The organism is Nitrosospira sp. Nsp1, from assembly GCF_900100985.1.
Taxonomy (GTDB): Bacteria; Pseudomonadota; Gammaproteobacteria; order Burkholderiales; family Nitrosomonadaceae; genus Nitrosospira.
In genome coordinates this window covers 1-48,016 of sequence record NZ_FMUF01000025.1, presented here as the reverse complement: position 1 = coordinate 48,016, position 48,016 = coordinate 1, and the positions used below count along the sequence as shown (strand labels likewise).

Below are 48,016 nucleotides of genomic sequence, written 5' to 3'. Positions count from 1 at the left end.
GGCAGCGTGTATTATCTGCCCAAACCAGTCAGCGCCACGGATCTGGCGCTCATGCGCCGCATTGACGAATTGCACCTGGAACACCCGTTCATGGGCGCGCGCATGCTGCGCGACCAACTCAATCGGGAAGGGCGCGATGCTGGACGCAAGCATGTTGGCACATTGATGAAGCGCATGGGCATTGAGGCGCTATATAGAAAGCCTGGAACCAGCAAGAGGCACCCTGGCCATGAAATTTATCCTTACCTGTTGCGCAGCTTCGCCATCAACCGGGCCAACCAGGTCTGGGCACTGGATTCGACCTATATTCCAATGGCCAAAGGATTCATCTACCTTACCGCCGTCGTGGATTGGGCCTCGCGCCGGGTATTAGCCGCAAAGGTAGCGATCACGCTGGAAGCCTGCCATGCCGTCGATGTACTGCAAGAGGCGTTCCATCGCCATGGCAAGCCGGAGATCGTGAATACCGATCAGGGCAGCCAGTTCACCGCGCATGAGTTCGTGCAGGCCGTCAGGGAACAGGGCTGCAACCTCAGCATGGACGGGCGCGGCGCCTGGAGGGACAATGTGTTCGTCGAGCGCCTGTGGAAATCGGTGAAATACGAGCGGGTGTACTTGCATGCCTATGACTCGATCGCAGAAGCCAGAGCATCAATTATGCAATACATGGATTGGTACAACCGATCCAGGCCACATTCGAGCCTGGGCAAGAAAACACCTGATGAGGCTTATGCCGTGATGCTGCCGACGGTTGAACTGGCAGCGTGAGAATCAGCAGAGATTCCACTTAAAATGTTCAGGTCGTTGTTCAAACAATTGGGACCACTTCTAAGCCGCGCCCCTGTCCCTTCCGGGCCACCCGCGCCCCCCACCCGCCGCGGGTCATGCTAGCCGTGCCTTCGACCTTTGCCAGGTGAAAATCCCTTAATAATACTTGACGTGTGTTGTCATTTTTGACAACATCATAAGGGAGATTCCGATGAATATAAAAACAACCAGGCCGGTTTCCTGGATCAGTTCAGCTCGGAAAGCCTTTACGGACTTTCCAGCAGGAGCGCAGGAAATCATTCTTTCCGCGCTCACCATTGCCGCCGAAGGCGGAAAGGCTGATATCGCAAAGCCGATGAAAGGGCTGGGCAGTGGCGTTTTTGAAGTTGCCCTGCCTTTTCGGGGGAATGCTTTCAGGGTTGTTTATGCTGTGCAGATCAAGAATGAAATATGGATCATCCATGCTTTCCAGAAGAAATCAGCCACCGGAATCAAGACACCTAAGCACGAAATTGATCTTGTGAAAGATCGTCTGAAACGATTGAAGGAGATGCTGAAATGAAAAACGATCCTATCGAACTGGTGCGGGGAAGCGGAAACATTTTCCGCGATTTCGGACATGCTGATGCAGATGTTGCGCAGCTCAAAGCTATCCTCGCAGCAGAAATCATCAAAATTCTGGATGAACAGGATTTAAGCGTCCGCAAAGCCCATGCGCAAACCGGCTTTGCCGCTGCTGATTTTTCCCGCATCCGGAACGCCGACCTTGGCCGGTTCACCGTTGATCGCCTCATGACCATTCTTAACAGTTTGGGATCGAGGGTTGAAGTTAGCGTACAGGTGAAGCACCGGGAGACGGTCTCAGCTCCTCATATCTGAAAGCTTTGGTTGAGCTAATAGAAAAATGTATACCCTTGAAGACTACGAAAAGGCGAAAGCCGAACTCACCTGCTGGAGGGAGGCATGGGATAACTATAGGGGCAACAATCCAGACAAGTATCAAACCGATATCAGGAACGCTGCCCGGAGGGTGCGAGAGATAGAGCAGTGCCTGAAGAATGCGGGTTTTCTTGAATGGACCGAAAGGGAGAAGCTGGAGGGGGAACTTGACCGTATATTCCCAAATGCACAAAGCAAAGAGACCGTGGAATACAGGGGTAAAAAATACCTGCGCCGGTATTGGCCGCTCGAAAAAAGCCGGTCTGGAAAAACCGTGAATGAATGGGGCAAAAGTTGGGAACTGGTCGAGGAATGACTGTTAACACACGCAATGCATTTTGATTAGGTACTCTGATGAGAAAGCGGTCGCCTCTAGCTTGTGTCTACTGCTGCCAGCCAGCAACTACCAAAGACCATGTTATTCCGCGCTGTCTATTGGAGCAGCCATTTCCGCCAAATCTCCCAACAGTTCCAAGCTGCCGACCATGCAATGAAGCATACTCCCGCGATGAACAATATTTTTTGGCAGTAATGGCGCAGGCCTCCTGCGCACCGTCTCTGCAAAGTAAGGTAGAGGATGGCGGAGTTGTTGATCGGATGCTGCAGAGAAGCGGAGGTCTCGATGCTCATTTCCTGGAAAACATGGGCGTGGCAAAAAACAGTCGGGTTTTCGTTATACCGGATGAAATCCGCATAGCAAACATCGTGCAGAAGGTAGCCTTCGGCCTTTATTGCCATCGCTATACCCCTAAGACCATTCCTTCGCTGAACGCTTTCCTTGCTCTCAAGCCGATCCACGATTCCGATAGAGGCAACTTCATTTTCATGATGGCACACACGGAGCGATTCCGTCCGCGCCCATGGAAACACCTTCAAACCGTCGCCTGCCCGAGCAAGGGAAAGATTCAGGTTTTCGACTATATGTTCGTCCGCAATTGGGTTTGGGGCGATTTCGGAAGGCTCTTCTGCATAATGCGATTTCACGAGACGATTTGGGCTGCCGTACGCTGCCCCTATCCGCCAAATCGGAAAAATGCGAAACGGAGGGTGGGAATACCCCATTCAGGCCAAGGTCTGTTATGGAGTGAGTTCCGGAAGACTGTTAGTGCAGCTTACGTCTTTTTTACTTGAAAACTGGCAGGTGTATCAAAAGGGTTCCCTTTTGCTATACCAAAATGGGTAACGCTAATGTGTTGTTTTTTTTATCTTCTCAGTGTGGCGAAAGGCTGTGGCAAAATCAATGGGAGACTCAACAACCACCGGCTAAAGTCGGTGGTTTAGGGTTGCGGACGGAAAGTCTGGATACGCGTCGCCTCAACGACACGTCCTAATCGGATTCCATTTTAGGAAGGTCAAAAAGACTTAACGGCCCATAAAGATAAAAAAATAATTTCTTTCCCTTCACGTATATTCGTGGGAGCTTCGCGCAAGGGAAGATAGCTGGGCCCCATGGGTGGCGCCGTAACCACCTAAACCCCCTACGATCAATAGTAAGTTAACGGTCAGTCTGCGGTAAAATCCGAGGAAAACACCCTATTCGTTGCCTGGAATGCGGCGCTGCTGATTCACTAACAGCGATAATCTCTATTTGGCCGCCAATCCAGAGAGCCATCACATTTAAAATCGCAGGCGCGGGAAACTTCGGCTCTTTTTCGAGGCGGACGGTTCAGGTGCTGCGCGGGCAACGTACAACACAGCTGACCGCCTGTCCTCGGGTTTGCACCATTATTCCTGGGAACAATAACAATACTCATGTCACCCGTCTGGATTGTCATCCTCCCATTTGTCGGCAGCCTCTGCGCGGCGGTCCTGCCATCTCACGCACGTAATGCGGCGGTTTGGCTCGCAGGTGCGGTTGCGCTGGCTTGTGTCACGCTGACGTTTCAGCTCTACCCGCAGGTAGTCAGCGAAGGCGTGGTGCGCACAGTCCTGCCCTGGGTGCCGGAACTGGGCCTGGATTTTACGTTTCGCGTAGATGGTTTCGCCTGGCTGTTTGCCATGCTGGTGTCCGTGATGGGGGCGCTGGTCATACTATATGCGCGCTACTACATGGCGGCGCAAGATCCCGTGCCGCGCTTCTTCGCGTTCTTTCTGGCTTTCATGGGCGCCATGCTCGGGGTTGTGCTCTCGGGTAATCTCATTCAGCTCGTGGTTTTCTGGGAGCTGACCAGCCTGACGTCGTTCATGCTCATCGCTTACTGGTACCACCGGGTGGATGCGCGCCGTGGCGCCCGCATGGCGCTCACCGTGACAGCGGCCGGCGGTTTGTGCCTGCTTGCGGGCATGCTGATACTGGGGCATATCGTCGGCAGTTATGACCTGGACGTCGTGCTGGCTTCAGGCGATCTCATCCGCACGGATGTATGGTATCTGCCGGCGCTGGTCCTGGTCGCACTGGGCGCACTCACCAAAAGCGCCCAGTTTCCGTTTCACTTCTGGCTGCCGCATGCGATGGCGGCGCCGACGCCGGTATCGGTTTACCTTCATTCGGCGACCATGGTCAAGGCTGGCGTATTTCTGCTGGTGCGGCTATGGCCCGTGCTTGCCGGTACACAAGCCTGGTTCTGGATCATTGGCACCTCGGGTCTCATTACGCTTGTGTTGGGTGCTTATGCAGCGATCTTCCAGCGGGACATGAAGGGTGTGCTGGCGTATTCGACTATCAGCCATCTGGGGCTGATCACGCTGCTGCTCGGGCTGAACAGCTCGCTGGCATTGATTGCAGCCATTTTTCATATCATGAATCATGCGACGTTCAAGGCGTCGCTATTCATGGCAGCCGGCATGGTCGACCACGAGACCGGCACGCGAGACCTTACGCGATTGAGCGGGTTGTATCGCGCCATGCCCATCACCACAACGCTGGCCATGGTTGCGGCGGCATCGATGGCGGGTGTCCCGCTGCTCAATGGTTTCCTTTCAAAAGAAATGTTCTTCGCGGAAACAATATTTGTCAGCGGCCACGCGGTCACGCGTATTGGCTTGCCGGTGCTGGCTGTGATCTGGGGAATATTCAGCGTTGCGTATTCGTTGCGTTTTATCTTGCAGGTGTTTTTCGGACCCCCTGCGCAGGATTTACCGAGAAAGCCACACGAGCCGCCACGCTGGATGCTGCTGCCCAGCGCACTGCTGGTACTGGCTTGCCTAGTGGTAGGCATGTTTCCAGCCGCGACCATAGGACCTTTCCTGGATACGGCGGCCCGCTCGGTGTTGGGCGCATACATGCCGTCTTATAGCCTGGTGGTCTGGCATGGGCTGAATCTCCCGCTGGTGATGAGCCTAGTGGCAATGGTTGTTGGAACCGGACTCTATCTGGCGCTCGGCAAATACCAGCAGGGCGCGGCGGTAGTACCGTTGATCAACCGCTTCGACGGCAGGCGCCTTTTCGAATTTGCGATCCAGAAGCTCGACGCGTTGGCGGCCTGGCTGATGCGGTGGCTCTCGACAGAACGTTTGCAAGTTCAGTTGCTGCTCCTGATTTGTGCGGTGTTCGCAATTGCATTGGTACCATTGCACAAGGGGCTGCCGGCGGGCAATATGGCCGGGTCGGCGTTCCAGCCGGCATTCGCGCTGCTGTGGCTGGTCGGCGCGGCCTGTGCGGTCGGTGCGGCGACCCAGGCCAAGTACCATCGTCTTGCCGCGCTTAGCCTTGCGGGTGGCGCAGGGCTCGCCACGGCCATGACATTCGTCTGGTTTTCGGCACCCGACCTGGCTCTGACGCAACTGGTCGTGGAGGTCGTGACGGTTGTCCTGATCCTGCTTGGTCTGCGCTGGCTTCCGCCCCGGTACGCCTGGATCGACGACGCACTGGATTCATTCGGGGCACGGGTACGGGCGCGTAGCCGGCGTCTGCGGGACCTGGCGCTTGCAAGCATTGCCGGAGTCAGCCTGGCCATGTTGAGCTATGCGGTACTGACGCGGCAGGCTGGAAAAGGCATCTCCCATTTCTTCATCGAAAATTCGTTGCCGCTGGGTGGCGGCGCCAACGTGATCAATGTGATACTCGTCGATTTCCGCGGTTTCGATACGCTGGGTGAAATTACGGTGGTTGGAATCGTTGCGCTGACCGTATTCGCTCTGCTGCGGCGGTTCCGCCCCGCGCCAGAGAGCATGGAACCGCCGCCCCAGCAGCGTGAGCAGGATGCGCAGACGGGCATGGCCGCGCCGGACCCGCATGCGCCGCTGCCGCCGGGCCCGATGATGGTGCCGGGTACGCTCGTCCAGCTACTGCTGCCGGTTGCCGGCATGGTATCGGTCTTTTTTCTGCTGCGTGGGCACAACGAGCCCGGTGGAGGGTTCGTGGGCGGGCTCATCATGGCGACGGCGATTATCCTGCAATACCTCGTCGGTGGCACGGCCTGGGCGGAGTCGCGCACGCGTATTCGCCCGCAATACTGGATCGGGGCAGGGCTTTTGTGCGCGGCGGGTGCGGGTATATCGGCATGGGTGGCAACGCGCCCATTTCTCTCAGCCTTGGCGTGGCACGAAACTTTGCCGGTAATCGGCGAACTGCATCTTTCCACGGTACTGTTGTTCGACCTAGGCGTCTATTTTCTGGTGATTGGATCAACGGTGCTGATCCTGGTGGCGCTCGCGCACCAATCGTTACGCGCCCATCGGAAAAGCGCGGCCCAGGCACGACCCGAGGCGGCCGCGGGCGGTGTGGCAGCGCTTCCGGCGCAGGCGGGACCGGAGGGCTGATGGAAATTGTCTACGCTCTCGCGATTGGCGTGCTGACCGGATCCGGCGTATGGCTGCTGCTGCGGCCGCGTACCTTTCAGGTCATCATTGGGTTCTCCCTGCTGTCCTACGCGGTCAATCTGTTCATTTTCGGCATGGGACGACTGGTTGTCCATCTCCCGCCCATCATTACCACGCTCGACCCCGACCCAACCCGCTTTGACGATCCTGTGCCCCAGGCGCTGGTGCTGACAGCAATCGTGATCAGTTTTGCCACGACGGCACTGTTTCTGGTTGTCTTGCTCGCATCCCGGGGTTTGACCGGCACGGATCACGTCGACGGCGAGGAGGAGCCTGAACCGTGAGCTGGTTACAGCATTTGCCGGTATTACCGGTAGTCATACCGCTCGTGGCGGGAGCGGTAATGTTGCTGTTTACCGAATCCCGGCGCACCACTCGCACGTTCATCGCACTCAGCGCCACGCTGGCAAACCTCGCGGTGGCGGCCTTGCTCGTATATATGGCCAATCGCGGCTTGCCGGAGATTTGGCCGGGAGGAATCGCGGTGTATCTGCTAGGCGGCTGGGAGGCGCCGTTTGGCATCGTGCTGGTAGCGGATCGACTGTCTGCTGTGATGTTGATGCTGACCGCGGTACTGGCACTCGCATCGCTGGTATATGCATTAGCGCGCTGGAAACGGATGGGGCCTCATTTCCAGTCACTGTTCCAGTTCCTGATCATGGGCGTGAATGGCGCTTTTCTGACCGGCGATCTGTTCAACCTGTTCGTATTTGTCGAAGTGTTGCTGGCCGCATCCTATGGTTTGCTCCTGCATGGTCTGGGCGCTGCTCGCGTCAAGGCAGGCTTGCACTACATCGCCATCAATCTGGCGGCTTCGCTTGTTTTTCTGATTGGCGTCGCGCTGATGTATGGCGCAAGCGGCACACTGAACATGGCGGATCTGGCCGTGCGGGTGCCGGGACTGGACGACGGCGACCGTGTTTTATTCGAAGCGGGCGCTGCTATCCTGGGGGTGGCGTTTCTGGTCAAGGCCGGGGCATGGCCATTGAACTTTTGGCTGCCGGCGGCTTATGGCGCTGCGGCGGCGCCGGTGGCGGCAGCCTTTTCAATCCTGACCAAAGTAGGAATTTATGCGCTGCTGCGATTGGGGTCGCTGCTGTCTGCCTCAGGCGCACCTGCACCGTTTAATGATGGATGGCTGTTCGGCATCGGCATGGTCACGCTTGCACTCGGTACCGCAGGCATGCTGAGCGTGCAGCAACCCCAGCGATTGGCGGCGTATTGCGTCATCGTGTCAGCCGGCACGCTATTGGCGGCGCTTGGGCTGGGGGGAGAGGGGATGAAAGGCGCGGCGATGTTTTACCTGGTCAGTTCTGTGTTGGCGACCGGCGCTTTTTTCATGCTGAGCGAAATGATCGAGCGGACCCAGCGATTTGGCGACAACGCGATAGACGTTTCGCTGGAATCATTCGGCCTCGACGATCCGCTCGATCCCGATCGTCCGGATGAGGTGGTGGGTATTGTACTGCCCGCAGCCATGGCGTTTCTGGGCCTGAGCTTCGTATCGTGTGCGCTGCTGGTAACGGGACTGCCGCCGCTGTCCGGCTTCGTCGGCAAATTCATGATTCTTTCGGCCGCGCTGGGAACTGCGCCGCTCGAGACCGTGCCGGCATCGACTTGGGCGTTATGGGCGGCGATGCTCGGGTCGGGGCTGGTCGGTATCATCGCATTATGCAGAATGGGCATGCGCCTGTTCTGGAGTTCGGATGAGATCGTCACACCGCGGCTGCATCTGACCGAAGCGGCCCCGGTGGCCGTGTTGCTGCTGCTGAGCATGGGGCTCACGGCGGGAGCCGGGCCGGCGGCTAGTTATCTCGCACTTACCGAGATTTCGTTGTCTTCACCGCGAATATACATTGATGCCGTGCTGGGGAACGGTCTTTTATCATCCCCGTCAAATGGGGCCGGGGAACCTGGGCGATGAAACGATGGCCATCCCTATCGCTGTTTACGATAGTTCTGTTCGCGATCTGGCTCCTGCTCAATGATTCGCTGGCGCCGGGCCAGATCGTGCTGGGCCTCGCAATGACGATAACCGTTTCCCTTGCGACCGCTGCGATGCTGCGATCGCGCGCGCGTCCCGGCCACCTCCTGGTTGCGGTCAGGCTGCTTTTCGTTGTGCTGCTTGATATCACCCTGTCCAATATCGCGGTTGCACGCATTATTTTCGGGTCGGCGGAAGCACGCTCCAATTCCGGCTTCATGGAGATCCCTATCGATATGCGTGCTCCGTATGGCCTCGCCACGCTAGCCTGTATAGTGACTGCTACACCCGGCACCATCTGGGCGGGCCTGGCGCCGGATGGTGCTACCTTGACGATCCATGTCCTCGATCTGCAAGATGAGGAGGCCTGGGTTCGTACGATCAAAGACCGTTATGAACGTCCACTGATGGAGATCTTCGAATGAATACCCTGCTACCCTGGGCCGTATCTTTCGCGCTGATTGCTTTTGCACTGGCCATGATTTGCGCGGCTATCCGGCTGTTGCGCGGGCCGGCTGCGGAAGACCGCGTGCTGGCGCTTGATACGCTCTATATTAATTCCATGCTGACCGTACTGACGCTCGGTATCCAGTTCGGGTCCAGAATATATTTCGATATCGCCCTGCTGATTGCGCTGTTCGGTTTTGTCGGTTCGGCTGCCATGGCAAAATTCCTGCTGCGCGGAGAGGTAATCGAGTCATGATGACGGCGGATATTCCCGTGTGGGCGGACGTGCTGGCTTCCTTGCTGCTGGTATCGGGTGCGGTGCTCGCGCTGACGGGCTCTTTCGGCCTGCTCAGGCTGCCCGATCTGTTTGCGCGGATACATGCGCCTACCATGGGCAATACGCTCGGCCTCGGTTGCGTATTGCTGGCATCGATATTGATCGCTTCCATGCATGCTCACCGGTTCGTCTTTCAGGAATTGCTGATTTCGCTATTTGTCGTAACGACATCTCCGGTGACCTCGATGCTGCTCATACGGGCGGGAATATACCGGGACCGCAGAGATGCGCGCAAAAAGGCGATAGGCCAGCCGAGCGAGGCGCTCAAGCAAATTCAGCGGATGCAATAATGCCCAAGCTGGGTTAAAGCTCAAGCGCCATGATGCTTGAGTTTTACTGACGCAGCCAGTAGGTTATGCCGCCGAAATCAACGGGACGGAAGCGTACTTTACCCGTATTCGCCGTACCCGGCAGCGTTTGTACGGCTTTTTTATATTCCTCCAGGTAACTGTCGCGAACCAGGTCCGAGCCCGGTTCAAAAGTCGAAACCGTGGCGGCGGCTTCAACGTTCCTCTCCAGTATTTCCAGCGCCTTCAGCTCTTTCGAATATTCATCGGAACAGTGGTAATTCAGTTCCTGTTCCAGCCGTTTGATACGCGTGAACAATTCCTTGGTGGTTATTATGTTCTCGGTATTGATGATGGCCCTGGATTCCATGGATTTGTTTTTCCTTGTTCATCAAAAGATCCTGCCGAGCGTTTTGCTTGATCGCCTGATCGCAGGGATAGATACCTGGCGCCGCGAGTATCGTTTAGTTGTTTGCAACCTGCTAAAGTATATACGCTACAGATACAAAAACGTTCTTTTCCATCTCAACCTGTTCCAAGCTTCGACAGGAGAAACAATCATGACCAACAAAGCCATCTACGTGCAACCAGGCGGGGGGTTCGATCGTGTAACGCTGGGCACAAGCGACGCTTTACCGCCGAAACCGGGCGAGATTACCGTCAACATCCGGGCGAGTTCGCTTAACTATCACGACTACGCGGTCGTCAGCGGAATGTGGGCGCCAACCGTTTCACGTATCCCGATGTCGGATGGAGCAGGAGAGGTTGTGGCAACGGGTGAAGGCGTGACTGAATTCGCATCTGGCGATCATGTCGTCAGTACTTTCTGCCCGACGTGGTTGGACGGTGAACCTGAGGTTGATGATATGAGCACTGTTCCTGGCGACGGCATCGATGGTTTTGCACGCCAGCAGGTCACCATGCCTGTCACCGCGTTCACCCGTGCGCCCAAGGGATATAGCCACGCCGAGGCGGCCACGCTTACCTGCGCGGGATTGACAGCCTGGCGTGCATTGATGGTAGATGGCGCATTGATGCCCGGCGAGACCGTGCTGATTCAGGGAACCGGTGGCGTTTCGGTATTTGCTTTGCAATTTGCCAAGATGGCGGGCGCGACGGTAATCGCCACCTCATCCAGCGATGAGAAGCTTGGCCGGTTGGAAGCGCTGGGCGCAGACTACCTGATCAACTATCGGAAAGACCAGAACTGGGGCGACTCGGTACGCCGATTGACTGCGGGTCGCGGGGTCGATCACGTCATCGAGGTAGGCGGACCGTCGACATTGGCGCAATCCATGGTATCGGCACGTATCGGTGGGCACATCGCGATTATCGGCATCCTTTCCGGCGTGACGGGAACGCTGCCGCTGCTCCCAGTCCTCACGCGCCAGTTACGCCTCAAGGGACTGGTCGTCGGCAGCCGCCGCCACCAGATGGAAATGATCCGCGCCATCGATGCTAATGACATGAAGCCGATAATCGATCGGCATTTTTCGCTGGAACAGATTGTCGAGGCTTTCCGCTATCAGGAATCCAACCGGCACTTCGGCAAGATATGTCTTGATATTTGAGCTTTCCGTCATTTTTTTCATATAAAAAATGAAAAAAGAAGTGGTGGTCATCGGCGGCGGCTTTGCAGGGCTTAACCTGGTAAAGCACCTGGCTGAAGAACCCGATTTTCATATCACGCTTGTCGATATGAATAATTACAACCTCTTTCCGCCGCTTTTGTATCAGGTAGCGACGGGTTTTCTTGAGGTATCCAATATCTGCTATCCATTTCGCAAATTTTTTCATGGCAGAAGGAACGTAAGTTTCCGTCTGGGCGACCTGCAAAGGGTTATTGCGGAAGATAACAAGGTTTTATTGTCTACCGGAGAGCTGTCTTATGATTATCTTGTTCTCGCGACGGGCACGGATACCAACTATTTTGGAATGGAAAACATCCGCAAGGCCGCGCTACCGATGAAAACAGTGGATGATGCAATAGAAATCCGCAACGACATGATCCAGAAAATGGAGGCGGCAACCGTTGCCGCCGGCGCGCAAAAGGTGCGGCTTTCTGTCGTCATAGCGGGTGGCGGGCCCACCGGAGTTGAAATCGCGGGAATGTTCGCGGAGATGCGCAAGAATATCCTGCAAAAGGATTATCCCGAATTGACCGGCCACGAAGTGGATATCTATCTTGTGGATGCATCGCCCGCATTGCTGGGGTCAATGAGCAAAAAATCGCAGCAATATGCTTATGACAGGCTGGTTGAAATGGGCGTGAAAGTACGGCTGAACAAACTGGTGAAAGATTATGTAAACAATGCCGTCATCTTTGCGGATGGCGAAACGATCAAGACCCGGATCCTGCTCTGGACCGCAGGGGTAACTGCAAGAGTGTTCGACGGCATTCCGCCGGATTGTTATGGTCGCGGTAACCGGCTTCGGGTGGACGAGCATAACAGAGTGAAGGGCATCTCGAATATCTATGCTATCGGCGATACCTGCCTGATGGTTACCGACAGGAATTTTCCGCAGGGGCACCCGCAACTGGCGCAGGTAGCACTTCAGCAGGGTAAAAACCTGGCCGCTAACCTGCTTGCCGCATTTTATGACAAACCGTTAAAGCCGTTTTTCTATCATGACAAGGGTTCGATGGCCATTATCGGGCGAAATAAAGCCGTGGCAGACCTTCCCAAACCCGAAATACACTTCAACGGTTTGATTGCCTGGATGACATGGCTGTTCGTACATCTTTTTTCCTTGATCACTTATCGAAACAGGGTAATGACCTTACTCAACTGGGGAGTCGCTTATTTTACCAAGGACCAATCGTTGAGGATGATAATCAGGCCGGCGGCAAATCCCGGGCGCGAGAAATAGCCCGGTAAAAGCGCTTCAACGATAAGAATTGGTTTATCAGACGGCCAGCTTTTTCACCCAGGCGACATAGTGGTCCATCCAGTTTTGCAGGAATTTTCTGGTATCTTCAATCCCGATGTCTCCGTTCTCGTCGAACAATCCTTCTTTTACATGGATAAACGCTTCAGGCTGGCCGAGCGTTGGTACATCCAGGTAGGCGAGTGTATTGCGCAAGTGCTGTTGCGCCATGGCTGTGCCCGGGGCACCTAGGGAGGCGCCTATCACCCCCGCTGGTTTGCCGGCCCAGGCATTCGCCCCATAGGGGCGCGAGGCATGATCGATCGCGTTCTTGAGCACGCCCGGCATCGAACGATTGTATTCGGGCGTGACGAACAGTAGCCCGTGGGCATTCATGATTTCGCTCTTCAATCGCTTGACTGCCGGTGCCTGGTTTCCATCGTCGTCCTGGTTGTAGAGCGGCAGATCGCCGATCAGGGATTGTTTGAAAGTAAGCTCCGGCGGAGCCAGTCGCATCACTGCGCCAGCCAGTTTGCGGTTGAACGAATCACGGCGAAGGCTGCCGATCACTATCGCAATGCGATATTGGCTCATGTGAGATTTCCTTATGAAAAATTGCAGAAAATGAATATGCGTATTTCGCGTTCAGCAACCCTACTTGGCAGCCTGTTGGACTTAAAGGAAATCGGCTGCAAAAGCGTCTGGCCGGTTCATATTTCGCCGCTTTTGGCCAATAGAATAACTATTGGTCTCAAAATCCTCAAAATCTGTCCTCATCCAGCCATTTTTTCGCTACGATTCTTCAAGTCCGACAGGCTGCTAGGAGACACCTCGAATATACCAAAACTTGACTCGCTGCTGGCGTTGGTCTAATAGTTAAATAGGCTATCCAATGATAACGTTCTTTGTATCCATAATATAGCAGCAAAAAAATTAAGACTTCATTCCGCCGTATTTCACCGTCTGGCACTAGTGCAGGAGCAATACCTGAATTCAGGAACTGATGCGCCATTGGCAGGCCAGGATTTGCGTTAATTATTCATTATTCATCTTATTGGGAGAATTAGAATGCTGGGTGATGAAAAATCGGTAATTCTGTCGTTCGATGACGGGCCAGCGCCCCTGGCAGCACTTGAAAGCATCCTGCAGACGCTGCGACAGGAGGAAATCAAGGCGGAGTTTTATGTTCTGGGCGACGAGGTAAGGCAGTATCCTGAAGCGGCAAGAATGATTGTCGATCAGGGGCATGACATCCAGAACCATTCCTGGAGCCATTCGGATCTTGAACGGGCGACAGAACAAAGCGTGCGCAGTGAGCTGGAACGCACCCAGAACATTATCAAGAAAACCACCGGCGTAACGCCGACCAAAATCCGTCCGCCATACGGTGCGGGGGGATTCCGTGGCCACCTCGATCCGGAGCTGGTCGAGGTGGCACGGGATCTGTCCCTGGACATCGTAACCTGGGACATCGATACCGAGGATTGGAAAGCCCCGCAAGGTCTGGGACCGGAAAAAATAAACAATATCGAGAGTCAGTTCGAGCAACAGCCGCGTAAGGAATCCTTCAATATCCTGATGCACGTGCAAACGGGGACTGCCAGGGACCTCCCGGCTTTTATCTCCCGGTTAAGGGGATGGGGGTTTACCATTGCGGAACCGTAATGGACCGCAGTGACGAGCGTCAGCGGGCGCATCATTGGCGCCGGGATGATGGCCTCTGCGGCTCTGCATTGTTGTCATTGTTGTCTATGCTGCTATCGAGCCCGGCGATCGCAGCTCGGGAAAATCGGGAATATGATTGCAGGCCGGATATCAAATATGAGTGCACCGTAGACCAGTGCGAAAAGATAGTCAGCGATTTCCAGCATGCCGAGTGGTTCGCCTACAGCACGACAACCGGCGAGTTATCGGCTTGTCTATGGACGAACTGCTATGCAGCCAAGGCGACCGTATTCAGGGACCCGGCCTCGGGCGACCTCACGGCGATGGCTAAGCTGATACCGACTGCGCATCCAGGAAATGAGCCGATAATCGTTTCATTGACAATCGGTACCGGAAATAACGATACCGCCAACTTTACGGCTGTCTGGGGGTATCGTAACGAGGGGTTGACGTTCGACATGGGTAAGTGCGCGCTTCGAGAGTTGCGCTGAGGCCGGTCAGCCCTCCGTTTTACGACACACGCATTTTTCCGCAGGATAGAATGCCCAGCCTTGGGGGGATATCGGGCTCGCGTAAGGCTTCCCTTTTTCGCTCGCGCTAACCTCGTGAAAATGCCCGCATCGCGGACATTACTGCCTAAACAGAATGGTTGCAACTCGCTTCGTGGCCTGCTGCTTTCCACTCGAAGCTGGAAATGGCAGGCCTGATCAATATTTGGGCTACCCCTCTCCAGCGGCTTTTTTGCCGAGATAGGCAGCCTGACCCAAGCCGAATATGGAAAGCATTGTTGCATCGACATCAGGCATCGTAACGACACGGCGGAACTCGATGTGCTCCATGAATTCGACTGCGGATATGGCATAGATGATAACTGCCAGGATTGTGATTGCCACCATCTGGAAATCGCCCAGATCGGTTCTATTGTTGTCATCGGTGATGAGATCGGTTGCCCTCGGCGCACTGGCGCTGGTTTTCATGTCGGGCTTGCCTTCGACCTTTCCTGTCGTAATCGCCTTGGCAGCGGCAAAGGTGAGTACGCTGATGCCGGAAAGGATGAGCAGGTTGGGTGGGATATCTACCCCGCCCACATAAGTCCAGCCGGCTGCCGCGATGCGGTGCGACACGATGGCGATATAAGCGCTGATTACCAGCGTAAACCAGAGAACGGTCTGGAATTTCGAACTGCTGTAGCGATTGTCCGTGCCGAGAAACAATGCTGCCGGATGGCCCTTCGTAAAAATGAAAGCGATAACCCAAAGCGATACCAGCGCACCGATGAGCGAGAACCATCGCGCGCCACGGCCGACCCTGGCATCTCAGGCGTGCATATCGAACAGGTGAACGCACCGTCGTCTTGACAGCGTATTTGCAGTCACGCGATCACGTAGTTACACGTCGCACTGCGCGCCCAGCAGGTAGGTCGGGCTCCGCCCGACGATCGAAAAACAATGTCGGGCGGAGCCCGACCTACCTGGCTGGGTATGCAATTGCCATGTAAAATCGGTTTGAGTCAGTGTAGCGCAATGAAACGGGAATTGTGGATGTGAAAGACCGCCTCGGTTCAGCCAGTATTTTTACTCCGGCAGAAACCCGTACTCGACCGGGAATTTGACGTAAAAAAGGTCAAGGTTTTCCGCCTGCAGCAAATCCAGAAAGCGCCTTGCTTCCTCTTCGCTTGCGACAAAACTTACTTCCACCGGCAGGTCCGCCGCAAGCTCGAGGAAAGTTTCTTCGTGCAATACCCCGTGTCGCCCGAAGCCCGCCACCGCGCGTATCGCGGTACCGCCGTGCAAACCATTCTTTTTGGCGCGCTCCAGCAGCCATTCATATAGCAGAATGCCATCGTGTTCCCGATATTCGCTCACAAAGAACTTGAGAAAGGTACCTTTCGTGTCATCCTCTCTCATCTTCTTTCTCCCGTCATTCGCTTTCGCGGTTGAGTTCAGCCAGCGCCCGAACCGATGCTGCGCGGCTTAAGTAGGTTGAGCGGGCTGAGCGGATTAATGTTGCGCCAGCCATTTGATGGTCATGATTCCAAGCACTGTCATCGCCAGAGAACCCGCTAGGTGTGAAAAAATAATGAGACTAGCCCAGCCATATTGCTCCCGTAACAGCAAGGTGACCGTCTCAGCGGAAAAAGTGGAGAAGGTGGTCAATCCGCCGAGAAAACCGGTAAGGGCAAACAGCCGTGCTTCAGGCGGCAGCATCGTATTGTGATGAAAATACTCGACCACAATGCCGACAAGATAGCCACCGGTCAGGTTCGCCATCAAAGTGCCGAGAGGGAGAGTAGGGAATACCGGGTTTAATGCCATGCCAAACCACCAGCGTAGCCATGCGCCCAGCGCAGCTCCTGTGCCCACCGCCGTTATCGCGTAGATACCCATTTTATTGTTTTATTGTTATTACAGGTCAGTTGCTTTCCATTGCCCCGCTATATAATCCCTCGCGAGCCAAGCCATTCAGTTGGCAGCGTTTGAAGAAAGTCCGCTGTGCTGCGGCAACATTGCTTTCCTGCCCCTTCCAGGCAGCTAGAACCGGCGCTTGCAGCGCGCGCCCGTAGGAGAAACTGAGTTGCCACGGGTGATGGGCGTGCCCCGTATTCATCGCGTTCAGATTATTGGTTGCCTCTTCCGCGCTTTGGCCACCCGACAAGAATACGATTCCAGGCACCGCGGCAGGCACATAGCGGCGTATACAACGGATAGTCGCTGCTGCAATCTGTTGCGCGCTGGCCTGATGCGGGCATTTCATCCCTGAAATCACCATATTCGGCTTGAGCAGCATCCCCTCGAACAGCACGCCATGCGCGTTGAGCTCTCCAAACAGGATTTCAAGCATTTGTGAGGTAGCGGCTTCGCACCGATCGATGGTGTGGGCGCCGTCCATGAGTATTTCGGGCTCGACAATCGGAACAATGCCGGCTTCCTGGCAAAGGGCGGCATAGCGCGCCAAGGCATGGGCATTCGCATGGATCGCGTATGTCGAAGGCAGGTCGTGCTCATCGATTTCCATCACAGCCCGCCATTTGGCGAACCTTGCCCCGAGTTGTCTGTACTCCGCAAACCGGTCGTGCAACCCATCCAATCCTTCCGTGATTTTGTCACCGGGGCACAATGCCAGCGCTTTTGCACCTTTATCCACCTTGATGCCCGGTATGATCCCCCGGTTCGACAGCAATTCGGCAAAAGGCGTACCGTCGCGGCTGCGCTGGCGCAATGTTTCATCAAAAAGAATGACACCGCTGATGTAGCGCTCGATATCCTCCGCAGTGAAAAGTATTTCCCGGTACCGCCGGCGGTTTTCTTCGGTGGATTCAAGCGCGATCGAATCAAAGCGTTTCTTGATCGTCGGGTTGCTTTCATCCGCCGCGAGAATACCCTTCTGTTTTGCAACGATGGCTTCGGCCACCGATTTGAGTTCATCAATATTCATGAGCGCTTATTCTCCTGTAAGGCTGAAGATTCACATCGAAGCCGGAAGCATTCACGGGTAATTCCGCTCCAGCCTGATTATTTGGCTGGAGGCGCCCCGAAAAAGCCCATTTGCCACATCACGATCAGGGCGACGATGACGCCCGCAATCAACACATAATATGGCCACACCGTCTTTTTTTCCGCAAAGGGATCGGCCAACGAGCGACGCGAACCTTCCGGTAAACGGGCAAGCTTGGTCAACGACGTGCCAAATGGAATATTGATGCGCGCCCGCGCGTTGATCGCCCAGCCGTTTGCATCCAGCACGGGGCCAAGGTTGCGTTTCTTCAACTTGAACCACGCTACAATCATCGCCGGACCGGAAATCAATAACATCAAGCCGATTATCGCCAAAGGTATTTGCCAGAACTGCAGTCCAAGTATTCCGCTGACGAGTGATGCGAGAATACCGCCGATAGCGCCGAGCGCCAGCCCTATCGCCGCAAAAATCCCGGCAAATTTGCCTACATCGAAAGGCGGCTTCGGCGTTGGCGGAGGCGTTGTACCCGCCGCTATCGGCGTGCTGCTCTCCACTGCCGCCTTGATCAATTTCTCATCCGATGCGGCGGCTTTCGACGCGGCCATCTTCTGCAATTGATCGCTGATGAATTTGCTCAGTTTTTTGTACGGCGACCAGAACGCCTGGCGGATACTGATCGAATGGTCCAGGATTCGCACAATAGTGGCATCCCAGTCCTGGCCCTTTCGATCATAGAAAATACCGTTTCGCCCCACCATTAGAAAATCGGAGTCGCCGGCGGTAAAGGCAGCGGCAATGCTCATCTTCTCCGTACCCCCTTTGCGCACGCAATCGCAATACGCGAGATACAGGCCGCTCATATTGGCAAACTCAGCATGTTTGCCAATATCGTCAACTCTCACGCACAGCTCGCAACTGCGTCCGTCCAGGTACAGCGTGCCTACCTGGAATATCGCTTTATCTCTGCCGGTATAAAAGCTGCGAAACGATACGAAATTATTCACCAGGTTAAATAAGTCGCGTTTATAGCGCAGCAGTTTTTCCACCGAATGGATCGCCTTTACCTCGCTTTCCACCGCTTTATCCTGGTTAATCAAATCATCGATTGCTTCCTTGTGCTTGCTGCCGAAGATCTCGCGCAGGCGTGCCTTGCCGAGCTGCTCGGCACAGCAGGCTGGTTTGGCGGATTGCCATTTTTCAAATGCATCGAATTTGGTGCAGAGCGCGGCCCACTCCGATGCGAGCAAATTCTCTTTTTTACCAAATACCGGCACAATGGTTTGCTCGCGTAACGCGTCTATTTGTTTTTGCCATGCGGGATTGAGGCCGGAAACCAATGGCAGGGGTTTGTTTGGCTCCACTGTCGCAAGCGGAAAACTTGCGATATCGGTGTTTTTTGCCGATAACGTTTGTGCGGCAATGCCCTGATAATCCTCGGTGGAGCGGCTTAGCGGGACGGCTGCGCGCACATCATAAGCAGCCATCTGGCAACGCGTGAAGTAGTCATCGACCTTTTCTTTGACGGCATGGAAGGCATCCGCCGCGGTTTGTGTCTTGTCACCCAGAAATTGAATATTGGCATCGGCGTCACCCTTAATCCCCCAGTCCGAAAAAATGGCAACTTCCGCAAAAAACGCATCATTGATTTCCTGGTTGATCCCCGCCTTCCCGCTCACATCCACTACTGAGCCGCGACACTTCATGATGTCTTCGATCGTTGTGCGCAATCCCGCATCCGTAATCTGGCTGGCAGGAACCACGCCATCGCCATTGAATTCCAAACCGGCAACAAACTTCTCGATGTCAGCCATATCCGCCAGTGAAATCTCTGCCGCATCCGGCTTGCCCAGCATTTTCAGAATGTATTGTGCTGATGCGAGCACCTGTTGTCCTTCTTCGCTGCTATCGTCTATATCAGCCAGAACCACCCGATCCGACCCTTCGACCAGCAGGTCTGAATTCCTCAGTAAGCCGCCTGTCCAGGCGATAGCTGCCAGCACTTCATTCGCGTGCACATGCGCATCGGCATCATGATCGATCAAATCGAGGGTTTTAGTGTCGAATTCTATGCCGCGTGTGGGGCAACTCAACGCTACCCACAACTTTTGATCCAATCCTTTCAGTGCCAGCAAATCCGCGCCGTTATCAATTTGTACTTGATCGAATCCGCCTGCGCGGAAAAATTTCCATATGTGTGAGGGAGCCATGATCTATCCTTTAGTATTATTAGAAATTCCGAGACTTCTTGAGGAGTTATAGATGCAGCACTTGAGCAATGCAAGAAGAACATTGCCACCACAAGATTCGAAGTTTTGCAAGAGAACAGGTCGAACTATTTTACCCCGGGTCCGGTAACGCCATCCAAGCCGAGTTTTATCAATGCCCGCCGCTCCGCTTCCGTTTGCACACCGTCGGCAATTGCTATGATACGGATGCTGCGGGCCCGTCTGCACAACCCCTTCAGGAATTTCTGATTATTCCTGTTCTGGTGGATGCCGTGCACGAAGCTGGCGTCTACCTTGATGTAATCAAGGCCGAGGCCGGTAAGCTCTCTCAGTTCAGCGAAGTGATGGCCAAAGTGTTCAATGCCGATACGACAGCCAAGTTCCTTGAAGGTGTAGCAGAAGTCACGAAATGCTTCGAATTTTCGATAAGCCCCATACTCTGGCACTTCGATCCAGAGTCGCTGGCACAAGTTTGGATATTGGCGCAACAATTCTGCAAGTTTATTCCGGAAATCCCAGTCCGCGATCGTTTCAATGGATAGGTTGATCGCGAGGTCTCCGGTCAATGACTGTAACGTTTCGAGTCCGTGACGGATGACAGCCAGATCAAGAGGCCCAGTCAGGTTGAGACGTGCAGCGATGTTGACGAAATCGCTTGCATCCAGCCAGCCTCCGTCATGCTGGGCTTGCATGCGGACAAAGGCCTCCTGATGCAACGGAGCGCCCGTCGGACCGATCACGGGATAGAGAACCAGCTTGAAGCGATCTTCGGCGAGCGCATCGCTAAAGATATTGCGCCAGTCACCGATATTGACGACAGGCGCAGGAAGCTGATCAGGTTGCGCAGCAATGAGGTGCCAGGCATTGATACCCGTACGCTCGGCGGTGGTCAGCGCCAGGTCGGCGTTGCCTAACAGTTCGCCCAGCTTATCCCCACCCCGGTATCGAACCGCACCGATGTGGTACAGGTCGGTTATCTCCCGGTCGATTTTTGATGTCAATACCGCCAATTCCATCGCCAACTGATTTGCGATCTGGCTGGTATCATCGATATCAGGAATGACAAGGACGAAATCCGACCCGTTCAGGCGCGCAGCCAGTGGATCCGATACTGTGCTATCGCAAGCCCTGCCGGCAATGTTGCCTATGAGCCTCCCGACCTCACGGAGCAGACTGTTTGTTCCATCACGGCCGAGTTTCTGGTTGATCTCTTCCAGGTTATTGATCCGTACCAGGAAAAGAACGCCTTGTGCGCGCTTCGTCTTCGCTACGGCTACGATATCTTTATCATTCACGCTCGGAACGGTATTTTCCTCAACGTCGCCGGGGCCCGCATCGTTGCCATCATGGATCAAAGCCGCGTCTTCGACGTCCTGGGTCGTAGCCATGTTTTCGCTGTCCTTGCCGGGAACAGTATCCTTACCATTTCCATCCGTAGTGGCGCCTTCGCCCTCTTTGCCGTCCAGAATTTCGAGAAACCGGTTCATGAAGTGGGCGCGATTGGCCAGGCCCGTGACGGGGTCGTAATTTATCAGCTTGCGCACGCTCTCCATCCGGGACGCTTCTTCTATGGCCCTGTTATGCAAGCGTCTTATCATGTCATTCGTCGCATGCGCGATGGTGCGCAATTCCGGTATGCGAGAGTCGGAAATGGTGAGAAAACGCCGTTCCGTAATCGCTTCAGCTTGCTCGACCATTGCCGCCAATGGTTTTTTGATACGCTGCAGTATCAATATGCCGATGAGCCCGCAAAATATGCCCGCAGCCAGAAACCAGATCAATAACGTTCCCGTTTGATCCCAGAGAGCCTGATAGGCGAACTGGGCGTTAGCCGCAACCTTGATGACGCCGAAATGCATCCAGCCGTCCGAAATCTGAGCGATACCCGCTTCGGCGCTGACGGGGAAGAGGTCGATAAACCATTCGGGAACGGTACCGTCTTTCCGATCCCGTATCCGTTCGGCAATCACCCTGCCATCCGGCGAAGTGATCGAGATCGTTTCATATTGGCCGCTATCGAAAAGTGCCCCGATCTGCAGGCCGATCGTAACCGTATCCTTGCTCAGTTGCGAGATCGAGTGGGCGAGGGAGTTGGCGCTATCGATATTTTTTTGATGGAGTTGCTGTTCCAGATAGCTTCGCGCACTGAGCAGGCTTATGGCAAAGCTGCCTGTGAAACTTGCCAGGGTAACCAGGATAACCGTCAACCGGAGTTGTCGAAGAAGAGACATCGAACGCCTTATTTTTGGTGGATCTCTGAATAAGTCCGCTGGGCTGCCGGTTCAGTTGCCGAATGAGCGTGATGGCGGGCTTATTCAGAGGTTCTTATTTTATGAGATTATCACGGACCGAATGTTGCTTTCCAATTTGTAAGAAGCCAATGGCATGAAGAATGCGTCAAAGTAGAGAACGTGCGCGCGGCAGGGAATAAAAAGGAGTTCGATATGCATACCGCCTTCATTTCGCATCCCGATTGCCTGCTCCACGATATGGGTTTACACCATCCCGAGTCTCCAGCGCGGCTCAAAGCGATTGAGGATGAGTTGGCCGGCTCCGGCTTGATGGATAAACTGGAGCACCATCTTGCACCACTAGCGACCCTCGGGCAACTGAAACGGGTGCATGCGCCAGAGTATATCGCGTTGCTGGATGCCGCTGGGCGCCAGGCGCTTTCAGCGGGCCTCGTGAATCTAGATCCAGACACGGCGATGAACCGGTACAGCCTGCAATCCGCTTATCGTGCCGTAGGGGCGGTCATCCTGGCAACGGATCTGGTGGCTGGAAAGCAGGTGGAAAATGCCTTTTGCAGTATTCGCCCCCCGGGACATCACGCGGAACGCAACCGCGCGATGGGCTTCTGCCTGTTTAACAATATCGCGGCAGGGGTCGCGCATGCCATTGAGGCGCATGCCCTGGAGCGTGTTGCCGTGGTGGATTTCGATGTGCATCATGGCAATGGCACAGAGAATATTTTCCGGGATGACCCGCGAGTCATGATGGTTTCTACTTTCCAACACCCTCTGTATCCATATAGCGGGGTGAAGGGGCGCTCGGAACGCATGGTCAATATTCCGCTGCGCGCCGGTAGCGATGGCGAACCATTCCGCGAAGCAGTGAGCCAATTCTGGCTACCTGCGCTGGAAAGATTCCAACCGCAGATGCTGTTTATTTCAGCCGGCTTCGATGCCCACAAAGATGACGATCTTGCTTCATTGAATCTGGTGGAAGCGGATTACACATGGGTGACACAAAAGATCAGAGAGGTAGCGCAAAAGTACGCCGGCAACCGCATCGTATCCGCTCTGGAAGGGGGATATGCCTTGCCCGCGCTGGGGCGAAGCGTTGCTGCCCATCTGAAAGCCCTTAACGATCCTTGACCGGTTATCGGAATTTCGTTCAACGCAGCGTGCTTCGCCTATTTTGGCTACAATTTATCGCATGCCGGACCATACTCCGCGGCAAACTTGGATCACCATCGTCGAACTCATCAGGAGCAATTTTTCTCTCTGGACTTGTTTCATAACGCAGCCATTGTGTCTATGATAGAAACATAGGCAGACGATTGACCTCAGTCGATTTCCTGTATCCTCGAAAAGGACAATGAAGACCAGCCATAAATCGCGTACCCCTCTTATTTTGCTGATCGCTCTGTTGATTGGCGGTGCCCTGCTTTGGCATCATTACTCGAGCGGAAAGCTCAGCATCAGGATTGGTGTGCTCCACTCTTTGTCGGGGCCCATGGCGGCGAGCGAAAAACCATTGGCCGATGCGATCCAGCTTGCCATCGAAGAGGCTAACGCGGCAGGTGGTATCGGGGGACAGAAAATCGAGGCTGTGGTGGCCGATTGCCGGTCTGACGCTACGTATTGCGCCCAACAGGCGGAGCGTATGATTACTGAAGAACACGTACAAGCCTTGTTCGGATGCTGGACAACGGACTGTCGGAAAAAAGTGAAAGAAGTAGTCGAAGAGCATGGCCACCTGCTCTTTTACGCGCTACGGTATGAGGGTATGGAACAGTCGCCGAATATCATATACGGCGGTGCCATACCTAACCAGTTAGTCATGCCTGCGGTGAATTGGGCGCTGGAGAATCTCGGCAAGGAAGGTAATCCGGCAAAGCATGGCAAGCGCGTTTATCTGGCAGGGTCAGACTATATCTTTTCGCGGGTGCTGAGCATCCTTATCAAGGATCTGGCGGGCGCGCACGGCGCGGTAGTGGTGGGCGAGCGGTACCAGCCTCTGGGGTCCGCCACCATGGACGATCTGGTAGCCGATATCGCGGGTCAGCAGCCTGATATTGTATTCAATACGATCAGCGGCCCTGATAATAACGTTTTCTTCAAGACGCTTAAAAAGAATGGAATCGGCGCCGCCATGATGCCGGTCTTGTCGTTCGGCGTTACCGAAGTGGAGTTGAAAGGCGCAGAAACCGCTCCAATGGCGGGTCACTATGCCGCGCGGAATTATTTCCGGACTATTCCTACTCATGAGAACCAGGCTTTCGTTAAGCGATTCCGTGACCGTTTCGGCGAGCATGCTTTGCTCGACAGCCCGGCTGAAGCTTCTTACCTCAATATGCGGATGTGGATTCAGGCAGCGCTCGAGGCAAATTCGGGCGATTTGCATAAGGTGCAGCGTACAATTCTGCGTCAGAGCCTGCTTGCACCTGAGGGAATCGTTTCGCTCGATCCGGTCACGCGTCACGTCTGGAAAGTGGCTCGCGTTGGCAGATCCCGCGAAGACGGCCAGATCGATGTTGTCTGGGATTCCGGGAAGCCGCTCGAGCCGGCGCCATTTCCCGCATATCGGTCGCGCGAAGAGTGGAACCATCTGCTCGAAACCATCACGAGCCCTCAACCATGATAGGGTTCACCTCGCTCACCCAGCGCTTCGCGGTCTGGTTCGTGGCCGTCTCTTTGCTTCCCATCCTGGTGATCGGTTACAGCCTGTTGCGTACTTTCGAAACCGAGACGCAGAAAACGGCCGTCCAGCAAGTCTCGGCCATCGCCGACATGAAAGCGGAGCAAATCGATAGTTACCTGCGCGAGCGTATCCGCGATGCCAGGATTATACAGGTCGCCAGTACCACACGCATGGCTATGCGCGAATTTGCCAGCGCGTACGCCAATGATGGAGTTGAGTCACATGCGTATCGTCGATTGGATACGCTTTACCGCGGGCATTTCAAACGTTTTGTCGAGGATGCCGGTTATTACGATCTGTTCCTGATTTCCACTCAAGGCGAAATCGTCTATACCCAGGCTCATGAAGCAGATTTTGCCACCAGCCTCATCACGGGTCCTTATCGAAACAGCGGCTTGGGCAGAATCACACGTGCAGCGCTGAATACCTTGCAGAGTGGAGTATCGGATTTCGAATATTATCCGCCATCCCGGGGAGCGATCGCTGCGTTCATGGCAATTCCCATCGTGATTGAGGGAAAACTCGAAGGAGTACTGGCGCTGCAATTCTACAGTGAGCGCGTGTTTGACGTGGTAACCGACAATGTGGGCCTGGGAGCGAGTGGCGAAACGGTGATTACACGGCTTCTGGACGAGCACAACGCATTGGTGATGGCGCCGCTGAAGCATGAGCCCAATGCAGCATTGGAGTTCAGGATACCCCTTCATAATCCGCCATTTTCGACAGCGGTCCATAACGGCTTGTACGGCGAACGCGGAGGCGGTCTGAAAATGGACTATCGCGGCAAGGAGGTTGTCGCTGCGTGGCGGTACCTGCCGCGTATGAACTGGAGCATCGAGGTCAAAATGGATGCGGACGAGGTATTTGCTTCAGTGAAGCGTGTTCGAGCTTTCAGTTTGCTGATTCTTGGCCTGACGCTGCTGATTGCCTTGCTGGGCGCTGTTTTGTTCAGCCGGCGCGTAGTAACCACGCTGAAAAAACTTAGCCATAGCGCACAGCATATCGCCGCGGGCAATCTGCAGCAGCGTGTGCCCGTCAAGGGGTGGAACGAGATAGGAAAACTCGCTGATACGTTCAATACGATGATCGAACGCCTGAACGTCAGCAATCGTGAACGGGACCTCGCTGAAGACGATTTGCGTCAGCTGAACCAGGACCTGGAAACCAGGGTCGCGACACGCACCGCCGAGCTGGAGCGAGCCAATGCGATCCTGGCAAGTAAAGAGGAGGAAACACGTTCCGTTGTCGAACATATGGTGGACTGCATCGTCACCATCGATGACAAAAGCATTATCCGCTCAGTCAACCCGGTGATTGAGAAACTCTTTGGTTACACGCGCGAGGAGGCGATCGGCCAGAGCGTTTCGATACTCATGCCCGAACCCCATCGCAGCGGCCATGATGATTACATCAAAAGATATTACCGGACAGGAAGGGGCCGCTGTGAATTCGATCACATTCTCACGCTCGAAGTCGAGGGAGTACATAACATCGGCATGGGCCGGGAAGTCGAGGGACGGCACAAGAACGGCCAACCTATCGATCTATATGTTGCGGTCAGCGAATACTTCGTTGGGGGAAAGCGCTACTTCACCGCTATTCTGCGCGATATCCATGAGCGTAAACAGGCGGAGCAGGCCTTGCGGGGAAGCGAGCAGCGCCTGCGCGCCATAGTGGATAATCTTGCGGCATTCGTCGGCGAAATGACACCCGACGGGGTGCTGGTCGAGATCAATCGCACCGCGCTGGAGGGGGGCGGTTTGCGGCCCCAGGATGTCATCGGCAAAAGACTCGATGAAACGGCCTGGTTCTCTTTCAGGCCGGAAGTGCAGGCACAAGTGCGTGAAGACATCAAGCGCGCCGTGGGCGGCGAAATAGTGCGCCATGATATTGAGACACGCATCACCGGCGGCGGCCTCATGACGATGGATTTCATGCTTGTGCCGGTTCGCGACGCCAAAGGCCGGGTGACCAAGCTGATACCTTCCGGCATCAACATCAGCGAGAGAGTACGCATGTTGAAGGATTTGCAGCAAGCCCGGCTTGATGCCGAGCAGGCGAACCAGGCCAAATCCATTTTTCTGGCGGCCATGAGCCATGAGATACGCACGCCCATGAACGGTGTGATCGGCATGGCGGATGTACTGCAGCAAACCAGCTTAAGCGGCTATCAGATGGAAATGGTCGATCTGATACGGGAATCCGCCTTTGCCTTGCTGGAGATCATCGAGGATATTCTCGATTTCTCCAAGATCGAGGCGGGGCGGCTGGAAATCGAACAAGCGCCTACGTCGGTCGTTACCGTGGTGGAGAAGGCCTGCAACATGCTGGAAAGTCTGGCTTCACGGAAAGGGGTGGAGCTTACCTTGTTTCTCGATCCGGCGATTCCGGAGGAGGTTTATGGCGATGCACTCCGCTTGCGCCAGGTACTGGTCAATCTGGCCAATAATGCCATCAAATTTTCGAGCGGGCTGGAAGAGCCCGGCAGGGTATCGGTGCGGGCATTACTGGCGGATCATAGCGCGGATCGGGTAACGGTGGAGTTTCAGGTAACGGATAATGGTATTGGCATGAACGAGGAGACCAAGGGGCGTCTTTTCACCTCCTTTACCCAAGGCGATACCTCTACTACCCGTCGATATGGCGGCACAGGGTTGGGACTGGCTATCTCTTATCATCTGGTTCAATTGATGGGAGGGACGATCACAGTGCAAAGCGTGCCGGGCAAGGGTTCCATCTTTACCGTACGTGTATCGTTCGTACAATTGCCGACTACCCCCCCGGGAGACAAGGTGGTGGATCTGACGGGAGTTTCCTGCCTGGTACTGGGTGACGAGAAGGGAATGGCTGACGATCTGGCGGTGTATTTGAAATACAGCGGCGCGATTGCCGAGCGCGTCACGGATCTGGCGGCGGCCCGCGAACGGATAGAAGTACTTCCGCCCGGCTTATGGCTGCTTATTATCGATGCGGGTCATGATGTTCCGCCAATCGAGCAGCTGCGTGAAGCCTTCCAGTCACGGCCGGATATGGACCCGCACTTCGTGGTTCTTGAGCATGGGCATCATCAGCCCGACATCGAACCGCGATTTGTCGTTATCAGGCGCGGCCGCCGTCGTCATGAGCGGTCTGAAATGGTCGATACCGTCACGCTGGATGGCGATGTCATGCATCGTGAAGCTTTTCTGCGGGCGGTGGCCATCGCGGCAGGGCGCGCGCATGAAGAAATCGAGGTGCAGGAGGATGTCAAGGTCGGGCCGGCGGTTGCGCCGTCTCGCGAGAAGGAACTCAAGGAAGGGCGCCTGATTCTGGTAGCGGAAGACAACGAAATCAACCAGAAAGTGATCCGCCAACAGCTCACGTTGCTGGGCTATGCGACAGATATTGCTCGCGATGGCCGCGAAGCGCTGAAACGCTGGGAGAGCGGCAACTACGCCCTGCTGCTCACCGACTTGCATATGCCGGAAATGGATGGCTACCAGTTAACCTCAGCCATTCGCCTCGCCGAGCAAGGCAAAATCAGAAAACCCATTATTGCGTTTACCGCCAATGCGCTCAAGGGCGAGGCCGAGCATTGCCGTGCGGTGGGCATGGACGATTATCTGAGCAAGCCCGTGCAACTTGCGCACTTGAAAGCGATAGTACAGAAATGGCTGCCTCCCGCCACTACCACAGAGCTGTTGTCTCTCGCGGCCCCGGTTATCGCTGCAGCCCCCACGGCCATGCCCACTGCCGCTCCCGGCGCCCCTGCCGCGGCCCCTACCGCAGCGCCGGCGGCGCAAAAACCGGTGGACGTGAATGTCCTCAAAGAGCTTGTCGGAGATGATCCGACCGTGACCAGCGAGTTTTTGAGAGATTTTCGCACCAGCTCGGAAAAGATAGCAGCGGACTTGCGCGGCGCTTGCCAGTCGGGGCAGGCTAAAATAGCCGGCGACACGGCTCACAAACTCAAGTCGTCGGCCCGGGCGGTCGGCGCGTTGGCGTTGGGCGAACTATGTGCCGAGATGGAACAAGCAGGAAAAACAGGCGACACTCAGGCTTTGAACGCACTATTGCCGCGTTTCGAGTCGGAGTTAACGGCCGTGAATAAATATATCGACTCGTTGCAAGGCTAATGTAAACAAAATATCGAGTCGAATGGGTTATGCTCCGGTTATCACGATAAAGCGCCCTGCCGCGATTCAGCACCGGAGCCTGGGGAATCCGGAATTTATGCGGCTTCCCCAGGAGAGTGTTGCGGCGAGGAATGATGGGCTGACAGATGAGCATAGTTTCCAGCTACCAACCTGGGGGGAAAAGCGAGCGCCATGACAGATAGATCCGCGGTCAATATTCTGGTACTTGACGATGAGTCTTTCATGCTCAAGCTACTGGGACGCATCCTGTTGAACCTGGGATTTACCTCGGTAATATTTTGCGATAACGGACGTTCGGCCCTGGAACAGATAACCGATGCGAGCGGACGGCCGAATCTGATCCTGCTGGATCTCAACATGCCCGAAATGGATGGAATCGAGTTTGTGCGGCACCTTGTCGACCGGCATTATTCCGGTAGCCTCATCCTGATCAGCGGCGAAGACGAGCGCATGCTGCAAACCGCCGAGAAACTGGTACGGGCGCATAAAATCCCCATACTTGGATATCTGCACAAGCCCGTCAAACCGGATGCGTTATCCGCGATGCTTGAGAAGTGGACGCCGCCCCCCGCCGAAGCCGTCGGTGTGGCGAAGAAAGTATACAGCTCGGATGAGTTGAAGGCTGCCATCGACAATGGCGAACTGATCAATTATTACCAGCCGAAAGTAGCGGTTGCCACCGGCAAGTTGATCGGTGTTGAGACGCTGGCGCGATGGCGGCATCCTGTGGATGGCCTCATCTTTCCAGACCAGTTCATCAGTATAGCCGAGGCCTCCGGCCTGATCGACAAGCTGACTCGAGTGGTATTCACGGGAGCGATGACGCAGGCGAAAGCCTGGGAGGAAGCGCATCTGCCATTGCGGATCGCCGTCAATGTATCGATGGATAATCTGGCATCCCTGGATTTTCTGAATTTTGTCGCCGAGATCACGACAAAGCTGGGTGTGGCGGCGCATAACGTGGTGCTGGAGGTAACGGAAACCCGGTTGATGCAGGATACGCGAGCGCCGCTCGAGATTCTGACGCGGCTGCGCTTGAAGCGTTTCCGTCTTTCCATTGATGATTTCGGCACGGGGCACTCTTCCCTGGCGCAACTGCGCGACATTCCCTTCGACGAACTCAAGATCGACCAGGGCTTTGTGCATGGCGCCTGGAAAGACGAAACATTACGCGCAATGTATGACGCCAGCCTGTCTCTGGCAAGGCAACTGGAGATGGAGGTCGTGGCGGAAGGAGTCGAAGACCGTAACGATTGGGATCTTCTGCGCCGCACGGGATGCGATCTGGCTCAAGGGACATTCATGTCGAGGCCCATGCTGGCCGCCGATCTACCCGGTTGGATCGAAAAATGGCGCGAGCGGGTTCGAAAGGAGTCTTTGACCGCTGGCGATTCGAAGTGAATGGGGCAACCCATTCGATATTTTCTCCTGCCTCCCACTTGAACTTAAGCCGCTCGAAGAATAAACGCCCGCGCGTGCGGATGTGCGAAGTGCATCTGGCATGACGCCGTCCAGCGTTCCGTATGGCTTGAAGCTGTTATAAAAACCCGGAAGCCCGATCCGTTGCGCGCCGCGCCCCTGGTTTTATAAAAGGGATATATCATTTTTTCTGGACATCTAATACAACCGGTCGTATTATTGATCCATGCTCAAGCCAACCAGAAAGGAAAGCAACAGGGAAAACCTGCTGGACCAGGGGGTCGCCATGCTCTGGAGCCAGGGTTATCACGGCACTGGGCTCAAGGAAATCCTGGATGCGGTAAAGGTTCCCAAGGGTTCTTTTTACAATTACTTTGGCAGCAAGGAGGACTTTGGTGCGGAGGTCATTCAACACTATGCAAATCCATTCATCGTACAACTGACCGCTCACCTGGAAGCAGCCGATGATGATGCGCTTGGTGCCATAAAGCGTTATTTTGACGAACTCATAGTGGAGCTCGAGAGGAATGAGTTTAAAGGCGGCTGCCTCATGGGCAATCTGATGGGAGAAATAGGCGATACCAGCGAAATTTGCCGGAAATCTCTCCAGTCCGCCGTTACCCGTTACCGGAATTTATTGCAATCCGGCCTTGCCAGGGCGCAGCAACAGGGTACCGTAAGATTGGACAAATCTCCGGAAGAGATGGCTGATCTGCTGACGAATACCTGGCAGGGTGCTTTGTTGAGGATGAAAATAGAAAAATCATCCGCACCGGTCAAGCAGTGCTGCCATGATTTGCTCGGTGATTTTTTCAGACCCTAATTTTTTTATTAATAAAAAAACGACCGGTCATATATGTTTAACCCAGATAATTCATTAGGCGGCTCTGCGAGCCTACCCGAGTGCTGGCGGTCAGTTTGCGGCCATTTTCGCTGCTTGCTCGGCGTCTATAGACCAAGCTATGGACTTCTCTCAATCAGCAAAACTGTCTCGCAACCCGCCTCGCCATCATCTCGTGTCCTAATGGATTATCTGGGTTTAATTCTTCAGAAGAGGAGATAGTGTCCATGCAATCCGCTGCCGTCCGTTCAACGATATTAATTCTGGCCCTGGCCGTCGCGGGTATTCCCGGCGCATTCGCCGAGGCCGGCGACGTGACCTCGACCAAAAAGCGCGAAGCTTCCGCGGAATCTGGAGGTGGTCACCAGCATTACGTGCAATCCGATAGGGCGAACAAGCCCGGCCCGGATGGCCAACTTGCACCCAGGCTGCAGAACCTGGGCACGCATACATTCCCTGTCAGTACGCGCAACAGGTTGGCGCAGCAATATATCAATCAAGGCCTGAATCTCGCCTACGGTTTCAACCATGCCGAGGCACGCCGGGCATTCCGCGAGGCGGCACGGCTCGACCCCGGCCTTGCGATGGCTTACTGGGGCCAGGCGCTGGTGCTCGGCCCCAATATCAACGCGATGATGGAACCGAACGAGGAGCCACAGGCTCTGCAGATCGTGCAGCAGGCCAAGTCGCTCATGGCCAAGGCATCGCCCAGGGAGAAAGCGCTTATCAGCGCCCTCGAAAAGCGTTACTCGGGGAATACCGAGAACCGGACGGCGAATAACAAGGTGTACGCGGAGGCGATGCGGGAAGTGCACCAGCGTTTTCCGGACGACCCGGATATCGCGATGCTTTATGTGGAGTCGGTGATGGATTTGCGTCCCTGGGGCTATTGGATGCGTGATGGCTACCCATACGAGGGTACAGCTGAAATCGTGGCGCTCACCGAAGAAGTGATGCGGCGCCATCCCAGACATCCGGGCGCGCTGCATATGTATATTCACATCATGGAGCCGACAAACACGCCCGAGCGGGCGGAGAAGGCGGCCGATACCCTGCTGACGCTGATGCCGGCGGCGGGGCACATGATACACATGTCATCGCATATCTATCAGCGTGTAGGCCGCTACGCCGACTCGATGAAGAGCAATCAGCTTGCCATCGCAGCCGACGAGGATTACATCGCGCAGTGCCGTGCCCAGGGGCTATACCCCATGATGTATTACCCGCATAACATTCACTTCCTCTGGTTCGCGGCAACGGGGGATGGTCAAAGCAAGGTTGCAATCAAATCGGCACGGGAAGTTGCCGGCAAGGTAGACGATGCAGTACTGGAGGCGATGCCGCTGACAGCAATATTCCGCATGGTGCCGTACTGGGCGCTTGCGAGGTTCGGGTACTGGAAGGAAATTCTCGAAGAACCCGTCCCGCCATCCACCAACCCGTTTTTGAAAGGAAGCTGGCACTATGTGCGCGGCCTCGCGTTTGTCGCAACGCAGCAGCTGCAACAGGCCGATCAGGAACTGGGTGCGTTGCGCGAGATCATGAAGAACCCGGCACTGGACCTCCCGCTCTTCTCGAAAAATACCGCGCGTACCGTGTTGAGCGCTGCACCCGACGTGCTCGCCGGCGAGATCGCAGCGGCGCGCGGCCAGTTCGATCAGGCCATCACGTCCCTTGATCGAGCGGTTCGCCTTGAAGACGCCCTGATATACACGGAGCCGGCGGAATTCAATGCTCCGCCACGGCTGACGCTGGGTGCAATTTTGCTGGAAGCAGGACGTCCGGCCGAAGCGGAGACCGTGTATTGGGAAGAGCTGCGACGAAATCGCAACAGCGGATGGGCGCTTTACGGATTGATGCAAGCATTGCGCGCGCAGAAGAAGGATGATCAGGCGACGCTCATCGAGGCACGTTTCAACAAGGCCTGGGCGCGTGCCGATGTGGAACTCAAGGCATCGCGCTTTGGGCGCTAGTGTGCAGTAGAGCATGCAAAACCGGGGCAGGTACTGGGTTCTCCCGAAAAATTCTGCTTTTTAACAAACAGCCATCATTCATTGATGGCCGTTTGTATCTTGTTTCGGTATTGGCCTGCGAGAGGCGCCGCCCCGCCGGCAGCGTTCAGGATCGCTGAACGAGGCGTGATCGCACACATCGAACACATTGGCAGGGAGGTTTGTCGACTTATTCGGTCTGGATAAGCAGCGCGGCCGCCACGCGTCGTCCCTCGGCTGTCAGTATATTGTAGGTGCGGCATGCGGCGGCGGTATCCATGACCTCGACGCCGATGCGTGACTCGATCAGTGTTCTCGTCAGTGTCGGATGAGGAAAGCGCAGGGTGGCTCCCGTCCCGAACAATACCATTTCAGGTTGCAGCGAGAGCACGAATTCGAAATGCTCCGCTGTGAGCTGCTCGAAGGTTTTGGCGTCCCAATTTTCGATCAGGCGATCGGGTAATACGATCAGGCTCTGCTCATGACGCGTCTTGTTGACCATGACATATCCGGCCCCGTAGCCGGTGAACATATTTTGTTCGGAAAACACGGAAAGATGCAACTTCACGTAAGGCTCCATTTGCGGCAGGTTGGCGTGTCGGGTAACATTACATCTTTTTTGCGCCTTGATAAAGTTTTTGTGTCAATTAAGGGGAACAACGCAGGGCAGGATTTTTGGGTACCTGCGATGGAAAACGCAAAGCTTTGAATTTCAAATCCTCCACCATTAGGTCATCTTCTGCCGGCGCTTACCGGCGCCATTGCCAACCAGGTCTTCTCCATTCATGCAACCCATCCTGAAATCCAGCAAGCTGGCGAACGTATGCTATGACATCCGGGGACCGGTGCTCGACCGCTCGAGACAAATGGAAGAGGAAGGGCACTACATCATCAAGCTCAATATCGGCAATCCGGCATCGTTCGGTTTCGATGCGCCCGAGGAGATTCTGCAGGATGTCATTCATAACCTCTCCGCCGCGTCCGGCTACTGCGACTCGAAAGGTTTGTTCGCAGCGCGCAAGGCGATCATGCACTACACCCAGGAAAAACGTATTCAAGACGTGCGGATGGAGGACATTTACATCGGCAACGGCGTTTCCGAGTTGATCGTGATGGCGATGCAGGCGCTGCTGAATACCGGCGACGAGGTGCTGATACCTTCCCCCGACTATCCGTTGTGGACAGCGGCGGTGGTATTGGCGGGCGGCACGGCGCGGCATTATGTATGCGATGAGCAATCCGGATGGCTGCCGGATCTGGACGATATACGTTCGAAGGTTACGCCGAACACGCGCGCCATCGTTGTCATCAACCCCAATAATCCTACCGGCGCGCTGTATCCGGATGACATGCTGCGTGAAATTATCGAGATCGCCCGCCAGCATCAGCTCATCATTTATGCGGATGAAATTTACGATAAAGTGCTGTACGATGGCGCCACGCACACTTCGATAGCCTCGCTGGCGGACGACATTCTATTTGTCACCTTGAACGGCTTATCCAAGAATTATCGTGCCGCCGGGTTTCGCTCCGGCTGGGCGGTGGTTTCGGGAACAAAACAATTTGCCCGCGATTATATATCGGGGCTGACCATGCTTGCTTCCATGCGCCTGTGCGCAAATGTCCCCTCGCAATTCGGCATTCAGACCGCGCTTGGCGGCTATCAGAGCATCAAGGATCTGGTGATGCCGACAGGGCGGCTCATGCGGCAGCGTGATCTCGCCTGGAAATTGCTGACCGATATTCCCGGTGTTACGTGCTACAAGCCACAGGCGGCGATGTATTTATTCCCGCGCCTGGACCCGGAAATGTATCCGATCGAAGACGACGAGCAGTTTGCGCTGGATCTGCTGCTGGAAGAGAAGGTGCTGCTGGTGCAGGGCAGCGGCTTCAACTGGCCCTCCACCGATCACTTTCGCGTGGTTTTTTTGCCCAACAGCGATGACCTTACCGAAGCAATCGGCCGCATAGCGAATTTCCTCGAGCGGTATCGCAAGCGATGCCGAACCTGAGCCCAATCTGAAAAAACAGTAAAAACAAAACAGAAAAAACGCAGCGGGAGGGATAAACTCCAACTGCCAACCGTACGCCGAAATACTCAGCCCATCCGCCAACTTTATTTTTTATTGCACTCAACATGAAACCCATCAATGTAGGTTTGCTAGGCGTCGGCACTGTCGGCGGTGGTACTTTTGCTGTGCTCAAACGCAATCAGGAGGAAATCACGCGTCGTGCGGGACGCGGCATCGTCATCCGGATGATCGCCGATCGCGACCTGGAGAAAGCGCGCAATATCGCGGGTGATGACGTTGTGGTTACCGACGATGCGAATGCGGTCGTGACGAATCCGGATATCGACATCGTCGTCGAACTGATCGGCGGCTACACCGTGGCGAAGGAGTTGACGCTGAAGGCCATCGAGAACGGCAAGCATGTCATTACCGCCAACAAGGCACTGCTGGCCTCGCATGGGACCGAAATCTTCGCGGCGGCGCAGAGAAAAGGCGTAATAGTTGCGTTCGAGGCGGCGGTAGCAGGCGGCATACCCATTATCAAGGCATTGCGCGAGGGGTTGACCGCGAATCGTATCGAATGGATTGCCGGCATCATCAACGGCACGAGTAATTTCATCCTGTCCGAAATGCGCGAAAAAGGACTGACATTCGATACCGTGCTGAAGCAGGCGCAAAAACTGGGCTATGCCGAGGCCGATCCCACATTTGACATCGAAGGTATCGACGCTGCGCACAAGCTCACCATCATGGCGGCCATCGCGTTCGGGATTCCCATGCAGTTCGACAAGGTTTACACCGAAGGCATCACCAGATTGACCCGCGAAGATATTCGCTATGCGGAGGAACTGGGCTATCGCATCAAGCTGCTGGGCATTACACGGCGCACCCCCAAGGGGATCGAACTGCGCGTTCATCCAACGCTGATCCCTACGCGGCGGTTGATAGCCAATGTGGAGGGTGTCATGAATGCGATCGTCGTAAAAGGCGATGCGGTAGGCGCCACCTTGTATTACGGCGCGGGTGCGGGCGCCGAGCCTACCGCCAGTTCGGTGGTGGCGGATCTGGTGGATGTGACCCGCATGCATACCGCCGATCCCAAACATCGCGTTCCTCATCTCGCTTTCCAGCCCGACCTGCTTTCGGATACACCCATCCTGACGATGGAGGAGGTGGAGACTTCATACTACCTTCGCTTGCGAGTGATGGATAAACCCGGGGCGCTGGCCGACATCACCCGTGTACTCGCCGATCTGGGCATTTCCATCGACGCAATGGTGCAGAAAGAGCCCAGCGAGGGTGAAGATCAGGTGGATATCATCATGCTCACCCACTTGACGGTTGAAAAAAACATTAATGCCGCGATCGCGAAAATAAAAAAACTTCCCCTGACGACCAGTAAGGTGACGCGTATCCGGCTGGAAAATTTAAGCAGTAAGTAATCCGGGACCATCCTTGGTGCTTCCAGAAACGCACGATACCGGCAATCAACAGCGGCAAGTTGGTAACCCGGGCGTGCGGGCACAATTCCTCGTGCCGTGGCTGGCGTGGCATAAGTGATATGTGAGAGTCGTTCCAGTATCCTGTTGTGGTGAAAATAATGCGTTATATTTCTACTCGCGGTGGCATGCCGCCGAAAAAATTTTCCATGATTCTCCTGGGTGGGCTTGCGCCTGACGGTGGGTTGGTGATGCCTGAAACCTACCCGAAGTTCGATGCCGCCGAGCTGGAAAGATTGCGCGCCCTGAATTATCAGGAGCTCGCGTTCGAGATTATTTCACGTTTTGCAGACGATATTCCTGCCGCCGATCTGCGCGGCATCATTACGCGGACTTACACTGCTGAAGCGTTTCAGAGTGAGGAGATCACGCCCCTTGCGACGCTGGAACCAGGGCTGCACATTCTGCGATTGTCGAACGGACCGACCCTGGCGTTCAAGGATATTGCCCTGCAATTGCTGGGCAACTTGTTTGAGTACGTTCTGGCGAAAACCGGAGAACGTCTGAATATTCTCGGCGCAACTTCCGGCGATACAGGCCCCAGCGCGGAATACGCCATGCGCGGCAAGCGCAGCGTTCGCGTGTTCATGCTGTCCCCCCAGGGGAAGATGAGCCGGTTCCAGACCGCGCAAATGTTTTCGCTGCAAGACCCGAATATCTTCAATATCGCCGTTCGCGGCGTATTCGACGATTGCCAGGACATTGTCAAGTCGGTCAGTAACGACTCCGTGTTCAAGCAAAGATACCGAATCGGCACAGTCAATTCGATAAATTGGGCACGGATCGCGGCGCAGATCATCTATTATTTCAAAGGGTATTTCGAGGCTACCCGTTCGAATAGCGAGCAGGTATCGTTTGCCGTGCCATCGGGAAACTTCGGCAATATCTGTGCAGGCCATGTCGCACGGATGATGGGCCTGCCCATCAGGAAGCTGATACTTGCCACCAATGAAAATGACGTACTGGATGAATTCTTCAGGACGGGGTGCTATCGGCCCCGCGCCACGGGAGAGACACAGCAGACCAGTAGCCCCTCGATGGATATTTCCAAGGCATCCAACTTCGAGCGTTTCATTTTTGACCTGACAGAACGGGATGCGTCCAGGGTGAAGGAATTATGGCGGTCAGTGGACCAGGGTGGCGCTTTCGATCTCGCCGCTACACCGTTATGGGAGAAAGTGAAGAACTTCGGTCTTGTGTCGGGAACCAGTAATCATGCGACCCGCATCGCGACCATCCGCAAAACATATGAGCAATATGGCATGCTGGTGGACCCGCATACCGCGGACGGTTTGAAGGTGGGCCTGGAGCACCGCGAAACCGGAGTGCCCCTGATCTGCCTGGAAACCGCACTGCCCGTCAAATTTTCCGAAAGCATTATCGAGGCCATCGGCCAGGAGCCGACGCGTCCGGCGGGGTATGAAAATATTGAAAGCATGCCGCAGCGATATGTCGTGATGAATGCCGACGCCGATGCCATCAAGGCGTTTATTGCCGAGCAGACCGTACAGGTCTAGGGAACCGATTTACTGCACCGCTGTTTTAAGCAGCGGCAAGTGGAAAGCAGCCGGCCACGCGATTCAATGCATGATGTCGGGCGGAGCCCGACCTACCTCTGACACAAATTTTCCGGCCCGAGTAGGTCGGGCTCCGCCCGACATCGTTTCTTTGATCGTCGGGCAGAGCCCGACCTACCTTGTGTGAGCGTGTAAGGGCATGGGGCACCCGATTTACTTGCGCTGCTTTTCAGCGGCGGCGAGAAAATCATCCAGTATGGGTCCCGAGTCAAGCAGTTCGCTGGCGCCGCCATGAAACTCGGGATGCCATTGAAACCCGGTCACATAGCATGTCCCACGCATGCGTATTGCCTCGATAATGCCATCGCTGGAGACTGCCTCGACCTCCGAGTCCCGTCCCAGCCGCTTGATCGCCTGGTGATGGATGCTGTTGACGAGATGTTGATAACCCTCACCGTACAGCTTTGCCAACCGGGAGTTCTCCTCGATTAGAACCGGATGGCGATGCTGATCATACAGGGCCTGGTCGACATGCGAGATAGCGTTTGGGTGCTCGGTGGCGATATCCTGATAAAGGCTTCCGCCCAATGCCACGTTGATAAGCTGTAGCCCGCGGCAAATGCCCAGTACGGGTTTCCCCTGTACGACACATTCCCAGAAGAGCTCCATTTCATAAAGGTCGCGCACGCGATCTCCCGACCATTCGGGCCGTACCGGCGTTTCGCCGTATGAAATCGGACTGACGTCCGCTCCCCCTTGCAGCACCAGTCCATCTATTTCCCTGACATAGTCGCTGATGCGCACGCTGGAGCGTTCGACGCCGCCCGTTTCTATGGCGGGCAGCATGAATGCCAGGGCACGGCGGCGCATGATCCAGTGGGCGACACTTTGTTCGAGGTATTGCAGGGTTTTATTGCGGAAACCTAATTCCGCAGGTGCTTGATGCAGGATACGCGGTGACAATCCGATAAGTAACGGGCGCGTCATTTAGAGTCTGGGTAGGGTGCATAAAGGAATATCAAGAATAATTAGATTGCCGCATTCCTGCTGTGTTCTTCGCCACATATAAATATATATTTACCTTCTTTGCACCCTGCCTGAAATCAACCCGCTATTTTAACGTTCAGCCGGTATTCTTACTTAACAACAGCCGTATCTGGCAGCCTGTCGGACTTAAAGGAAATCGGCTGCAAAAGCGTCTGGCTGGTTCATATTTTGCCGCTTTTTCAGCCAATAGAATAACTATTGATTTTCAAAATCCTCAAAACCCACCCTCACCCAGTCATTTTTTCACCGCGATTCTTCAAGTTTGACAGGTCGCTGGTGCATCACGCTAAAAAAATTACTTTCCCATCCACAACTCGGCTTGCAGTTGCATGACATCGGCAAGGTAATGTTCCCGCGCATAGGTCCGGCGCAACCAGCTTGTACCATTGCCTGCTCGTAATATCTCGCGAACACGATCCATTGCTTCCACCGCGTGCAATTCCCGGGCATGGTCCGCAATGCGTGCCAGCATATCGGTAATATCTTCACGAATGCTGCGCTGCTCATGGGTACGCGGATCGATAAAAACACCTTCGAGTCCAAAACGGCAGGCCTGGAAGCGGTTGAACGTATAAACCAGATAATCGTCCTCTTCCGGCGGCGTGCGCTGCTCCACCATAATATAACGCGACATCGCCTGAATATAGCAGGCAATGGCAGCGGCAATTTCAACGGTAAGAGGGGTATCGCATACCCTCACCTCGATAGTGCCGAACTCTGGCTTGGGGCGGATATCCCAGTAAAAATCCTTCATTGATTCGACCACGCCGGTGCCGGTCATCTTGCCGAAAAATCGCTCGAATTCATCCCAGCGCAGTACGAAAGGAGCCCGTCCGCTCAACGGGAAGGAAAATACCGAATTCAGGCGTGCCGAGGCGAACCCGGTATCGTGCCCCTGCACGAACGGAGAACTGGCTGACAGCGCAATAAAATGCGGGACGTAGCGCGACAGCATATGCATCAGATGAAGCGCTTCATCGGGGCCAGGGCAACCGATGTGGACATGCTGCCCGAATATGGTGAATTGTTTGGCTAGATAACCGTACAGCTCGGACAGATGATGGAAGCGCGGCGCATCAAAAATCTTCTGCTCGCTCCAGTGCTGGAACGGGTGTGTGCCGCCACCCGCAACCGCGACGTTGAGAAAGCGTCCCGCCTCGGATACAACGTCGCGCAAGGCATGCAGCTCCGCGACCAGCCCGGTATATTCCTGTTGCACCGAGGTATTGATCTCAATCATGCTGCGGGTCATTTCCGGTTTTATTTCGCCGGGGTGCGCACGTTTCTCAACCCGGCGCAATATATCGGGAGCCGAAGACGCCAGGTTATAGTCATTGCAGCTGAGCAGTTGCAGCTCCAGTTCCACCCCGATGCTCAAGGGTCTGGAGGGCGCGAAGGGCATCAGGCTCATGTTTTTTTCTCCGGTGTCTCCCCGGCCATTCGCAGGGCCATCTGGACCAGAATGGGGCCCCCCAGCTCAAGTATCACGATGCAGCTCATCAGTACCAGCCCCAACCCTGAACCGAACATGGGGAAATCCACCGCCGTATCCAATGTAAGTAGCAGCGCAACACTCGACATGGGTATCAGGGCAATCCCCAAGGCCACGGCCTGGCGCAGGCTGATGCCGCTGTAATGCGCCAATGTCAGTACCGCCAGTAGCTTGGCTGTCGCGCGTGCCGTGATAAGCAGCAAGACCAGCAGAAAATTGTCACGCAACCCGCTGAGGTCGCCCGCGAGGCCGTTAGCGATAAACATCAACACAACCAGAACGGCGCCGGCGGAACCGAAGTGCGGCGGGAAAGTTCGCGGGCGCTGACGCCGGTATCGCGTTATGAGGCCGGCAGCCAATAGGACGAGGATCGGGCTGAGCTTGAGTGTCGACGCCATGATCGTCGCAAATGCAATCATGCCGAACAGGACGAAAGAAAAAGTTTCCTCATGCTGCCCGAGATAATGATGGATTCGCTCGAAGGTAATGCCGAACAACCAGGCCAGTAGCGCAGACCCCCCAAGGAGATAAAACGGCGCCAATATCGTATGGATGATGCTGGTGCCGGCCTGGCCATGCATGCCGGCAACTGCCAGTTTGTGGAAGATGACAGCATAAATGCAATTGAGCGCGGTCATCAACAGAAGCCGGTCCGTCACCTGACCCTGAGCGCGTGATTCGGTGACGATGCGTATCACAATGGCAGGTGAGGTGGCAATCGCAATGGAAGCGACCACCACGGCGGAAATGTTGGCAACGCCAAACCAGCTCAGCATCGAGAAAACAACGGCGAATGTGGCGGTGGATTCAAGCAGGCTTGTACCGGCAATCCAGGGATTGGCTTTCAGCCAGCGCAGATTTACCTTGCTGCCCAGCTCGAACAGGAGAATGCCCAGCGCCAGGTCAACTACCAGCCGCCATTCAGTGGCGGGCAATGGCGGGATAAAGCCCATGCCGCCAGGGCCCAGCAGTGCGCCGATACCGATATAGCCGACGATACGCGGCAACCGCAGGTGACGCACCAGTGCTTCACCCACAAGTACGGCTGCAACCAGCGTCAACGCAAGCCAGAGAGCGGGGCTGACTTCAAGCGGCCAAAAAGGCAGGTATGCGGGCCAGTTCATGAAACAATGCGGGGAAACAGCCGAAATAGGGCTGTTCCGTCAACCGCGAACGTTATGGTCAGATGCATCCGGTCTCCTTAAGGACAATGCGGATGTTCGGTCTGTACTTTGGAATCTTTACGGTATCCTCAAACTGAACCCGGGATTACAAGATAACTGTCAGGTTAGTTAGCGAGGGACTGAATAAACTATCTGGAAGAGATGTGGGTGAATTATAAACCATGAATGCGAAGAGGAAACGTCTGCCGTAATCGACTGTACTAAAAATCAGTACATGCCGGATTTTGTGCGGTGCGATAACCAGCATTGGCGCGTTTCTGTCGCCGCTTGATATATTTCAAGGCAGGAGCTGTGCCTGCCCAGACGGAGCAGGGGGCGGCACGAAAATGGAACCGGATACCATCACAGTGACTTTCATAGCCGCTCAGGGCGAATTAGTGGCCTATCCATCTCAGTTGGACGCAGCACGGTCAAACCTTCAGCTTTAAATTTCATAGCCTCATACCGGAATAATCGAGGCGAATGGAATGCCATGCAATACCTGTATTTCTTCGATCAGGTCATGTCGAGGAACTTCACATGTCACTCTGGTTCTTACCGATAACCATTTGATTGATATACCTTGGAACGATTCTTGCTGCTTGTCCTCACAAGCTGAATTGTTAGGTTAAATTTTCCATGAGCAAGAAAAGCATCACGCCCAAAATTGTTGATTTGGTGAAAATCGCCAACCCCCCAAAAAATCGGCCGTTTGTATCGCAAACCTGAGAAAGCTCGATCATGACAGCTCCGAAATGTGCAGTGAGTGTGAGTCTTTGCATGATCATGCTGCTGGCTGGTTGCGGCTCTCTTTCAGTTCCAGATAAAACGGCACATGCAAACCGTTCCGTGCAAGTCGATGGCGTACGCGGTGCGCTCTCTATCCAGGAAAGTAAGGCAGTCCTGGCCAATCTCAAAAACGGTGGCCCTGAAACCAATATCTTTACCAGGCACCTTGCTCAGGCGGAGCAGCTTTCGGGAAGCCCGCTGATGACCGGCAATAACGTGAAGCTGCTGGTTGACGGGCCCACCACCTACAAATCGATGTATGCGGCAATACGGGGCGCGAAGCATCATATCAACATGGAAACCTATAGCATCGAGGACGACGAGGTTGGCCGCCGCTTCGCCGCTGCATTGATCGAAAAGCAAAAACAGGGCGTGCAAGTCAACTTGATTTACGACAGCATCGGATCGGGCGCTACACCTGAAGAATTCTTCAAGCCGTTGATCGACAGCGGCGCCAATGTACTGGAATTCAACTCCGTCAACCCATTGACACTTCGCAAGAAACTGGAATTGGGCCGTGATCATCGGAAGCTGCTCGTGGTTGATGGCCGGATCGCCTTTGTAGGTGGCGTCAATATCAGCAGCGTATATTCCAGCGGATCATTCAGATCAAAATCGCATACCAAGGATATCCAACCGTGGCGCGATACGCATCTCCGTATCGAAGGACCCGTCGTCAGCGATTTCCAGAAATTGTTTCTGGCGACCTGGGAAAAACAGAAGGGTAAGCCGCTAGCGTCGAAGTCCTTTTTTCCACGGGTAGGCAGGAGGGGCAACGAAGTAGTGCGTGCCATCGGCAGTTCTCCCGATGAGTCTTACAGCCTCATCTACGTTACGCTGCTATCCGCCATAAACAGCGCTGAAACCTATGCATATGTCACTACCGCTTATTTTGTGCCTGATCCGAGGTTATTGGTTGCATTGAAGGGTGCAGCGCAGCGCGGCGTCGACGTGCGATTGCTGTTACCGGACAAAACCGATTCGAACCTGGTTTTGTATGCGTCGCACTCCTATTACGATGAACTGTTGAGTGCCGGCGTGAAGATTTATGAACGGGAGGGCGCTTTATTGCATGCCAAGACCGCCCTGATCGATGGTGTCTGGTCCACCATAGGCTCGACCAATCTTGACTGGCTCAGCCTGGAGCACAACCAGGAAATCAATGCGGTTATCCTTGGTCAAGAGTTTAGTACGCAAATGAAAGCGCTGTTCGACGAAGATATTAAATCTTCCCGGCTTGTCACATTGGAAAAATGGCGGCAGCGTCCGATTATTACGCGCATAAAGGAATTTGGCGCGAGTTTGCTGGCTCGGCGGTTATAGTAAACCGCCTACGCTTACACCAATAATGGCCTGTCAGCCACTGTCAAGGATGCAACCCTTGAAAAGCTGAAATCAGCTAGCGGCGGATTATTTTTCATTCTTCATCATGGCTAAGCTCACATCTGTTTCTATCAGGATTCCATGCTCTCGCGGCGAAAAATGAACTTGAAGCCTTGTTAAAGAGTGACTACTCTGATAAGTCCTACATCAAGCGAGGAATAAATCATGTCTGATCTCAAAACCGTATGGTTCGGCATGCTAACCGATGATTCGGACGACTCTGGTACTGACAGCCCCATCGTCTTGATTATCAATGTAAGGGGCGGCAGATTCGATGTTTTGCACCGGACTTTCCCTGATACGGCCCAGAGCGATCAGGAGCAGGGGCAAGCGAATCTTTACGAGATAACAGAGGATGACTTTGAGCCGCAAGCTTTTGTCGGGTCCACGGTTGATCCTCTGGACCTGAATGCATCCTCCATCCGTATCGGCATCCGGGGCAATGATTTATGGCGCCCGAAGAGTGTCTTCATCTGGGGGGAGCAAAAAGATGGGCTCATCGTTCCGCTTGCTCTGGATACCGAGTTGCGGGGCGATATCGGCATTGCGGGTCAACTGGTCAATGTTGACCTCAGTACGGATGCGAGCGAAGGCAAACTTTCCTTTGCGCCTTCGCGCATACAGCTCGGGACCGCAACGACGGTGATTCGGCGGTTGCTCATGCTTGTGACGACCGCGGATGTGGATGATGCCGGTACCGATAATGATATCGCGCTTCAGATTACGACCATCGACGGGCGCCTCGTCGTGGACCACGTCTTTCCGGACACGTCGCAGGCTGATCTGGAAAGGGCACAAGCGAATCTTTACTACGTGCCGGTCAGCACCCCGTTCAACAGGACTGAGCTGAATGCCGATTCGATTCGCTTAAGTATAAAGGGCAATGATGCCTGGTTGCCCAACCGTTTATTTCTTTTTGGTCTTAGCGAGGATGAAACCGGGCAACCGCCGGAATTTGCCGTGCCCCTGGTGCATCTCCACGCGTGGCCCCTGGGTACATTGAGTACCGACCGGGAGGAAGGGCAAGGATCGGTTACGTTACCCTTGCTGGATAATATTGTCTTGCTTTAAGGAGAAAAGAGATAGCTGATAGCAGGTAATGGGTTAGCGCATTTGCATTCGTCACGGTATTCCGTGCGGGTCGGCTGAAAAGCGCATCGATAAATCCACTGCCATTATATCCTTGGTGAGGCTGCCGACCGAAATTCGGTCCACGCCGCTTTCGGCTATCGCGCGGACGTTGTCGAGGGTGATTCCTCCCGATGCTTCCAGCGCCGCCGCCCGGTTGGTCAACCGCGCATTCAGGATGACTGCCTCGCATAAAGTGCCGAGGTCGAAGTTATCCAGCAGAATCAGTTTAGCCCCCGCATTCAACGCGGTGCACAGGTCGTCCAGTGTTTCCACTTCAATCTGAACAAACACGCCTGCCGGGGCAATTCTTTTCGCGGCGCGCAGGGCAGGTTCGATTCCCCCCGCGGCGGCGATGTGGTTTTCCTTGATGAGTATGCCATCGTATAAACCGAGACGATGGCAGCCTGGCGCGCCGCTACGTTCATGAGCCGGACTGGTGTGGTACGAGGGGAGCGGTACCACGGACAAGACCTGGCTTTATGCCGATCATCTGGGCTCCATCTCCGCCCGGGCCGACAGTACGGGCACTTCTACCGGGATTTTCACCTACAGTCCTTATGGTGAGCAATCGATGGCTACGGTAAACTTCGGCTATACCGGCCAGCTAAAGTTCGTGGAGGTTGGTACCTACTACAAGTCGAGATTCTATTCGCCTGTGCTTGGCCGGTTCTTTCAGACCGATCCGGTAGGGTATGAAAGCGGCCTGAATCTGTATGCGTATGTGGGGAATGATCCAATCAACGGCATCGACCCGGATGGGAAGGTTCCGCTGTTCTTTGTGCTTCCGGGGATAGGAGGAGTAATTAATGCCGCATTCCAGGCTTATGAATCCAGCCAGGCGGGAGGGGGCGCATATGAGATAGCCGCCGCGGCAGGCAAGGGCTTTATTTCAGGTTATGCGGGAACCGCTGCCGGGCTTGTAACCAAAAATGCCGCAATTGCCGGAGCGATTAGCGGAGGGGTAACAAATGCGATTGACACGGGACTAAAGGGCAAATTGCCTGACACCCCGACGAATCTTATCAAATCGGTTGTTGCGGGAGCTGTATTAGGAAAGGTAGCAGGTGCAGCGATCCCATCGATAAATCAAAATGTAAGTATCCCACTTTCTAAAACTCCAGCAAATCTTAATCTGAATACTGATATCGGTCGCCAGGTTGCTCAGACAGTTGGCACGGGCTTGGGCGGGATTCAAGTAGTAGATAGGGCGACGTCCAGCGTGACCAGCAATCCAAGCGGGAGCGTGTTTGGCAATCGCAAATAGAGAAATCCCATGGGACTGAGTCGGGCATGCCGCGATCTGTTTAATTTGGCCGATGTATGCATAGACAATGACGATATCGATAAAGCCAAGGGCCTGATAGAGCAGGCGATTGCGCTGGAGCCGACAAATGAGGCGGTCCTTATGCGTGCAGTAGGCCGACTCGTATACGCAGAACTCTATAGCAGCGCCCGGGAGGTTTTTGAGAGTTTCCGGGATCAAGCGAGATTAGAGTATCTTCTGGGTTTTACTTATGAGGATATCGTCCAGCAGGAGCGGGCTAACTTGATGGTGGACGATGTGCCTATCTTCGATCTTGCTATGGGACCGATCCGGTTTAAAAGGCTGTCGGGCGCGGAGCGCGGAAACTTCGTCAACTATGTCACGACTTCTACACCAGTCGAGGCGATCGAGATTTCGGAAGAGGGGTTGGCTTTCACCCAGTCTGGGACGCAGTGTGCATTCAGATGGGATGAGATCACCCGGGCGAGTATCGTGGTAAGAACCATATTCAAGGGACTGGGCGTGGCCGGCTCGAATTCATCTCAAAAAATATTTTCGATCGAAGCATCAGGGAGACTGTTTCAGTTCGATGTTTCGTCGACTTATCCTGACTTCAGGGAAGCGCTGCTGCTTCGCACTTTATTGAGTCGATACTTGGATGTGGAAGTGATTGACGAGCGCAAGCCGGGCTTCAAGGCGACAAAGGATGATCCCGTCCGGAACCTGAAGCGGGGTGACAGAATCAGGCAGTGGCTGATAGTGAGCGCAATTGCCCTGCTTATTCTATTTTCATATATGAACGCGCCTGCCCCCGGATAAACATCGGTGCAACTTTTCCCGCGAGTTCTTGAGCTGAATTAGAAAGACCGGGAAACGAACTCGACCTTATACCTGGGGTATCTGCCCAACCACAAGCTCTGATCGGTAGTATCGTTACTTACTCGGAGTTGAATTGAAGATAATGTTTTTTTGTTGTCAGCGATTGCGTCACTCGTCTCTTGCGCCGCCATAGGGGCAGACTATATTTCAAATGACGACCTTAAACAATTGGTGAAAGAGAAGCCGATATGGTGTCGTGACCTTGATGCCAACGGAACGTGTGGTTCAGTCATGCATTATGGCTTGACTGAAGGTAATTCGATTCCTGTTTCAGAATATATGCTTATCGTTGGCCTGGCTAAACATGGAAAACTTAGGGCTTCCTTCACGGAAGTGTTCAGCGAATCCGGGTTATGCATGACTTTTAATGAAGCTTATGCCGAAGCTTTAGCGACATTTGTTGCGGCGAATGACTTTGCTCGCATTACCCCCGATGACCAGCCGTTTTCCGAGAAAGGACAAATTGAATTCAATTCCAAAATAATTGAGCCACTTCGTCCTGTATTCGGAAGGAATATTGTGGGCGGTATGAAATATCAAGACGTGATACCACCGGAAAAATATCCGAAATCAAAGCCACCTTCTTTATCGAAGGCGTGCAGCAACTGACCTGCTCTCGTTTTTTATAGCCAGTTCGAAAGTGAGCCTTCGGGTTCGAGTACTATAGTTGACGACCGTTCCCGACCTGCTTCAGTCGGGGTTCGATTGCCAAGTGAAGAATGGGGACGCTCGTTGTTGTAGAACTGCCGCCATTTCTCGATCAATATCTTTGCCTCGTGTCGCGTTATGA

General features: G+C 54.7%; 43 protein-coding genes and 1 pseudogene. 30 read left to right on the top strand and 14 right to left on the bottom strand.

Annotation, left to right across the window (positions count from 1 at the left end):
* From BLP78_RS13205 to mnhG, 11 genes are all read left to right on the top strand, one after another.
* Positions 1-768: IS3 family transposase (locus tag BLP78_RS13205; RefSeq protein WP_143002967.1), on the top strand; the 768-nt coding region annotated here is incomplete at its 5' end.
* A gap of 211 nt (positions 769-979) precedes the next feature.
* Positions 980-1,330, top strand: coding sequence for a type II toxin-antitoxin system RelE/ParE family toxin (locus BLP78_RS13200; protein WP_090459918.1), 351 nt, complete (start codon positions 980-982; stop codon positions 1,328-1,330).
* Positions 1,327-1,647, top strand: coding sequence for a helix-turn-helix domain-containing protein (locus tag BLP78_RS13195; RefSeq protein WP_090459916.1), 321 nt, complete (start codon positions 1,327-1,329; stop codon positions 1,645-1,647). Before BLP78_RS13200 ends, BLP78_RS13195 begins: the two co-directional genes overlap by 4 nt.
* A gap of 25 nt (positions 1,648-1,672) precedes the next feature.
* Positions 1,673-2,023 (top strand): hypothetical protein, encoded by a 351-nt coding sequence (locus BLP78_RS13190; protein WP_090459914.1) that lies wholly within the window; start codon positions 1,673-1,675, stop codon positions 2,021-2,023.
* A 206-nt stretch (positions 2,024-2,229) separates the two neighbouring features.
* Positions 2,230-2,838, top strand: a complete 609-nt coding sequence (locus tag BLP78_RS15350) for a hypothetical protein (RefSeq protein ID WP_143002966.1) — start codon at positions 2,230-2,232, stop codon at positions 2,836-2,838.
* A 621-nt stretch (positions 2,839-3,459) separates the two neighbouring features.
* Positions 3,460-6,408, top strand: coding sequence for a monovalent cation/H+ antiporter subunit A (locus tag BLP78_RS13180; RefSeq protein ID WP_090459910.1), 2,949 nt, complete (start codon positions 3,460-3,462; stop codon positions 6,406-6,408).
* A complete protein-coding gene (locus BLP78_RS13175) occupies positions 6,408-6,752 on the top strand; it encodes a Na+/H+ antiporter subunit C (RefSeq protein WP_090459908.1) in 345 nt (114 codons plus the stop codon). Before BLP78_RS13180 ends, BLP78_RS13175 begins: the two co-directional genes overlap by 1 nt.
* Entirely contained in the window at positions 6,749-8,392 is a 1,644-nt protein-coding gene (locus BLP78_RS13170) for a monovalent cation/H+ antiporter subunit D (RefSeq protein WP_090459906.1), read from the top strand. Before BLP78_RS13175 ends, BLP78_RS13170 begins: the two co-directional genes overlap by 4 nt.
* Positions 8,389-8,877 (top strand): Na+/H+ antiporter subunit E, encoded by a 489-nt coding sequence (locus tag BLP78_RS13165; RefSeq protein ID WP_090459905.1) that lies wholly within the window; start codon positions 8,389-8,391, stop codon positions 8,875-8,877. Before BLP78_RS13170 ends, BLP78_RS13165 begins: the two co-directional genes overlap by 4 nt.
* Positions 8,874-9,155, top strand: coding sequence for a K+/H+ antiporter subunit F (locus BLP78_RS13160; RefSeq protein ID WP_090459903.1), 282 nt, complete (start codon positions 8,874-8,876; stop codon positions 9,153-9,155). Before BLP78_RS13165 ends, BLP78_RS13160 begins: the two co-directional genes overlap by 4 nt.
* The gene (gene mnhG, locus BLP78_RS13155) at positions 9,152-9,526 is read left to right on the top strand and encodes a monovalent cation/H(+) antiporter subunit G (RefSeq protein WP_090459901.1); all 375 of its coding nucleotides are present in this window, start codon (positions 9,152-9,154) and stop codon (positions 9,524-9,526) included. The genes BLP78_RS13160 and mnhG overlap by 4 nt, the downstream gene beginning before the upstream one ends.
* A 43-nt stretch (positions 9,527-9,569) precedes the next feature.
* On the opposite strand, the gene BLP78_RS13150 is transcribed toward mnhG, so the two are convergent.
* Complete coding sequence (locus tag BLP78_RS13150) at positions 9,570-9,893, bottom strand: hypothetical protein (protein WP_090459900.1); 324 nt, start codon at positions 9,891-9,893, stop codon at positions 9,570-9,572.
* A 190-nt stretch (positions 9,894-10,083) separates the two neighbouring features.
* On the opposite strand from BLP78_RS13150, the gene BLP78_RS13145 reads away from it, so the two are divergent.
* Both BLP78_RS13145 and BLP78_RS13140 read left to right on the top strand, forming a co-directional pair.
* Positions 10,084-11,094, top strand: a complete 1,011-nt coding sequence (locus BLP78_RS13145; RefSeq protein ID WP_090459921.1) for a zinc-dependent alcohol dehydrogenase family protein — start codon at positions 10,084-10,086, stop codon at positions 11,092-11,094.
* A gap of 28 nt (positions 11,095-11,122) precedes the next feature.
* A complete protein-coding gene (locus BLP78_RS13140) occupies positions 11,123-12,394 on the top strand; it encodes an NAD(P)/FAD-dependent oxidoreductase (protein WP_090459899.1) in 1,272 nt (423 codons plus the stop codon).
* 36 nt (positions 12,395-12,430) lie between these two features.
* Here the strand turns inward: BLP78_RS13140 and BLP78_RS13135 are convergent, their stop codons facing one another.
* On the bottom strand, positions 12,431-12,985 hold the full coding sequence (locus BLP78_RS13135) for an NADPH-dependent FMN reductase (protein ID WP_090459898.1): 555 nt from the start codon (positions 12,983-12,985) through the stop codon (positions 12,431-12,433).
* Positions 12,986-13,459: 474 nt separating this feature from the next.
* Between BLP78_RS13135 and BLP78_RS13125 the strand changes: the two genes are divergently transcribed.
* On the top strand, positions 13,460-14,056 hold the full coding sequence (locus BLP78_RS13125; protein WP_090459894.1) for a polysaccharide deacetylase family protein: 597 nt from the start codon (positions 13,460-13,462) through the stop codon (positions 14,054-14,056).
* Positions 14,056-14,547 (top strand): hypothetical protein, encoded by a 492-nt coding sequence (locus BLP78_RS13120; protein WP_090459892.1) that lies wholly within the window; start codon positions 14,056-14,058, stop codon positions 14,545-14,547. The genes BLP78_RS13125 and BLP78_RS13120 overlap by 1 nt, the downstream gene beginning before the upstream one ends.
* 228 nt (positions 14,548-14,775) lie before the next feature.
* Here the strand turns inward: BLP78_RS13120 and BLP78_RS13115 are convergent, their stop codons facing one another.
* From BLP78_RS13115 to BLP78_RS13090, 6 genes are all read right to left on the bottom strand, one after another.
* The gene (locus tag BLP78_RS13115) at positions 14,776-15,270 is read right to left on the bottom strand and encodes a hypothetical protein (protein ID WP_090459891.1); all 495 of its coding nucleotides are present in this window, start codon (positions 15,268-15,270) and stop codon (positions 14,776-14,778) included.
* A gap of 360 nt (positions 15,271-15,630) precedes the next feature.
* A complete protein-coding gene (locus BLP78_RS13110) occupies positions 15,631-15,963 on the bottom strand; it encodes a DUF190 domain-containing protein (RefSeq protein ID WP_090459889.1) in 333 nt (110 codons plus the stop codon).
* Between the two features lie 93 nt (positions 15,964-16,056).
* A complete protein-coding gene (gene crcB / locus BLP78_RS13105; RefSeq protein WP_090459887.1) occupies positions 16,057-16,443 on the bottom strand; it encodes a fluoride efflux transporter CrcB in 387 nt (128 codons plus the stop codon).
* 25 nt (positions 16,444-16,468) lie between these two features.
* The gene (locus BLP78_RS13100) at positions 16,469-17,491 is read right to left on the bottom strand and encodes a class I fructose-bisphosphate aldolase (protein ID WP_090459886.1); all 1,023 of its coding nucleotides are present in this window, start codon (positions 17,489-17,491) and stop codon (positions 16,469-16,471) included.
* A gap of 77 nt (positions 17,492-17,568) precedes the next feature.
* Complete coding sequence (locus BLP78_RS13095) at positions 17,569-19,719, bottom strand: hypothetical protein (protein ID WP_090459884.1); 2,151 nt, start codon at positions 19,717-19,719, stop codon at positions 17,569-17,571.
* A 125-nt stretch (positions 19,720-19,844) separates the two neighbouring features.
* Positions 19,845-21,968 carry an EAL domain-containing protein gene (locus BLP78_RS13090; RefSeq protein ID WP_090459883.1) on the bottom strand — a complete coding sequence of 708 codons (2,124 nt, stop codon included), beginning with the start codon at positions 21,966-21,968 and terminating at the stop codon, positions 19,845-19,847.
* Positions 21,969-22,181: 213 nt separating this feature from the next.
* On the opposite strand from BLP78_RS13090, the gene BLP78_RS13085 reads away from it, so the two are divergent.
* From BLP78_RS13085 to BLP78_RS13060, 6 genes are all read left to right on the top strand, one after another.
* Positions 22,182-23,114: a histone deacetylase family protein gene (locus BLP78_RS13085; protein WP_090459881.1), complete on the top strand. Its 933-nt coding sequence runs from the start codon at positions 22,182-22,184 to the stop codon at positions 23,112-23,114.
* A gap of 223 nt (positions 23,115-23,337) precedes the next feature.
* Positions 23,338-24,603, top strand: coding sequence for an ABC transporter substrate-binding protein (locus BLP78_RS13080; RefSeq protein ID WP_090459879.1), 1,266 nt, complete (start codon positions 23,338-23,340; stop codon positions 24,601-24,603).
* On the top strand, positions 24,600-28,778 hold the full coding sequence (locus BLP78_RS13075; RefSeq protein ID WP_090459877.1) for a PAS domain S-box protein: 4,179 nt from the start codon (positions 24,600-24,602) through the stop codon (positions 28,776-28,778). Before BLP78_RS13080 ends, BLP78_RS13075 begins: the two co-directional genes overlap by 4 nt.
* Positions 28,779-28,970: 192 nt before the next feature.
* Complete coding sequence (locus BLP78_RS13070; RefSeq protein WP_090459876.1) at positions 28,971-30,200, top strand: EAL domain-containing response regulator; 1,230 nt, start codon at positions 28,971-28,973, stop codon at positions 30,198-30,200.
* 244 nt (positions 30,201-30,444) lie between these two features.
* Entirely contained in the window at positions 30,445-31,041 is a 597-nt protein-coding gene (locus BLP78_RS13065; protein WP_090459874.1) for a TetR/AcrR family transcriptional regulator, read from the top strand.
* A 245-nt stretch (positions 31,042-31,286) separates the two neighbouring features.
* The gene (locus BLP78_RS13060) at positions 31,287-33,032 is read left to right on the top strand and encodes a hypothetical protein (protein WP_090459873.1); all 1,746 of its coding nucleotides are present in this window, start codon (positions 31,287-31,289) and stop codon (positions 33,030-33,032) included.
* A 208-nt stretch (positions 33,033-33,240) separates the two neighbouring features.
* On the opposite strand, the gene BLP78_RS13055 is transcribed toward BLP78_RS13060, so the two are convergent.
* A complete protein-coding gene (locus BLP78_RS13055) occupies positions 33,241-33,618 on the bottom strand; it encodes an Mth938-like domain-containing protein (RefSeq protein WP_025040030.1) in 378 nt (125 codons plus the stop codon).
* Positions 33,619-33,835: 217 nt separating this feature from the next.
* Here BLP78_RS13055 and BLP78_RS13050 point away from each other — a divergent pair, with 217 nt between their 5' ends.
* The 3 genes from BLP78_RS13050 to thrC all read left to right on the top strand — a co-directional run bounded on the left by BLP78_RS13050 (position 33,836) and on the right by thrC (position 38,078).
* Positions 33,836-35,062 carry a pyridoxal phosphate-dependent aminotransferase gene (locus tag BLP78_RS13050; RefSeq protein ID WP_090459869.1) on the top strand — a complete coding sequence of 409 codons (1,227 nt, stop codon included), beginning with the start codon at positions 33,836-33,838 and terminating at the stop codon, positions 35,060-35,062.
* A gap of 125 nt (positions 35,063-35,187) precedes the next feature.
* On the top strand, positions 35,188-36,504 hold the full coding sequence (locus BLP78_RS13045) for a homoserine dehydrogenase (RefSeq protein ID WP_090459867.1): 1,317 nt from the start codon (positions 35,188-35,190) through the stop codon (positions 36,502-36,504).
* A 158-nt stretch (positions 36,505-36,662) separates the two neighbouring features.
* Positions 36,663-38,078, top strand: coding sequence for a threonine synthase (thrC, locus tag BLP78_RS13040; RefSeq protein ID WP_090459865.1), 1,416 nt, complete (start codon positions 36,663-36,665; stop codon positions 38,076-38,078).
* Positions 38,079-38,291: 213 nt separating this feature from the next.
* Here thrC and BLP78_RS13035 read toward each other — a convergent pair whose 3' ends face one another.
* Entirely contained in the window at positions 38,292-39,065 is a 774-nt protein-coding gene (locus tag BLP78_RS13035) for a gamma-glutamyl-gamma-aminobutyrate hydrolase family protein (protein WP_090459862.1), read from the bottom strand.
* A gap of 62 nt (positions 39,066-39,127) precedes the next feature.
* On the opposite strand from BLP78_RS13035, the gene BLP78_RS15345 reads away from it, so the two are divergent.
* Complete coding sequence (locus BLP78_RS15345; protein ID WP_143002965.1) at positions 39,128-39,391, top strand: hypothetical protein; 264 nt, start codon at positions 39,128-39,130, stop codon at positions 39,389-39,391.
* 29 nt (positions 39,392-39,420) lie between these two features.
* Here BLP78_RS15345 and BLP78_RS13030 read toward each other — a convergent pair whose 3' ends face one another.
* On the bottom strand, positions 39,421-40,536 hold the full coding sequence (locus tag BLP78_RS13030; RefSeq protein WP_025040025.1) for a YbdK family carboxylate-amine ligase: 1,116 nt from the start codon (positions 40,534-40,536) through the stop codon (positions 39,421-39,423).
* On the bottom strand, positions 40,533-41,741 hold the full coding sequence (locus BLP78_RS13025) for a cation:proton antiporter (RefSeq protein WP_090459859.1): 1,209 nt from the start codon (positions 41,739-41,741) through the stop codon (positions 40,533-40,535). The genes BLP78_RS13030 and BLP78_RS13025 overlap by 4 nt, the downstream gene beginning before the upstream one ends.
* Before the next feature lie 780 nt (positions 41,742-42,521).
* Here BLP78_RS13025 and cls point away from each other — a divergent pair.
* Positions 42,522-43,892: a cardiolipin synthase gene (gene cls, locus BLP78_RS13020; protein ID WP_090459858.1), complete on the top strand. Its 1,371-nt coding sequence runs from the start codon at positions 42,522-42,524 to the stop codon at positions 43,890-43,892.
* 225 nt (positions 43,893-44,117) lie between these two features.
* The gene (locus BLP78_RS13015; RefSeq protein ID WP_090459856.1) at positions 44,118-45,023 is read left to right on the top strand and encodes a hypothetical protein; all 906 of its coding nucleotides are present in this window, start codon (positions 44,118-44,120) and stop codon (positions 45,021-45,023) included.
* Between the two features lie 51 nt (positions 45,024-45,074).
* On the opposite strand, the pseudogene BLP78_RS13010 reads toward BLP78_RS13015, so the two are convergent.
* Positions 45,075-45,482, bottom strand: a pseudogene (locus BLP78_RS13010) (nicotinate-nucleotide diphosphorylase); the annotation flags it as partial.
* Between the two features lie 37 nt (positions 45,483-45,519).
* On the opposite strand from BLP78_RS13010, the gene BLP78_RS13005 reads away from it, so the two are divergent.
* The 3 genes from BLP78_RS13005 (at position 45,520) to BLP78_RS12995 (ending at position 47,835) form a co-directional block, all read left to right on the top strand.
* A complete protein-coding gene (locus tag BLP78_RS13005; protein ID WP_218118981.1) occupies positions 45,520-46,347 on the top strand; it encodes an RHS repeat-associated core domain-containing protein in 828 nt (275 codons plus the stop codon).
* A gap of 9 nt (positions 46,348-46,356) precedes the next feature.
* Positions 46,357-47,166 (top strand): tetratricopeptide repeat protein, encoded by an 810-nt coding sequence (locus BLP78_RS13000; protein WP_090459850.1) that lies wholly within the window; start codon positions 46,357-46,359, stop codon positions 47,164-47,166.
* Between the two features lie 153 nt (positions 47,167-47,319).
* Positions 47,320-47,835: a hypothetical protein gene (locus BLP78_RS12995; protein ID WP_143002963.1), complete on the top strand. Its 516-nt coding sequence runs from the start codon at positions 47,320-47,322 to the stop codon at positions 47,833-47,835.
* Positions 47,836-47,849: 14 nt separating this feature from the next.
* Here BLP78_RS12995 and BLP78_RS15655 read toward each other — a convergent pair whose 3' ends face one another.
* Positions 47,850-47,993 carry an integrase core domain-containing protein gene (locus tag BLP78_RS15655; RefSeq protein ID WP_371128885.1) on the bottom strand — a complete coding sequence of 48 codons (144 nt, stop codon included), beginning with the start codon at positions 47,991-47,993 and terminating at the stop codon, positions 47,850-47,852.
* Positions 47,994-48,016 lie beyond the last annotated feature (23 nt).

Bases quoted from the DNA above. Each gene is read 5' to 3' on its own strand.
- BLP78_RS13075 (WP_090459877.1), top strand. From the start codon at position 24,600: ATGATAGGGTTCACCTCGCTCACCCAGCGCTTCGCGGTCTGGTTCGTG.
- BLP78_RS13100 (WP_090459886.1), bottom strand. From the start codon at position 17,491: ATGAATATTGATGAACTCAAATCGGTGGCCGAAGCCATCGTTGCAAAA.
- BLP78_RS13080 (WP_090459879.1), top strand. From the start codon at position 23,338: ATGAAGACCAGCCATAAATCGCGTACCCCTCTTATTTTGCTGATCGCT.
- BLP78_RS13180 (WP_090459910.1), top strand. From the start codon at position 3,460: ATGTCACCCGTCTGGATTGTCATCCTCCCATTTGTCGGCAGCCTCTGC.
- BLP78_RS13035 (WP_090459862.1), bottom strand. From the start codon at position 39,065: ATGACGCGCCCGTTACTTATCGGATTGTCACCGCGTATCCTGCATCAA.
- BLP78_RS13060 (WP_090459873.1), top strand. From the start codon at position 31,287: ATGCAATCCGCTGCCGTCCGTTCAACGATATTAATTCTGGCCCTGGCC.
- BLP78_RS13190 (WP_090459914.1), top strand. From the start codon at position 1,673: ATGTATACCCTTGAAGACTACGAAAAGGCGAAAGCCGAACTCACCTGC.
- BLP78_RS13065 (WP_090459874.1), top strand. From the start codon at position 30,445: ATGCTCAAGCCAACCAGAAAGGAAAGCAACAGGGAAAACCTGCTGGAC.
- BLP78_RS13030 (WP_025040025.1), bottom strand. From the start codon at position 40,536: ATGAGCCTGATGCCCTTCGCGCCCTCCAGACCCTTGAGCATCGGGGTG.
- cls (WP_090459858.1), top strand. From the start codon at position 42,522: ATGACAGCTCCGAAATGTGCAGTGAGTGTGAGTCTTTGCATGATCATG.
- BLP78_RS13070 (WP_090459876.1), top strand. From the start codon at position 28,971: ATGACAGATAGATCCGCGGTCAATATTCTGGTACTTGACGATGAGTCT.
- BLP78_RS13090 (WP_090459883.1), bottom strand. From the start codon at position 21,968: ATGTCTCTTCTTCGACAACTCCGGTTGACGGTTATCCTGGTTACCCTG.
- BLP78_RS13145 (WP_090459921.1), top strand. From the start codon at position 10,084: ATGACCAACAAAGCCATCTACGTGCAACCAGGCGGGGGGTTCGATCGT.
- BLP78_RS13025 (WP_090459859.1), bottom strand. From the start codon at position 41,741: ATGAACTGGCCCGCATACCTGCCTTTTTGGCCGCTTGAAGTCAGCCCC.
- BLP78_RS13125 (WP_090459894.1), top strand. From the start codon at position 13,460: ATGCTGGGTGATGAAAAATCGGTAATTCTGTCGTTCGATGACGGGCCA.
- BLP78_RS13045 (WP_090459867.1), top strand. From the start codon at position 35,188: ATGAAACCCATCAATGTAGGTTTGCTAGGCGTCGGCACTGTCGGCGGT.
- BLP78_RS13015 (WP_090459856.1), top strand. From the start codon at position 44,118: ATGTCTGATCTCAAAACCGTATGGTTCGGCATGCTAACCGATGATTCG.
- BLP78_RS13150 (WP_090459900.1), bottom strand. From the start codon at position 9,893: ATGGAATCCAGGGCCATCATCAATACCGAGAACATAATAACCACCAAG.
- BLP78_RS13000 (WP_090459850.1), top strand. From the start codon at position 46,357: ATGGGACTGAGTCGGGCATGCCGCGATCTGTTTAATTTGGCCGATGTA.
- thrC (WP_090459865.1), top strand. From the start codon at position 36,663: ATGCGTTATATTTCTACTCGCGGTGGCATGCCGCCGAAAAAATTTTCC.
- BLP78_RS13200 (WP_090459918.1), top strand. From the start codon at position 980: ATGAATATAAAAACAACCAGGCCGGTTTCCTGGATCAGTTCAGCTCGG.
- BLP78_RS13050 (WP_090459869.1), top strand. From the start codon at position 33,836: ATGCAACCCATCCTGAAATCCAGCAAGCTGGCGAACGTATGCTATGAC.
- BLP78_RS13085 (WP_090459881.1), top strand. From the start codon at position 22,182: ATGCATACCGCCTTCATTTCGCATCCCGATTGCCTGCTCCACGATATG.
- crcB (WP_090459887.1), bottom strand. From the start codon at position 16,443: ATGGGTATCTACGCGATAACGGCGGTGGGCACAGGAGCTGCGCTGGGC.
- BLP78_RS13110 (WP_090459889.1), bottom strand. From the start codon at position 15,963: ATGAGAGAGGATGACACGAAAGGTACCTTTCTCAAGTTCTTTGTGAGC.
- BLP78_RS13160 (WP_090459903.1), top strand. From the start codon at position 8,874: ATGAATACCCTGCTACCCTGGGCCGTATCTTTCGCGCTGATTGCTTTT.
- mnhG (WP_090459901.1), top strand. From the start codon at position 9,152: ATGATGACGGCGGATATTCCCGTGTGGGCGGACGTGCTGGCTTCCTTG.
- BLP78_RS13120 (WP_090459892.1), top strand. From the start codon at position 14,056: ATGGACCGCAGTGACGAGCGTCAGCGGGCGCATCATTGGCGCCGGGAT.
- BLP78_RS13135 (WP_090459898.1), bottom strand. From the start codon at position 12,985: ATGAGCCAATATCGCATTGCGATAGTGATCGGCAGCCTTCGCCGTGAT.
- BLP78_RS13165 (WP_090459905.1), top strand. From the start codon at position 8,389: ATGAAACGATGGCCATCCCTATCGCTGTTTACGATAGTTCTGTTCGCG.
- BLP78_RS13095 (WP_090459884.1), bottom strand. From the start codon at position 19,719: ATGGCTCCCTCACACATATGGAAATTTTTCCGCGCAGGCGGATTCGAT.
- BLP78_RS13195 (WP_090459916.1), top strand. From the start codon at position 1,327: ATGAAAAACGATCCTATCGAACTGGTGCGGGGAAGCGGAAACATTTTC.
- BLP78_RS13140 (WP_090459899.1), top strand. From the start codon at position 11,123: ATGAAAAAAGAAGTGGTGGTCATCGGCGGCGGCTTTGCAGGGCTTAAC.
- BLP78_RS13175 (WP_090459908.1), top strand. From the start codon at position 6,408: ATGGAAATTGTCTACGCTCTCGCGATTGGCGTGCTGACCGGATCCGGC.